Origin of the sequence: Psychrobacter sp. van23A (genome assembly GCF_030845275.1) — a bacterium.
GTDB classification, from domain to species: domain Bacteria; phylum Pseudomonadota; class Gammaproteobacteria; order Pseudomonadales; family Moraxellaceae; genus Psychrobacter; species Psychrobacter faecalis.
This window is the reverse complement of the sequence record NZ_CP132595.1, coordinates 2,076,170-2,133,840: the sequence shown is the minus strand read 5'-3', so window position 1 is coordinate 2,133,840 and position 57,671 is coordinate 2,076,170. Positions and strand designations below refer to the sequence as shown.

Here is a 57,671-nt window from a genome sequence, read left to right as displayed (position 1 = left end):
TTTGATATGTCAGAGTACATGGAAGCGCATACGGCGTCACGTTTGATTGGTGCGCCTCCCGGTTATGTTGGTTATGACCAAGGCGGTTTGCTGACTGAAAAAATCAATCAGCATCCACATTGCGTGTTGTTACTTGATGAAATCGAAAAAGCACACCCTGATGTCTTTAACTTGTTATTACAAGTGATGGACCACGGTACGTTGACTGATAACAACGGCCGCGTGGCTATCTTTAAGCAAGTGATCGTCATTATGACCACTAACGTCGGCGCTGAAAGTATCAGCCGCTCTTCGATGGGCTTTACTCAGCAAGATCACAGCCGCGACAATACCGAAGCACTCAAACGCGTCTTTACCCCTGAATTCCGTAACCGTTTGGATGCGATTATTCAGTTCAACGCGTTAGATACGTCGGTCGTCGTCTCTGTGGTCGATAAGTTCTTGGTTGAGCTACAAGTACAGCTCGATGACAAGCAAGTGACGCTCGAGATTGACGATGAAGTCCGTGATTACTTGGCGGAGAAAGGCTATGATCGCCTCATGGGTGCGCGTCCTATGCAGCGCCTTATTCAAGACGAGATCAAAAAGCCACTCGCGAGTATGATTTTGTTTGGCGACTTGGTAAACGGTGGGGTAGTCCATCTAAGCTTAGAACCAAAAGAAGCCAATGAGCAAGACGGTGATACGGTTAAGCTTGATAAAACTAGCGGTAAATCTTCGGATAAAGGTTCAGCCGACAGTCGTATTATCTTAACGGTCGTTGAAACCCATGAGCCGCATCCAGATTCTGAGTCACTAGCTAGCTAAGTTTTTGCTATTGATATAATAACAACGGTTACGGTGTTATAAAAACGGTTACAATGGTAGCCGTTTTTTTATTGCTATAATTTATTGAATAATCGTATTTCTTATCCTCCTATAAAAAATAAAAAAGGACCTATCATGGAATTGTTTGATGAAAAATCTACGAAAACCGAGGCCCAAAAACAAGCGATTTTGGACAATGTGCGCTTACCGGACGACTGGAAACAAGCCTTAGCAGAAGAATTGACCTCTGATAATATGGATAACTTGCGCGCTTTTTTAAAAGAAGCTTATCAATCAGATGATAGTATTTATCCGCCAGCGCCCTTAATGTTTAATGCGTTAAATCTAACGCCATTATCACAGGTGAAGGTGGTGATACTGGGTCAAGACCCTTATCATGGTCCAGGGCAAGCGATGGGTTTATCGTTTTCAGTACCAAAAGCCATACCAAAACCGCCGTCTTTAAATAATGTGCTAAAAGAGATGGCGAGTGACATCGGAATCGCTCCTTCAAAACATGGCGATCTGACTTATTGGGCGCAGCAAGGCGTGTTGTTATTAAACAGCTCGCTTACGGTACAAGAAGGCACGCCAAACAGCCATCAAAATAAAGGTTGGGAGCAGTTTACCGACGCCGTAATTGACGTGGTCAATGAACAAACAGAGCATACGGTATTTATATTGTGGGGCAGTAAAGCGCAGAAAAAAGGCAAATATATCAATACCGATAAACATTTGATTCTGACCGCTGTACATCCATCGCCGTTGGCTGCCAACCGCGGCGGGTTTTTTGGTTCTAAGCCGTTTTCTAAGACCAATGATTATCTAATACAACATGGCCAAAAACCGATTGACTGGCAATTGCCACAGTAAATGAAAAATATACAGAATATAAGCTTGCAGCCATTTCAGGCAATTAACTACCAACTTGCTACAGATGAACTTTGGGCAGTCGAAGATATCAACTGGATGCAACAAGCGCTTAATCTTGCTAAGCAAGGCGCTGCACGTGAAGAAGTGCCCGTAGGAGCAATACTGGTACACAATCAGCAGATTATAGGTCAAGGTTTTAATGAGCCGATTGGACGCCATGACGCAACCGCGCATGCAGAGATTATCGCGTTAAGGGATGCCTGCACGCGTTTAAACAACTATCGCTTGCCGCTTCAGACAACGTTATATGTGACTTTAGAGCCGTGTACTATGTGTATTGGCGCGCTGATTCATGCTCGCGTCGATAGACTTATCTATGCAGCAAGCGAGCCGAGGGCTGGTATGGTTGGTAGTCAAATGAACTTGGCTGCCGAGTCTTTTTATAATCATCGTATTCAAGTGTATAAAGGTCTGTGCCGTGAGCATAGCAGTCAAATGCTAAAGGCTTTTTTTCGTGAACGTCGGCAAGCGTCCAAACGAAAAAAAAGATAAAAAAACCGTTCAAATGATTAACAAGATATTAGTCTCACTGCTAGTGATAGGGAGTTATGTTTGCTATACTATCGCCCTATTTGCTTACGAATCTGTCTATTACCGTGCAAGCGTTTGATAGCGCAGGGAAATTCTTTGTTTACCACGATGTCAGCTCTGCCGACGATTAAGTGAGTGTTATGTCTGCTTTTATACCTGATACTAATGACAATAGTGAGACGCCGTCATTGCGCTATCCGGTTATCTGTATTGATGGTCCAAGTGGGGCAGGTAAAGGCACGGTTACGTGGCGCTTAGCGCAAACTTTGGGCTATCAGCTGCTTGATTCAGGGGCGTTATATCGCATCGTTGGTTTAAAAGCGTTTGAAGCAGGTCTGATTACAGCAGATGCCAACCAAGCGATTGATGAGACTGCGTTATTAGAATTGACCCAAAGCTTACAGATCGTTTTTGAGCCTAATAGCGATTCAGGGCGCGTGGATATTATTGTCAATGGCGCTAAGATTGGTGAGCAAGTACGCAATGAAACCGTTGGCGGTTATGCTTCACAAGTTGCAGTTTATCCAAAGGTGCGCCAAGCATTGCTTAAATTGCAGCAAGATATGGCAACCCAATCAGGATTGGTTGCGGATGGTCGCGACATGGGCACGGTAGTTTTCCCCGATGCCGATGTAAAGGTCTATCTGACCGCAAGCGCTACCGCTCGTGCAGAGCGCCGCGTGGTACAGCTATTAAAAGCTGGGCAGGCGGCCGACTTTGACGCGATTCTGGCAACGATTAAAGCGCGAGATGAGCGTGATGAAAACCGAGCAACGGCACCGTCAAAACCGGCTGAAGATGCACTGGTTTTAGATAGCTCAAACCTAGACGCTGACGCGGTTTATGAGTTGGTAAAAAAACATTGTCAAGATAAGGGTGTTTGTTTTAATCGTTAATAAAAACAACATTTTAAGTACTAAAAGGTTTCCTATGGCTTCCGTTTTAGTATAAAATTGTATAAATATAAACGCCAATCTCAACTTATCGTAGGCTTTTGATTTTTATAGAATTTAAAATTCTAATTGTTTTAACTGAAATTTTAAAAAATAAGTAAACCAATACCTTAGAAAAATAAGTTGAGAGTGGGGTAAATATAAGTAAGACAGTCGTTGCTAGTGAGTTCGCTAAAAAATCGCTTATTAGCAACAACCGTTTTTTTATATGACTGCATAAGATATAAAACCAGTATTCTCGTTTTATACAGTCATACATTTGATCCGTACTGTGCTGGACAGGATACGGCTATACAAAGGTAGACATAATGGAATCATTTGCTGAACTATTTGAAGCGAGCATCGAAGAAACAGGTCTTGATATCGAGCGTGGCTCGGTTATTACTGGTACTGTTGTAGCCATCGATAGCGATTGGATCACAGTAGATACTGGTCTTAAATCTGAAGGTATCGTCGCTCGTGAAGAGTTTTTAAGCGAAGAAGGCGAACTTGAAGTTGAAGTTGGCGACACAGTCGACGTCGTGGTTGAAGCGGTTGATAACGGTATGGGTCAAACCTTACTGTCACGCGAAAAAGCCAAACGCGTTGAGACTTGGAATTTCCTTGAGAAAATCTCTGATAACGATGAGATCGTTAAAGGTATTATTTCTAGCAAAGTAAAAGGCGGCTTTACCGTTGATATCGGTTCAGTTCGCGCGTTCCTACCAGGTTCATTGGTAGACGTCCGTCCGATTCGTGATACCACGCATCTAGAAGGCAAAGAGCTAGAATTTAAAGTTATCAAACTTGATCAAAAACGTAACAACGTCGTGGTAAGTCGCCGCGCTGTTATGGAAGCTGAAAACTCAGCTGAGCGTGAAGAGCTATTGAACAAGCTTGAAGAAGGTATCGAGATCGAAGGTATCGTTAAGAACCTAACTGATTACGGTGCATTCGTTGATCTTGGTGGTATTGATGGTCTACTACACATCACTGACATGGCGTGGCGCCGTATCAAGCATCCATCTGAGGTGGTTGAAGTTGGTCAAGATCTAAAAGTTAAAGTATTGAAGTTTGATCGTGAGCGCAATCGCGTAAGCTTAGGTCTAAAACAACTTGGTACAGATCCTTGGGATAACGTTGGCGGCACATACCCAGTGGGTAGCGTTGTTAAAGCTCGCGTAACTAACTTGACTGACTATGGTTGTTTTGCTGAAATCTCTGAAGGCATTGAAGGTCTAGTCCACGTATCAGAGATGGATCACACCAATAAAAACATCCACCCATCAAAAGTTGTGCAAGTGGGTGACGAAGTTGAAGTGATGATCCTTGATATCGATGAAGAACGTCGTCGTATCAGCTTAGGTATCAAACAAACTCTTGCTAACCCATGGGATGAGTTTGATAAGAAACATGAGCGCGGTGATAAAATCACTGGTACGATTAAATCTATCACTGATTTCGGTATCTTTATTGGTCTAGACGGTGGTATCGATGGTCTTGTTCATCTATCTGATATCTCTTGGAACGAAACTGGCGAAGAAGCTATCCGTAACTACAACAAAGGCGACACCGTTGAAGCAATGGTATTGTCTGTAGATTCAGAAGCCAACCGTATCAGCTTAGGCATCAAACAATTAAGCTCTGATCCATTCAACGAATACCTAGTCAACAATGACCGCGGTGCTATCGTTAATGGTAAAGTAAAAGAAGTAGACGCGAAAGGTGCGACTATCGAACTTGCTGACGAAGTAGAAGCTTATTTACGTGCTTCTGAGATTCAACGTGATCGCGTTGAAGATGCAACCAAGCATCTATCTGTTGGTGATGATGTTGAAGCGAAAATCATCAGTGTTGATCGCAAAACTCGTAACATCAACTTGTCAATCAAAGCCAAAGACGAAGCTGAAGAGCGTCAAGCGATTAAAGAATTGGGAAGCACTGGTACGACTGCTGCTGCCGGTTCTGATGCACAGCCAAAAACCATTGGTGACTTGATCAAAGAACAAATGCAGTAAGCGGTAGTTTGTTGATATAGTTATACTATAAAAAGAAAGCGACTCCGGTCGCTTTTTTTTGTGATTAAATTTGAGTATGGGGCAAGTTAGTAAGGTTTTATGGTAAAAAAGGAAACTCTTATTCCTATTTATGCCAATATCCGCTATCATTTGCAACATTGAGTAACGAGATGTGAAAGTTAAATTAAACAGACCTAAACGGTTCATTTACTTCATATCATCTTATCCATTAATCAATAAGGTCCATGTGATAATGCAGCAAGCAATTAACAAGTCCGAATTTATTAGTAATCTGAGTGCGAATTGTGACAACATGACAGACACTGTCGTCGATGATGCAGTACGCGAAATATTAAATTTGATGACCGATACCTTAGCCAATGACGGCCGAGTAGAGGTGCGTGGCTTTGGTAGTTTTTGTCTTCATCATCGCCGTGCCCGTATGGGGCGCAATCCTAAAACAGGCGAAAGCGTACCCGTACCTGCAAAAGCCATTCCACACTTTAAGCCGGGCAAAGCGCTACGTGAAGCTGTCAATGCCAAGGTAGCAAACGGTTAGGTAAGCAGAGCCGTCAGAATGTCGCGTTCTTTGTTAAACGGTTCATACGATTCAACATAAAAGGATATCTCTGATGCGTATTTTACTGCTGGTATTACTGTTTTTAAGCTTCGCTTATTCGCTCGGTTTGGTATTGGCCAATAATACCGAAGTTGGGGTGAATCTACTTTTCTCCCAAGCACCAACGATGAATTTGGGCTTATTACTGATTCTGTGCTTGATACTAGGCATTGTGATTGGCATGCTACTCGCGCTGCTTATCTTCCGTGTGCTACAAAATAAGTGGGAAATCTCACGGCTACAAAAGCTAAATGCCAATCTGCAAGAGCAGGTGACGCAGGCCAATATCGTCATTGACCGTCAGGCAAACGCACCATCAGTACAAGAAGCGGTTTACGGCGCGACAGCGACCAATGTACAAGACGGCAGCGTTATCGATGTAGACGATGGTGCTACTTTAACCAAGCAAAAGCGTGAGCATTGAGTGCTAACTAAGCATTCTTATATTGAGACGTTTATATAATAATTTAATAATAATCATTTAATAAACTGATAGAACGTGGCACAACTATGAATAACACCATCCATTCTCCAGTCGTCGTTGCACTGGATAATATGACTAAAGATGCCTCTTTAGCACTAGCTGACCAATTAGACCCAGCGTTATGTCGCTTAAAAGTAGGCAAAGAGCTGTTTACCCGCTGTGGTCCTGAAATTGTTAAAGCGCTACATCAGCGTGATTTTGACGTGTTTTTGGACTTGAAATTTCACGATATTCCTAATACCACGGCACAAGCGGTACTTGCAGCAGCCGAGCTTGGCGTATGGATGGTCAACGTGCATGCAAGTGCGGGCCTTGAGGCCATGTCATTAGCCAAGCAGCGCTTGTTGAACGGTAATTTTGAAACCCTGCTAATCGCCGTAACCGTGCTGACTTCTATGGACAATCAGGCACTGACGCAAACAGGTATCACCGACGGCCTAGATGCCCAAGTGAGCCGTTTGGCACAATTGACCAAGCAAGCAGGTCTTGATGGGGTAGTATGCTCAGCACAAGAAGCAAAAACACTTAAAGCATTATGTGGTGAAGATTTTAAATTGATTACTCCTGGCATTCGCTTGCCAGACGACAATGCTGATGATCAAAAACGTATCTGTACACCGAAGCAAGCGTTAGCAGATGGTTCTGATTACTTGGTGATTGGTCGCTCAATCACCCAAGCTGTTGATCCTTTGGCTAAATTACAATTGATATTGAACAGTCTTTAGCGCTATAGATCGACCGTATAATAAAAAAAGACAGCCTAATCCGCTGTCTTTTTTACTTTTTGCTCGTTAACGAAAAGCTGCTACACTGGTTAAATTCACGCTAATCGTAAGCTGAGGAAAAAGCTGACTTTTGCAAATAGTTTGATTGGATAATAGTAAAACCTATGAAATTACAGATTTTAAGTGACTTACATATTGATAGTTATGCGCGGCAGTCGTATCCACTAGGGCGCATCCCTAAAACGGACGCAGACGTGGTATTGGTAGCGGGAGATACTGCCAATAGCGATGATGGTATGCCATGGCTACAAGAGCAGGCAGCGCATTTGCAAGTACCTTTGATTACCATCGCGGGCAATCATGAATACTTCGGCGAAGATGTGCTGCATTTCGATAAAAAGCTTGCCACTTGGGATAATTATGATAGTGAATTAGAGCAGGGCGTGCGCTTTTTACAGTGTCAGTATATTGACATCGGTAAGGTAAGGATTCTAGGTTGTACGTTATGGACGGACTATCAATATCAAGCCGATGCCGATACGATGGCAGCGGCTAGGCGTTTTATGCGCGATTATAAGCAAATTTATGCGGGTGGCGAGCTGTTCTCTCCTGAAGTATCGATACAAATCCATACTGCACATCGTCAATGGCTACAGCAAGCGCTGATAACGGCGCAAGCATTGGGTAAAAAAACGGTGGTCATGAGTCATCATAGTATTAGCCCATTATCTGTGTCTGAGAAATTTGCCAACTTGCCGAGTAATGCCGCCTTTGTTAGTGATTTATCGAGCTGGATGCATGAGGACTGGGCACCTGTGCTATGGGTACATGGCCATACCCATGAAGCCTTTGATTATCAAATTAATAAAACGCGGGTGATAGTCAATCCGCGTGCTTATCCTAATGAGGTGAGCAGTACCGAATTGGCGTTCATCTGGAACAAAGTGGTGGATATTGGCTAAATCCTGTTAACCAAGCGCTTATATCGATATGTAGCGGAATAAGCTATAGTGCAACTGACCTTATATTTTGTTCATTCTCATCAATAAATCTGCTACGCTTACTATCATGAGTAAATTGCCTAATAATACCCCATCGGGACGATCGACACCGGCTGAAAAGCCTACGAACCTCAGGCCGAACGCACCTGCACCTTCTCACTTACCTGACAGTATGATGTCTTCGGTCGGTTTGTTGCCAGTAGATAAAAGACTGATTTTATTTACCAGACATTCTCTGCGCGAGCGCTCTGATGGTAATGGTTTTGCCAGTTATCAATTGCCGCTAACGCCAAAAGGTCGCGTGTTGGCAAAGTCTTGGGGGCGCTGGCTAGCAGAACATTTGCCGTATTCGCTCGATGTTGATAGTATCTCAAGTCCGATTGGTCGCTGTATTGATACCGCGCAGCTGATGCAAGAGGGTGCGGGACTACGACGTGATATTGCCCATCAATCGCTACTGGTTGAACCTGGCAGTCTGGTGACCGAACCTGAGATTGCCAACCCGATTTTTAAAGAAATTGGTGTGCTAAACTTTATCAATCGCTTCTTACAAGGCAATCTTGAAGGCACGAAAAATGCTTATCAAGGCGGACTTGATCTTTTATCGCTTTTTTATCAAAACCAGCCGCAACATGGGCATTTAATGCTCGCCGTCAGTCATGATACGTTACTATCAGCGTTTTTGGCAGTGATGCTAGACGTGGTTGAGATTGATTGGAATGATTGGCCAAAGATGATGGAAGGGGTGTTTTTGTGGTTTGATGATAAGCCTTTTGAGCAAGCCAATGCCTATTTCGTTTGGCGCGGGCAAGTATATATTCGTCCAATCAGCGATTTATTACAGGGCTACCGTGCCGCTGGTTTTCATCCAAGCAAATTACTATTGCCACCAGAAGTAAAATGGACATAGGCTTTATTTTTGGAGTATTTAATTAGCCTTATAATGTTTTTTAAATAGTAACGGTTACCTTTTAAATAGGCATAAAAAAACCTTGCTCCAGTATGAAAACCAGTAGCAAGGTTTTGGTCATCACACCATCAAGTGCGATGCGGTCTAAACGCAATCAATCTTAAGCTTGTAGGCCTTTGATAGTTTTGTTTAGGCGGCTCTTACGACGAGCAGCTTTATTCTTATGAATAATACCTTTGTCAGCCATACGATCAAGAACCGGTACCGCTTTTTTGTAAGCTTCGGTAGCCGCGTCATAATCTTTAGCAGCGATAGCCGCATCAACACGTTTTAGATAAGTACGAACCATAGAGCGTTGTGACGCAGAGTTCTGACGACGTTTGGTGTTTTGACGGGCGCGTTTACGAGCTTGTGCAGTATTAGCCACGCGTATCTCCTTGATAAAGACAGATAAAAATATGAATGTTGATTGCAATAATAATGGGTTTAACAATCATCGGTGACGAGCAGCCTCTCGCCAAACATGATGTCGATGTCTATTATGAGGGCACTTATCTGTTATTAAAGCACCTAATAGTAATAGAGCATCGCTCGCGCCAGAACTGTTTGGAATAATTAAACAGCGTTGACGTGTAAAGCCGGTTATCTTAGCAAATTATTGCGCTTAGAACAATATATTTGATGATTAATGCTAAAAGAAGTTATGTTAGCCGATCTTAAAGGTTTAATTAAAGGGTTTATCGCGCTAACAAGTGAATTATATAACAAAAGTTAGACTTAAAATTCTGAATGATTCCCATAAACCTAACCGTTGATAAAATCTCTTACAATAAATTGTGTAGAATAGCGCTAGCGAGTTGTTAATTTAGGTATGATACCAAAGCAAACAATTTCTATAAGACATCATTTTTAGCATTATAAACACCCCAACATGATATAAATGGATAGGCTATGCAGCGAAAAGCAATTGTAATTGGCGCAACAGGACTGGTCGGACAGCATCTTGTTAAGCAGCTTAGTGAGCTTTATGACACGTTGATTGTGATTGCACGGCGGCCGCCTCGCTACATCAATGCCAGCATGCGCTTTTATCAGGTCAATGATTTTGATAACTTGGCTGAAATATTTGCCAGTGTCGGCGCAGATAGTAAGACCGATGCCTTTAGCTGCCTTGGTACCACCAAAAAACAAGCAGGTAGTGATGAAGCGTTTCGAAAAGTTGACCACGACTATAATGTCAATTTTGCCACATTGTGCCGTGCGAAAGGCGTGGAAAACTTCTTTTTATTGTCCTCAATGAATGCCGATATCGACAGCCGTTTTTTATACAATCGGGTCAAAGCGGAAACAGAGCAGTCTATTATGGCGCTAGGTTTTACCCAGTTGGTGATTTTTCGACCATCACTATTACTTGGCAAGCATAAAGGCCGTCCGCTTGAAAGCTTTGGTCAAAAAGCCTTTAAACTGATCTCGCCAATCGTCCCCGAGTCATTATCCTTGCATCCTATTTCTGCCAAGCGCGTTGCCAGTGCGATGGCGATGAGTGCGCATGAGGTGTATCAGCGTAATAAATATCGTAGTGAGCCTACCATTACAGACACGGAAATTATCGAAAATAAACAGCTACTAGCAATGACCAAAGTCAAAAAATAGCCTAAACATAAATTAATAAAAACTCAGATTTCATGATAGATAATTCAACTATTTAACTTAACAAGGAGCGTCACGATGTCAGACACAGCAGAAACAACCACGATGAATAAAGACAACTTTGTCACTTGTGATTTATTAGATGCCAATCCTGAGTCGCAGGTATGTTTGCCCAATATTGAAGGCAAATCATTTTATAGCTTTGGCGGTAAAGACAGATTTTGCGGTGAAATCGTGACGGTAAAATGCTTTGAAGATAATAGCCGTGTAAAATCCTTATTAAACAGCGATGGCAAAGATAAAGACGGCAATGGCAAAGTCTTGGTCGTTGACGGTGGCGGTTCAATGCGCTGCGCGTTGCTCGGCGATATGATTGCGCAATCAGCGATTGATAATGGCTGGGCAGGGGTGGTGGTATATGGCTGCGTGCGTGATGTAGATGATATGGCGCAAATGGATATCGGTGTCATGGCGCTTGGTTGCATCCCGCGCAAATCAAATCGCCGCGATGAAGGTCAAACCGATATTGAAATCCGCTTTGGTGATTTAACGTTAAACTCAGGTATGTTTGTTTATGCCGACAATAACGGCATTATCGCAAGCGAAAAACCATTAATTTAAAAATAGCTTATACTTTAACAGTAGCTTAATGGTTATAACTCCGAGACCTCAGCTTAATCGTTGAGGTTTTTGTATTTAAGTAGCTTGTCGTTATAGATGAATATGCGTTTTATCAATTGTTTAGTTTTTGGTTTTTTCATAACAAGGCTAAGTGACAAACCGTTACGGCATAAATTTTGGTAATTGCGCAAATATTCGTATAATAGCTTTCTGACTCTTAACGTTGACCCTATCCTTTATGTCTATCACTGCTTTGACCGACGCCTTTGACCCTATTAACCAGCAGTTATTTCCTATCCAGAATGCCGAGCGGCGTTGGCTGGCGCCTGTGCATGGAGCAGTCAGTAGCTTGTGGCTCGCAAGTCTGGTACAAACGCCGCTATGGGATGTGGCTGACCGTCTAAAGGTTGTGGTGACGCGTGACCAAAATCAGCTTAACCAGATAGAGACGGAGTTGGCATTTTGCGGCGTCGATGCTTATGTGTTCCCTGATTGGGAAACGCTGACCTATGATGAGCTGTCTCCGCATCAAGATATCGTCAGCGAGCGTATTAACCTGTTAACGGATATGCCAACGTCAGGGGTATTGTTAATATCGGTACAGGCATTGATGCACCGTGTCGCACCGCCAAGCTGGTTGATAGGGCAGCATTTTGATTTGAGTGTCGGTGATCGATTTGATATCAATACTCAGCGCGAACTATTGGCAAAGGCGGGTTATCGCGCGGTTGAGAACGTCTTTGAGCCGGGCGAATTTGCCGTACGTGGTAGTATCATTGATATCTTTGCCATGGGTCAGCCATTTCCGCTACGCCTAGATTTATTCGATGATGAAATTGAGACCATTCGCTTTTTTAATCCGCAGACCCAGCGCACATTGACCGTTGATGACCTCAAAACCATGATAAGCGGCAACGATAGCAGCATGGGCAAAGAATCGCTATCGCTGCTGCATAAACTGCCAGATATCTCAAAGCCCATTAAGCAATTTCAAATACTACCCGCTAAAGAGTTTCCGCTCGATGAAGGGCGGGAGACGTTCCGCACCAACTTTGCCGCCATGTTCCCCAATGCCAGTAGCCGCAAATCTGAGCTGCATAAAGATGTCATGGCAGGTATTGCCAGTAGCGGACTTGAGTATTATCAGCCACTGTTTTTTGATTTAAAGGATTGGATGGCAGAAAGTAGTTTGTTTTCCTATTTGCCAAGCGATGCCTTGTTTATTACCGATGAGCTGATTAACGAAAAACAGGCAGATTATTGGTCACAAATTCAGCGCCGTTATGAAGAGCGCCGTCACGATATTGACAAGCCCATCGTTGCGCCTGAATTGTTATATTTATTATCAAATAGTCTAAACGAACATCTTAATTATTATCCGCGAGTGATATTGAGTGCGCGTAATGAGCTTGCGACCATGACTGATGTCGCTGCGATTGATAGCATTGATAACGATGACGCAACCTTAGCATCTGAACCATTAACCCTGCCGCCAAAAAAACAAGGGCTAGTGACACTAAGTGCGCAAGAGCCGCCACAACTACCAGTCAATCATCAAAAAGCCGAACCCCTTAGCGAACTGTTAGCGTTTTTAGAGTTGCAAGCGCAAACAGCAACACCTGTATTAATTGTGGCAGAAACGGCGGGTCGGCGTGAAATTCTGATTGAACTGTTTAAAGGCAAAATAGATGTCAAAGCTTACGATAGCTTTGAGGCGTTTTTAGCAGCGGACAAATCGAAGGATAATAGTAATAAGTTACCGCAAGTCGGATTGACCATTGCGCCTATTGAACGCGGTGTTTACGTGCCTGAGCGCTTAGTGGTGATTAGTGAGACGCAATTATTTGGCCGGCAAGTGCTGCAAACGCGTCGTCGCCGACAAAGCGGGGTGTCAGAAGAGTTCTTGGTTAAAAGCGTCACCGAAATCACCGAAGGGAGTCCAGTGGTGCATATCGAGCATGGTATTGGGCGTTACAATGGCCTGATTACGCTCGATGTTGGTGACGGCGAGCAAGAGTTTATCCACCTAAAGTACGCTGATGACGCCAGTATCTATGTACCGGTTGCCAATTTACAAATGATTAACCGTTATAGTGGCGGTGACCCTGCACTTGCGCCCCTACACAAAATTGGTAGCGGTAAATGGGATAAAGCCAAGCAAAAGGCGCTCGAGCAAATCCATGACGTGGCGGCTGAACTGCTTAATATGCAAGCACGGCGCGAAGCGAAAGTCGGTATTCATTTTAAAATCGACCCATCGCAATATGAGCTATTTGCCAGTCAATTTGCCTTTGAAGAAACGCCTGATCAAGCCAATGCCATTCATGCGGTGATGGAAGACATGCGGCAGAACCAGCCGATGGATCGACTTATTTGCGGTGATGTTGGTTTTGGTAAAACAGAAGTGGCTATGCGTGCGGCGTTCATTGCAGTGAGTGCCGGTTATCAAGTGGCGGTGTTGGTGCCGACAACCTTGCTGGCAGGTCAACATGAAGACAATTTCCGCGACCGTTTTGCTGATTGGCCGGTACGTATTGAAACCTTGTCGCGCTTTGGTGGTAAAAAGCATCAAGATACGGTGTTAACAGACCTCGCAGCAGGTAAGGTCGATATCGTCATTGGTACGCATAAACTTCTGCAACCTGATGTGAAGTTCTCTAATCTGGGCTTAATGATTGTCGATGAAGAACACCGTTTTGGCGTACGCCATAAAGAGCGTATCAAGGCGATTCAGACCGATGTAGACAGTATGTCGATGACCGCGACGCCAATCCCTAGAACGCTTAATATGGCGCTCTCAGGGATGCGTGATATGTCGATTATTGCCACCCCGCCTGCACGTCGTCTGGCGATTAAAACCTTTGTCATGCAAAAGACCGATGCCTTATTAAAAGAAGCCATCTTGCGTGAGCTACTACGCGGCGGACAGGTTTATCTATTGCACAATGATGTCGCCAGTATTGAGCGTATGGCCGAGACCGTCCGTGAACTGGTGCCTGAAGCACGAGTAGGGGTTGCGCATGGGCAAATGCAAGAGCGCCAACTTGAGCAAGTGATGCAGCAATTTTATCATAAAAAGTTCAACGTGCTGATATGCTCGACCATTATCGAAACCGGTATTGATGTACCCAATGCCAATACTATTATCATTGAGCGCGCCGATAAGTTTGGTTTGGCGCAATTGCATCAGCTGCGAGGTCGTGTTGGCCGGAGTCATCATCAAGCGTATTGCTACTTGCTCGTACCTTCTATCAAAGGGCTTAAAGGCGATGCCAAGCGCCGTCTGCATGCGATTGAACGCGCCAATACCTTGGGTGCAGGCTTTATGCTGGCAAGCGAAGATTTAGAGATTCGTGGCGCGGGTGAAATCCTTGGTAAACAGCAAAGTGGTAACATGCAAGCGATTGGCTTTAGTCTATATATGGACATGCTTGAGCGCGCAACGAAGGCGATTAAAGCCGGTAAAGAGCCAGATTTAAGCACGCCATTGTCGCTGACTAGTGAAATCAATTTGCACAGCTCAGCGCTAATACCAGAAGAATATTTGCACGATGTGCATCAGCGCTTATTGTTTTATAAACGTATTAGTAATGCTGATGATAAAGAAGCCTTGACCGATATTCGTACCGAAATGATTGACCGTTTTGGGACGCTGCCCGACCAAACCAAGCAATTATTTGCCATTCATGGACTGCGTCTACAAGCTGAACCCTTAAAGATTAATAAGATTGATGCCAATAGCAGCAGCCTAACACTAGAATTTGCGCCTGATACGCCGGTCGACGCCTTAGCGATTATTCAGCTGATTCAAAAAGACGGTCAGCGCTATCGTATGAACGGTGCCTCTGGTATACGCTATCAAGATAGCAATAAGCTGGCAACACCGCAGCAGCGTGTCAGCGTCATTCAAGACCTATTGCGCTATTTTAGCGAGCATACAGTGACAGAGTCTGCCTAGCTTTGTTTGTTTATATCGCTAAACCAAGCACATTTATGAAATCGTTTAAGTACAGCAAATACCATACGCTAAGACAATCGGTCACGGCGCTATTTTATCGCTTGGATAACTGATAAAATAGCGGCATCTTATATTTAGCCTGCTGTTTCTTTAAGCATAATGCTTTAAGCGTATTATAGTTTAGTAAATTCAGTTCTGCTTTTCGGTATTTGGTGGTGTGTCAAAAAGTATGCTGATTAAAATTTGAATAATTTTTGAAGTCTTGAAAGCCCTATAGAATCAGAGAACTTCGCATAGATTTCTTATTGGCTTTTATCGCCAGCATACTTTTTAGAACACCACCCGGTATTTTAATTCCATTTATTTGAGCGTCATAACAAGAGAACCGTCATTATGTTCCAACTTCATCATAAACTTGCAGCCGACAGTTTTTTAGTGGGTGATTTCCCATTATCAACCTGTCGTTTAATCAATGATTGTCAGTTTCCATGGTTAATATTGGTACCGCGGGTATCAGGTATCAAAGAATTATACGAGCTATCTGAGGCAGACCAAGCGCAGTTTTTGCGTGAGTCGAGCTGGTTATCAAGCCAACTTGCTAAGACTTTCCAAGCAGATAAAATGAATGTGGCTGCCCTCGGTAATCAAGTACCGCAGCTACATTTTCATCATATCGTCCGCTATCAAAACGACATGCAATGGCCAAATCCAGTATGGGGCATTCCTGCCGTTCCTTATACCAAAGAAGTGTTGGCGCAAATGCAGCAAACGCTGATGATGGCGCTGCGTGGTCATCATCAAATGCCGTTCGATTGGCAAATGTAGTTAAGCTTTAGGTAATGGTTGATAAATGTGACTTTAGTACTTTTTATTTAAGTCGTTTTATCTAAGCCATCTTATTTAAGTAGGTATGCTCAAAGTAAAATCATAGTAAAGTGGTTTTTAAGGGCAATTGAAGGTTTGGTTGCTATAAAATATTCTACATTTGTTTGTTAATTTTTATATTAGAGAGTGGGTTGATTAAATGGATATAGCCAACTTATGTACTTGCAGCCGTTTTCGTGGATTGATGTGTATTGGTAGTTATCAATAGTTATCATTGATTAAGCGCGCATCACAGGTTGCGGGATATTTAATCTTAGACTGAGATTTTTCAGTTGAAGATTTTACTCTATGTTAAGGATAACAAATGGCTACTTCCTCTATCGCACCTCCACTATTACGACCTTTTATGTTACTCATCTCTATTTGTACCACTGTATTGAACCTAACGGCATGTGAGACGGATTCAACGGAGTCTGCTTCAACACAGTTGGCATCCGTACAATCTGCTGCAGCCTTGTCCGATTTGGGGCCAACGATTAGTGAAAATGCTACTGCCGCAGCGGACAGCTCTGTCACGTTAAATCGTAGCGCTTCTGCTATGTCTATGAGAACAATGCCGACAAGTCAGTATCTCGTTGGTAGTGGTAAGGCAGATATCACCGGAGCTGCTGCCGAAACTGGCATGTTTGGTTATGCGGCGGGGTAGGTGGTACAAGGTATCAACGACCGTTTGTACTCTTATGCTTTTATTATCGGCGAAGCGGACAAAAATACGGGCAAACGCGTCGTCTATGTATCAGCAGATATGGGCGCGATGTTTACCGCGGTAAAACTTGAGGTCATTAAACGTCTAAAAGCGGATTATGGTGACTTATATAACGATGACAATGTCATGCTCACCGCCACCCACACCCATGGGGGTAACGCCGGCTACTCACATCAGCAGCTGTATCAAATTGCCAGTACCGATGACACGCTAGCAGGCTATAGCAGCCAAAACTTCAATGCTATCGTCAATGGTATTGTCACCTCAATTAAACGCGCTCACGCTACCTTGACGGCAGGGACGTTATCTTTGGCGCAAGGCGAGCTAAAGGGTGCGACAGTCAATCGCTCGGAGTTTGCCTATAACAATAATAAAGACGCTAAAGACTTTGATAGTAATGTCAATGAAACCATGACCCAGCTGCGTCTTAATGACGCCGATGGCACCCCAGTAGGTCTGATCAATTGGTTTGCGCTGCATCCAACCAGTTTTAGTAATAAATTTATGCACCTAAGTGCTGATAACGAAGGCTTTGCTCAGCGCGTCGCGGAAAAGATTTTTGGCGGAGCATCAAACAAGCCGTTTTTCGCAGCTTTTACCAATGCTGATGAAGGCAATGTGCTGGCGGCAGGTGGTAATGCCAATTCTAAACCGGGCTTTCAAGGGAGCGATAACGAGTGGGAAAACGTTAGACGGGATGGGCAGATGCAGCTGGATAAAGCGGTTGAGCTTTGGCATCAAGGCGTGCCGGTTGCTGGACCAGTAGACGTACGCGCGCGCTGGATTGACTTAAAGGGCTATCAGGTCGATGGCAAGTTTACCAATGGCACGGGTAATAAAGTCTTATGTATGCCAGCTCGTGGTTACTCGTTTGCCGCTGGCGGGGAGAATGGCCCCTCAAATATACCTTGTATGTATGAGGGCATGACCCGAGAAAATTTCCGTATCAATGACGATATCAATAAAGTCGATCAATCATTTTTGGGCAGTTTAACGCGCGGCGCGTTTGTTATAGTATCAACCGTCAGCCAAGATGATTGTCAGGCGGAAAAACAAGTCTTATTGCCAACGGGAAGCTGGGGCTGGATTAATACTCAGCAGCCGGTGCAACTGATGCGTATCGGTAATATCGCTCTCGTTGCCATCCCTGCCGAGCCGACGACCATGGTTGGACGCCGGATGCGCGTTGCCGTGCTTGCTCAACTACAAGACTCGGGGGTTGATACCGTTATTATTAATGGTTTGGCGAATAACTATAGCGGCTATTTGAGCACGCGCGAAGAATTTGCTACTCAGCATTACGAAGGCGCGTCTACTAAGTATGGTCCATATCAAACCGCTGCTTATATCCAAGAATACACGCGGCTGGCTGAAGCGCTGCGTGATGGTATAGAAGTCTATGACAGCGCCACACCGCCTGATCGCTCAGGCAAATCCTTTAATGAGCGGCCAGGGGTGGTCTTCGACGATAAGCCTTTAAAACAAACTTGGGGACAAACCCTCACTCAGCCTAAAACCAGTTATCAAAAGGGTGACATTGCTACGGCAGTATTCCGCGGTGCTCATCCCAAAAATAATCTACGTACCGAAGACAGTTTCTTAAAAGTACAGCGTCTTGACAATGGTAAATGGGTCGATTATCTGAGTGATAGTGATTTTGATACCACTTATACGTGGCAGCGCGGAGGAGCGGCGTATAGTAAAGCCATCATTGATTGGCGAATAGCTAAGGACACCCCAGCAGGTACTTATCGATTGACCCATCAAGGCGACTGGAAGAGCGGTTGGACGCATAAAATTAAGCCTTATTCAGGCGTTTCTAATAGTTTTAGTGCGCAATAACTGTTTTTATTCAGATAGTTGTTGAGTATGGGCTTATATTTATTTTTCACTTCGCAAAAGTCAGATAGATATTATCTGGCTTTTTTGTCTTTGTTATGGTTATTAACTCAAGTCGTTTTTAATGCAAATAGTTTTTATTAATCATGAGCTTTACACTGCTTTTTATGGCTAATAAGCGACAAGTGGTATGCTTTTACTTACCAGTGTCCTAGGTAAGAAGGCATTAAAGCCGTATAATAGGTAGATTTCCTATCTACTTATATTATCAAATGTTGATAAAGCGATTTACTTATTAACGCATTTACTTGTTAACTTAAGGGGTTAGCAACCTGAATGCTTATTAACCTAAGTACTTATTAATCTAAAGACTGCACAAAAACATATGTTAATAGAAGATCCGCTTTAATTTTTATTCAAACCTTCGACAGTTTTCCTTTAAGCGAACCTTGACCATGGCATTTTTTGAAACCACAAGCCCAAAGATTCCTGTACAGGGTGGTAGTAATAGCAATGCCTATCGATTTGATTATCCAGAAATTTTTGTTTTAATACTAACGGTCGTATTGCTCGCAATACATTACAACTTTAGTCCGACGTCGATGGCGCTCGCTGTCGTGGTTTGTCTGCCGAGTTTGCTGATTTTAATCTATAACTATCGCCGGCCAGCCAGTTTTTGGACGTCTAACATTGTTATTATTTTATCTTCAGCGGTCATAGGTTCGATACAGTTTTGTGCAGTGATTTCGCTCAGTCTAGCAGCGCTCATCGGTCTGCGGATTATTCTTAGTAGCCCTGAAAACCATCTTAAACTTCTCGCTGCATCAGTAGTGACGGTCATTGTCTTTTATTACGTCAGTGTGACTTTAAATAGCACGGAGATGGACTGTCACGACAGCTTTGTTACCCCTGCGGTGTTATTGGCCAGTATGATTGTGATACTGTGCCATTTTCGCCATGTTTATCGTGATTATGTAGATTATGAAGCGCGAGCGCGGCAAGCGGCTGGACGTCTAAATACCATGGTTTCTGTCATTAATAAATTGACGCGCTTTGTACCGCCGCAAGTTTGGGAACCAATCGTTAAATCTGACAGTCCCGTTAGCGTCGAAAATAAACGTGCCAAACTGACGATGATGTTTTCAGATATTGTCGGCTTTACAGAATTGTCCGATAGTCTGAGCGCTGACAATTTGGCGGACATTCTAAATACCTATATGCATTGTATGACGTTAATCGCCAATAAGCACGGCGCGGTGCTGGATAAGTTTATCGGCGATGGGATGGTGTGCTTTTTTGGGGAGCCGAACAGTCGAGGGCCGCGCCAAGATGCGCTTGATTGTGTGGCAATGGCGATAGATATGCGCCGTGAAATGCGCACCTTGCGGCAAAAATGGCGGCTGCTCGGTTTCGAGGGACTATATATCCGTATCGGCATTACCACCGGCTACTGTCACGTCGGCAATTTTGGCAATAACAACCGTTTGAGCTATACGCTGATTGGGAAAGAGGCCAACCTTGCGTCAAGGCTTGAGGCAGTCGCGGGTAAAGGCCAGATATTTATTAGCGAAAGTACCCATGATTATATTTCGCATGATTATGACTGTGAATATGTCGGTGCTTTTCAGCTCAAAGGTTTTGATAATAAGGTAAGCGCGTGGCAAGTACTCGACCCTGATGAAAATAAAGGTCAGTTGTCAAAATGGGTGGATCATACGCTACCTGGTTTTAATTTGCATTTGAACTTTAAAGACATGCAAAATAATGACTATCAAGATATCAGAAATCGCTTGAATCTAGCGCTTGCCCGTATCGAACAAGAAGAGCAGGCGGCGCTGCTTGAGATAGTCACAGCAAGTAAGCAGGAAAATATCAGTCATAATTAGGTACAGATTGATTGCGACTTGAAAGTATTTATAAAAAGAAAAATCCAGTTATTTATCATAACTGGATTTTTTAGTTTCATTTCATGCTTCAGCTTTATTATTTAATGATTTTCTTTCGCATGGTTTAACGTGTATTTAGGAATCTCAATCGTTAAATCATCATCTTCAAGCATCACTTGGCACGATAGGCGTGAATCAGGCTCCAGACCCCACGCGCGATCTAATAAATCCGCTTCGATATCGTCCATCTCATCTAAGGTGTTAAAGCCCTTACGCACCACGACATGACAAGTAGTACAGGCTTTTGACATCTCGCAGGCATGTTCAATCTTGATGCCTTTTTCAAGTAGCGCTTTACATAAGTTTGTGCCCGATTCTAGCTCGACTTCGGTGCCTTCTGGGCAGATTTCATGGTGAGGTAATATTGTAATTTTTGGCATAAGTTATTCGTCCGCTGCTAATCAATTAAAAATAAAAAAGGTCAATCTAGTACAGTTGCTAAGTGAGTGTCTTAAGCGCCTATCATATGATTGGTATAAATGCTATCTACTACCAATCTTGCGCACTGGTACCCGACATACTTGCTTTGACGCTTTGATTCATAATACACGCGGCAAAAGCATCACTGTGTGGCTTTAATTTGCCTTGCGCGCTTTCAATAACGGTTAAGTCGTCGGTGCTAAGCGCGGTTTGCAAGGCTTGCATGCTCTCGGTCAACGACCGCTGCTCTTCAGGTGTGATTAACGCCGCAAACTCGTTAAGCGCCGACTGTAGCGCCAATAATTCACGTTCCGCTTCTACTTTGGTTTCAATTAGCGAGCGCGCATTTTTGTCTTCTTCCGCATACTTAAAGCCTGCGATTAATAATTGCTCTTTTTGCTCATCAGACAGACCATAAGATGGCACAATATCAATTTTACTTTCAGTCTTGGTCGTTGTTTCTTGCGCACTGACGGTCAGCTGACCATTGGCATCAATACTAAAGGTCACTTCGATACGCGCAAAGCCCGCTTTCATCGGCGGAATACCATATAGCTCAAAGCGTCCAAGTGAGCGGCAGTTATCCACTGTTTCACGCTCGCCTTGCACCACATGAATGACCATGCCGGTTTGACCATCTTGGTAAGTGGTAAAGACTTGGCGTTTTTTGACGGGAATAGGGGTGTTGCGCGGAATCAGCACTTCAACCAAGCCGCCCATAGTCTCAAGACCGAGCGATAAAGGCGTCACATCGAGTAATAACAAGCTATTATCGCTGTCACCATTGACCAATTGTTGCGCGGTTTGGGCAGCACCTAAAGCCACAACTTCATCTGGATTAAGACGGCAAAGCGGTTCTTTAGCAAAGAAATCTGCCACCACCTGCTGCACCGCAGGCATACGCGTAGAACCACCGACCAAAATGACTTCATCTAAGTCAGCGACAGATAATTTGGCATCACGCAATACTTGCTCGCAGACACTTAGCGTGCGGCGGCTGACAGGCTCTGCAATTGTTATCAAATCGTCGCGGCGTAACACACCTTGAAAAGAGCGCTCATTAACAACAATGTCGATATCGACTTGCTCAGCATCGGTCAATGCTTGTTTATAGCTTTTTGCTTGTTGGGCGAGTATGGATTTGTCGTGCAGGCTCACGTCTTTAGGGTCAATATTTAACTGCTTAATCAGCCAATTGGTCAGTAAGCGGTCGATATCATCACCGCCAAGCGCACTATTGCCGCCCGTTGCTAAGACTTCAAACACGCCATCGCTGAGCTTTAAAATAGATACATCAAAAGTACCACCACCCAAATCATAGATTAAGTAGTAGTTTTCACTATTGTCATCAGTAGGCTGATCAAGACCGTAGGCAACGGCGGCTGCGGTAGGCTCATTTAATAAACGCAAAACGTTAATACCAGCAGCTTGCGCCGCATCTTTAGTAGCTTGACGCTGCGCTTCATCAAAATAGGCGGGCACAGTAATCACCGCACCTTGTATGCTGTCATCTGGCAAAGCGCTTGCGGCACGTTGCTCTAGCGCGGCTAAAATACGCGCTGACACTTCGACAGGAGAGACTTCACCCTGCGCCGTCACAAAAGCTGGCATGGCATCTTTGCTGCCACTTAACTCATAGGGATGGGAGAATTTAATATCGGCTTGGCTACGGCCCATAAAGCGCTTAGCCGAGACGATGGTATTTTTTGGATCATCTGCTAAATGGGTAAGGGCATCATAGCCGACTAAGGGCTTGCCAGCACTTGGATAGTAGACCACCGACGGCAATAAGGTATCGGTCGTTGTATCGGCTTGCAAAACTTGCGCCTTGCCTGAGCGTACCACAGCGACCAATGAGCGCGTCGTACCAAGGTCAATTCCTAGGCCAAAACGATGTTGATGAGGTTGGGCACTTTGATTGGGTTCGGCAATTTGCAATAAAGACATAAGAAAACTCAAAGATAAAATGAATTAAGTGAAATGGTACAAATACAATATATGGGCGACTAGTATTTAAAATTTAAGTAAGTGTTTGGATTTAACAAATCATAGTAAAAATGATAAAGCGCATTTAATGTTTACAATTATACGGCAGAGGAGTGGTTATTTTAACCATATCCGCATATAAGCTCGTTACTCGTAAATATAAACAATCGTCCTTAGCATGACGTTAAACGTATAAATCATCGTCATCCAAATGCTCAGCAGACGCAACTTCATCAAGCCCTGTAGTAACATCGGCATCTAATTTCACCAAAAATTTTAATTTTTGCGTGGCATCAATCGCCGTTTGCCAATCTTGGCTCTGATAAGCACTATCAAAACGCTCAGATTGTTTATTTAGACGCTCGGTAATCTGCGGATGTAGTTGCTTCAGCGCGGCAAGCTCTTTGCCTTCAATCGCATCATCCAAATCCATACGCATTTGCATCGCATCTTCTAAGAAGTCCAGATCGGCAATCGAATGCTCTAAGTTCTGCGCCTGCCCAGCGATATCCAACAAGTAGCTGGCACGACTGTCAGGGGCACTTAACGTTTGATAAGCTTGGTTAATCAGCGCTGAGGCTTGCTCTGATTGCTGCTTAGCTTGTGCGCTATCGGCTGTATTTTTGCTATCAGCAACAAGATTGTCCGGATGATAGCGTTTTTGTAGCAGACGCAGCTGTTGATCAAGGCGCTCTTGATTGACCGCAAACTGTACAGGTTGTTCAAATAGGGCAAAGAAGTTATCAAACTGTGCGTCTGGCGTGATGTCTGTCATAGCGTCTGCCTTTGTTTTTATTTATTCTTGTGAAGATTTGCTTTTACTTATGCGCTGTTTTGTTTACTGTCTGTTTTAAATACTGTTCTTTTAAAGTTCAGTACTTACTCAGTATCTAAGCGCTAACTCAGGTTTTAGGTGCTAAGCGCTCGTATATCAATCGTTTAGCGCGCTCTGGTTTAGAGCTTTAGACGGTAAACGATTCACCGCAGCCACATTCACCTTTTTGATTGGGATTGGTGAATTTAAAGCCTTCATTGAGACCTTCTTTTTCATAATCCATCACTAAGCCATCTAAATAAACCAAGCTTTTAGGATCAATAAAAATATTGACGCCACGGCTTTCATAACGGGTGTCGTTTTCATCAGGCGTGTCAACAAACTCTAGCACGTAAGCCAAGCCTGAGCAGCCTGCTGTACGGATACCTACTCGGATGCCTTCACCTTTACCGCGATTGTCCAAAAAGTCTTGAACATGCTGAGCGGCGCGTTCTGTCATTTCAATCATGCCAACTCCCATTGACTATCAATAATTGAGATAATAATTGCGGCAAAAGCGTTTTTATCAACACCACTGCCAATAAAGCGTTAAAAATAAATAAAAGGTGACAATTACATGAGCGTTATTGTCACCTTAGGGGCGTTAGTAGCTTCTAACGTCGTATTACTCATGTTTGTTTTCAAATTCGCTACTTGCGCCTATTATATAAATAAGCGCAAGGCTTTATATAAATTTAGCTGGTTGCTTCTTCTGTTACTGCCGCAGCTGTACCATGCTTACCTTTATAGTCGCTAATGGCGGCTTTAATGGCGTCTTCTGCAAGGACTGAGCAATGCACTTTTACCGGTGGTAATGCCAATTCTTCAGCGATATCCATATTTTTGATCTCGCCAGCTTGGTCTAAGCTTTTGCCTTTTAGCCACTCGGTGACAAGCGAGCTTGAAGCAATTGCTGAACCGCAGCCATAGGTTTTAAAGCGTGCATCTTCGATGATACCGTTATCATCGACTTGGATTTGTAGGCGCATCACATCGCCACAGGCTGGGGCGCCAACCATACCCGTACCAACGTTTTTGGCATTTTTGTCAAGATTGCCGACGTTGCGTGGGTTTTCGTAATGATCAATAACTTGGTCACTATAGGCCATGGGGTTTTCTCCTAGTTAGATGATGAGTAGCCACTTAAATGTTAAGTTATATAAGTAACTTTCCAAATAACTCACTTATTAAGTTTAAATATCTGTCTACTCATCGATAATTGGGGTCAAACACATATTATAAAAATGGTATTTATAATTGTCTGATGAATTATTTGGTTTAATGCTTATACCTGATAACCATTAAACCTTTTTACTATTAAAGTTTTATAAATAAATATTAATGCTCAGACCATTCTACCGAGTCTAAATCAACGCCTTCTTGATACATATCCCAAAGTGGCGATAGCGCGCGTAATTTGTCTACCGCTTCATGCATCTGTTTTACCACGGTATCGATATCTTCTTCGGTGGTATAACGACCAAAGCTAAAGCGGATTGAGCTATGGGCCAACTCATCTGGGCGACCGATGGCGCGCAATACATACGATGGCTCAAGCGTCGCTGAAGTACAGGCTGAACCTGATGAAACCGCCAAGTCTTTTAACGACATCATCAGTGACTCGCCTTCAACAAAGTTAAAGCTGATATTAATGATGTTAGGCACGCTGTTTTCTAAATCACCGTTTAGATAAATCTCTTCGATATCTTGTAGACCGTCCCACAGCTTTTGGCGCAGCTTTGCCACGTGAGCATGGTCTTCTGCATAACGCTCATTGGCCAATGCAAATGCAGCACCTAGCCCAACAATTTGGTGCGTCGGCAAGGTACCTGAACGCATACCGCGCTCATGACCACCACCATGCTGCTCAGCTTTTAGGCGAATACGAGGTTTACGGCGAACAAATAGCGCACCGATACCTTTAGGGCCATAGGCTTTATGACCTGAAAAACTCATCAAGTCAATTTTCATCTCTTCAAGATTGACAGGTATTTTACCCACAGACTGCGCACCATCGACATGGAATACAACGCCAGCTTTGCGAGTGATCTCACCAATCGCGGCAACATCGGTAATGGTACCAAGCTCATTATTGACCATCATTAGTGATACTAAAATCGTATCGTCACGTAGGGCTTCTTGTACTTGCTCTGGCAAAATCAAGCCCGTACCAGCTTGTGGCTCAAGGTAAGTAATCTCAAAACCTTCTTGCTCAAGCTCACGGCAAGTATCTAAAACCGCTTTGTGCTCAATTTTACTAGTAATGATGTGCTTGCCGCGCGACTGATAAAAATGTGCCGCGCCTTTAATAGCTAAGTTATCTGATTCTGTCGCGCCCGAGGTAAAGACGATTTCGCGTGGATCCGCATGAATCACTTCAGCGACTTGCTGACGAGCCGTTTCTACCGCTTCTTCTGCTTGCCAGCCATAGCCATGTGAGCGTGATGCTGGGTTACCAAAGATGCCGTCTACCGTCAGATATTCGCTCATTTTAGCAGCGACTGACTTAGCAACTGGCGTCGTGGCGGCATAATCTAAGTATATAAGGTTGTTATGTTGGCTCATGCTGGGTTTGCCTCGCTGGTCGATAGAGTAATAGTGTTGATGTCTTTTGTGGACATATCTTTTGTAGCAATGTCGTTTGGAAACGTGAGGTGCTGACGGTCTGAGACTGACTGCACATGTTCCATGTCTAATAATTGCGCTAATGTTATATTTTTCAAGTATTGTTCGACATGATTTGATAAAGCGCACCATAAATCATGCGTTAGGCACATTGTACCACTTTGACAATTACCGCGTCCGCCGCACTGCATCGCATCGACAGATTCATCGACAGCAGAAATGATGCTCATCACATCAATCTGATCAAGGGGCTTAGCTAAATGATAACCCCCTGCTGCACCGCGTATACTGGTGACCAAACCGCGCTTACGGAGCTTGGAAAATAACTGTTCAAGATAAGAGATAGATATCGATTGCCGCTTAGCAATGTCAGATAAAGAGACGGCGCTGTCTTGTTGGCTGGTCTGCAAAGCCAAATCAAGTAAAGCGGTCACGGCGTATCTGCCTCGAGTAGTCAAACGCATGTGTTATCTCCAATCCTTTTTATAAAAAGTTTATTTAACAACGAACTTAGTCTTGTCGTATTCCAAAAGTGCATAGTTATCAATAGGTTCTTTATAGATTTAATAGATTTATAATCGACTTATTGCTAAAGGCTAGTTAGTAGCTAGCCGTACTTGCGCTTCTATTCAGGAAAATCATCTATCGGCTAAGTGGTGTCTTGTCGCTATTAAACAGCAGATGGTTTACCCGATGTGTGCAACGATAGGGTAATTATACTCAATCCCGAGTAATTTAGTCAAGATTAAAGTGTGATTGAATGGTGAGTGTGACTTATTCCTATCATTGATAAAAACAATGATAGGTAATATTAAGGCTTAAAAGAGAATAAATACGCGAACGCGCAGGATGTGAACTACAGAAAGGAAGCAAGAGCGTTTAATAAGTCTACATCCTATTAAACGCTATAAAAAATGACAAAAAGGACTTTAAAAAACGTCAATACTAAAATTAATAACAAATTAGGTCATGATAAATAAAGCAATAATGGCAGCGATAGCGATAACCGCAAAAATAATTGCGGTAATAATAAAGGTCTTCTGCTTACTTTGCAGTTCTTTAACCGTGGTTTCAAGTTCACGGTTTTTAATGGTCAGCGTGTTGATTTGAGTTTGCTGCTCTTTAATACGCAGCTTATAACTCTCCTTTTTTTCTGCCATTTCTGCTTCAGTAGGTTTGGTCTTACTTTTACCGCCCTTAATCTTTTTAATCAGCCCTTGAATTAAGCTACCAAAACCAAGCTGCATAATAAACTGCTTGACCAGCTGTACTTGCACCGCCTCACCGCGCATTTGCAGCTTTTCAGTCGACTCAGTATCGTGGGTGATGATGGCATTAAGCACTTGAATGCTATAAGCGTTGATAATGACGTCAGGCTCACTACGGCCGATAGGCAATCTATCATCTAATAACACCCCTTTGGTAGTAAAGGTGGCGAAAACCTCTACATGAGGCAAGTATAACCTAAGCGCGACGACCGTCTCTTGCTTGGCGAGTGGATAAGCAGCTTTACGGAGTTCTGGGTCTAAACGTAACAGCAGGGTCAGCGCCGACTCGATAAACACCAATATGATATTAAGAAAAGAGTGAGACAACGTAGAACGCTTCATGTAAATAATCCGTTTTTATTGTGTAAGTTAAAGATAAAAGGACAAACAAAGGTCAAAATCAACCCAAAATGTACAATGCAATCGCGCTTATAGTAACGCCTTTAGCATAAAAAGTAACGCACGTTTCTGTCAGTTGGTCAGACACTACCTTATAATTTGCTCATCTATAAAGACACCAAAACTTATGACTGGTAATGCATTAGTCGGGCTTGGCAGCTATTTTTCGATCCAAGTTTATGCTTTAGTTTTTAATTTTGCTTGTTAGTATAAAAACTGAGTTTAAGCACCTGCATCATATTTGAGTATTTAGGTTATCAAGGCAAAATGCATAAGAGAGCCAATACAAAGATAGGTGCTTTGACGATAGGTGCTTTATTTCGTTAAATCCTATAAGCTAAAGTAGCGATTTAATAGAAAATTTGCAGCAGTTTTAAGTAACATTGAGTGTCAAATACGTAGTAGAGTGCACAAAAATATGTAAAATCGCTTGCGCTCCTTATGCTGCCTTGATATAAAGACGTTAACAAAGCGAAACCTGTTTATGCGTGAGGCCAGTGGTTTTTATTGCTTAAGTACTCTGAGAGCGATACAATACTTGGCGTGAGCGTTTTTTACCCCCTAAAACTTGAAGGAAATTTTATGAATAAGTCAGAATTAATTGATAGCATCGCCGAAAAAAGTGGTCTAAATAAAACTCAAGCTGGCGAAGCTTTGAATGCAGTAATGGAAAGTGTTGGTGAAGCGCTAGAAGCTGGCGACAGCATCTCATTGGTTGGTTTTGGTACTTTTAGCGTAAAAGACCGTAAAGCGCGTACTGGCCGTAACCCTAAGACTGGTGAAGAGCTTAGCATTCCAGCAAGCAAAGTACCAAGCTTTAAAGCCGGTAAAAACCTAAAAGAGCGTTTAAACTAAGCCGCTTTGTTTAAGCTGTACTCTTTTTAGCTATTCTATAATAAAATAATCAAATGCTCGTTGACGACGTGATACACGAATAAAAACAGCGTTGGTTGGCAGTAAAACAATAGATAGCAACTTATGACTTAACGATTCATTAAGTCATGAGCGAATGACCAAAAAAGCACCTAGAGATTAGGTGCTTTTTTTAGTGCTGAAATTTGTAGCTTTAAGTGGCAATAGTCGCCTGAATATTTTGAGTCTATATCAAAAATCACGTATCATAGGGCGCGCGATAGCGGTGTTGTATAAACAAGAGTTTTTATTAAATCTTGTTATAAACTTCGTCAATCCGCCTAATTTTATAGCGATAAAATGCACACGTTCTTCTTCTTACCATTGCCTGCTTATACAGCGTTGATATTATTAATAGTATTACAATGGTCTTTCATCAATATAGGTTAATAAAGCAGAGATAACTATGGATAAATTGCGCGATTTCTTAAAAAGCTGGCCGGGTCGCATTTTATTGATTTTGTGCCTATCGCCGCTCGCTCTATTGGGTGTCGAAAGCTACTTTGGCGGCGGTGTCGATCCCAACCAAATCGCTCAAGTAGGTGACAAAAGCGTGGGACTGTCCGAGTATCAAACTGCCGTCAATAACCGTCGTACTGAGCTTTTAGACCAAGTTGATGATGCCAGTTTATTGAATGAAGACGTGCTGCACGAGCAAGTCCTAAAGGGGCTGATTGATCGTACCTTGCTAGAGCAGCAGGCTGGCAAGCTGGGCATGACGGTTTCTGATGACACCATCAATCGTTTGCTGCGCCAAGAAGAAATCTTTAAAGATGCAGAGGGCAATTTTTCTAACGAGCAGTTTGCAAACTTTTTACGTCAACGCAATATGACAAAAAACCAGCTGTTTGCTGAGTTTCGCAACCAGTTGAGCCTAGATCAGCTCAATGCCAGCATCGTCGGTACCGCAGTTTATCCGATGCAAGCGGTCAGTCAGTTGATTGATTTGCAGCTAGAGTCGCGCAATATTTGGCTGCATCGTTTTAAATGGCAGGACTATGCTGAGCAGGTAAAGTTGAGCAAGGGTGATATACAAGCTTACTATGATGCCAATAAAGACAAACTCAAAAGCGCGGCCATGGTGGACTTGGCTTACTTACAACTGACTCCGCAAGCGATTGAAGTTAATGAAGTTGCCCAAGAAGATTTGCAGCAGCAATATGAAGCCTATAAGCAAAGTCTTGCTATCGTAGATGAGCGTAAAATTAGCCAAATCCTGCTAACGGGTAAAGATGCCAAAGCACGCGCGGATAAAATTAAAGCCCGCCTTGCGACAGGTGAGTCATTTGCCAAGGTTGCCAAAGCCGAGTCTGATGATCCGTCAGGCGAAACAGGTGGCGATATCGGACGTTTTAACCCAGCGGTATTTGGTAATGATGCACCAGCCGTGGAAGAAGCACTGGCAGGCTTGAGCGTTGGTGATGTCAGTGCTCCCGTGAAAACCAGCTTTGGCTATCAGATATTTACCGTGACTGAGGACAATGGTAGCAAAATCCCAAGTCTAGAGAGTATGCGTGCAGAGCTAACCGCTAAAGCGAAAGAATATAAACGCCAGGAAATGTATGCCGATAAAGTCACAGCGATTAATGACTTGGCAGCAGATGGCTTTAGTATTGAAGACATCGCTCAGCAAGAGAATGTGCCATTAAAACATATCAAAGATTATCGTAAAGAAAACAACCAATCTGCTTTGGCGCAGCCGGCGGTGATTAAGCAAGCGTTTGATGAATTTACCATTCAAGACCAAGCGGTGACTGCGGGTATTGAGGTTGGTAATGGTACGGTATGGGTACAGCCAAGTAATTATCGCCCAACCAAGACGTTGTCTTTAACAGCGGCGACGCCAAGAATCACGCAGATATTGCGTCAACAAAAAGCAACGGCTTTAGCGTTACAAGCGGCGAAGAAATTGGCGGCCACTATTAAAACGCCTGCTGATATTGCAAAACAGCCCGTGAAGCTGCAAGCATTGGGCGAAGTAAACCGTCAGACCACGCAATTGAGCGAAAAAGAGCGCGGCTTAGCCTTTAGTCAGCAAGCGGCAGCCAATGGCGTCGTGGCGGTAGCGAGTGAGACTGAAACGGGTGCGACATTATTGGTCGGTGATCGCATCAAAACAGAGCAGCAATCGCCGCTATCTGATGCCCAAAGAGCACAAACTGCCGCCATTATTCGTGATAATTTGGGTCAAGATCAGCTGCAAGATTATCTAGATTATCTACGTATGGTCTATAAAGTTGAGATTAATGAAGCCAATATGGCCAATGCGCAAGGACGTTAAGCGACCTATAAGGCATTTGTTAAACCCTTTTTTTAACGAGCTTTATTAAGCCTTAAATATGAAAAAGCCACTATTAATAGTGGCTTTTTTTATGCATTACAATTTTTGGTGGTGTTCTAAAAAGTATGCTGGCATCAGACATAGCCATAATTGACATAGAAGAATACCAAATCAAACACCTTAAAGTGGTTATCAAACTTCTTTGAGAAGCAGCAGGTCTTTCGAACGGCTCGTCGCAATCGGTGTCTAAGGCGACAGTTATTACCTTCTATGCCTACCGTATGCTGCTTGCCGATTTGTTTCTTGTCAGGCTTGAATGCGGTTATAAAGCTATCCCAGTTATCCATGCTAATAGAGCCATAGCTGACTTTCAGTTGTTTAAGACGGGCTCTTAGCTTCTTAGCTGTTTTCAGGTCACGTTTGCCCCAGACATAAGCGACAATCTCATTGGTAGCGCGGTCATAAGCATAAATAAGCCAAACTTTACGCTTCTTGCGATATACGTAAGTCCAGAACTCATCAACCTCTAAGCGTTCATAATAGCGCTTTTTAGGTGTAATCTTATAGACCGATGAGCCTATGGTGCTAAGGACTTTACCAATACTAATAGAGGCTATAACGGCTATGTCTCTGACGCCGCAACCTCTAACCGTCATTAGCCGTATGATGTCTTCTATTTTAGAGTGACAGCCATGATAAGTTAAGGCATGGTCGCCAATGAATTGACGTTTGCAGTCCTTACACTGGTAGTTCTGCTTGCCATAGCTTTTTATACCATGTATCGAAAAACTGGAGCTGTGACAGTCGGGGCATATGATATCTATTTGTGTCTTCATAACCTCAAATATATCATCTTGCTTTGGCTGTCACCCTCCTTTCATCTCCTCAGCATACTTTCTGACACACCACCTAATTTTTATTTACTCTCAACGCTGTTTTCTTAATAGCATTATCTTAACCGCTGATTAATGGCGGAAGTGGCGCATACCAGTGAAGACCATGGCAATACCATGCTCATTGGCGGCAGCAATCGTTTCGTCATCACGCATAGAGCCGCCTGGTTGGATGATAGCAGCAATGCCGACTTCGGCCGCGTTATCAATACCATCACGGAATGGGAAGAAAGCATCTGATGCCATTACCGCGCCTTCGGTAGCAAGACCAGCGTGCTCGGCTTTGATAGCGGCGATACGCGCTGAATTGACGCGGCTCATTTGACCGGCGCCAACACCGATAGTGCGTTGACCTTTGGCATAAACGATGGCGTTAGATTTGACGTATTTAGCGACATTCCAGCTAAATAATAAATCAGCAATCTGTGCTTCGGTTGGCTGGACGTCGGTAACGATTTTTAAATCGTTGGCGGTAATAAGGCCCAAATCTTGCTCTTGCACCAATAAACCACCATTGACACGTTTATAATCAAGCTGGCTGTCGCGCTGCTCAGGCGTTGGCAACTCGCCACAAACTAAGACACGGACGTTTTTCTTAGCAGCGGTCGCCTCCAAAACGCCATCTTCGATACTTGGCGCAATGATGACTTCGACAAATTGATTGTCAATAATCGCTTTGGCTGCAGCAAGCGTAAGTTCGCGGTTAAAGGCAATAATACCACCAAAAGATGACTCAGGGTCGGTACTAAAAGCGGTGCGGTAAGCGGCGACTTGATCGCTATCTACGGCGACTCCGCAAGGATTGGCGTGTTTTACAATCACGCAAGCGGGCGCACTAAAGGCTTTAACACATTCAAGGGCGGCATCGGTATCAGCGATATTGTTATAAGAGAGCTCTTTACCTTGTAGCTGCTGCGCGGTTGCAATAGAGGCTTGCTGGCTTTTCAGGGCATGGTTTTCGACATAAAAAGCCGCTTTTTGATGCGGGTTTTCGCCGTAGCGTAGGTCTTGCACTTTTTCTAATTGGACGTTAAAGGTACGAGAGAAATTCTCTGCCTCTTGGTTTTCATTCACGCGGCTGCCCAAGAAATTGGCAATCATTCCGTCGTATTGTGCGGTATGCTCAAAGGCTTTGACCGCTAAATCGTAACGTAGGGCAGGGGTTAGTGTCGTTCCATCGCCTAATGCTTCAAGCACGCGCGTATAATCAGCAGGGTCAGTCACAATACCAACGTGAGCGTGGTTTTTTGCCGCTGAACGAACCATAGTAGGGCCGCCAATATCGATGTTTTCGATCGCATCGTTCATGGTGACGTCACTACGTGCAATCGTCTCTGCAAACGGATAAAGATTGACGACGACCAAATCAATGCGCTCAATAGCGTGCTCATTCATGACGCTGTCATCAGTACCGCGGCGTCCTAAAATACCGCCATGGATTTTTGGATGTAGCGTTTTAACGCGGCCGTCCATCATTTCAGGGAAGCCCGTATAGTCTGAAACTTCAGTGACGGCGACATTATTTTCTGTTAGCAAGCGGTAAGTACCGCCAGTCGATAATAAACCAAAACCAGCTTTAAGCAAGCCTTGGGCGAATTCTACGATATTTGACTTATCGGAAACCGATAGTAGGGCAAGGGGAGTTGTACTCATAAGAAAATTTCCATAAAAAAAGCCTGACGTAAACGTCTGGCAAGGTAATAATGGCAAGCAGTGCAGAGCATATCGGGTTTGATAAGATCATAAACTATAAACGTGCCATACAATTGAATGTCGGTTAGCAGTGCTAAGGAGCGTGGTGAATGCGATAGTTGGTCGTCGTAAATAACAGCGACTGGTATAAAGCCATAGATTACATTAAGCCATAAGTTTTGAGCTTTTTGCGTAGCGTACCGCGATTGAGACCTAAGATTTGCGCACACTTGGTCTGATTGCCGCGGCACTTTTCGAGCACGACTGACAATAGTGGCTGCTCTATCTCTTTTAAAATAAGCTCATATAAGTCGGTTGGCATCTCATCATCGAGCATCGCAAAATACTGCCGCACCACGCGCTCTACATGCACACGTAACGGTTGGTGCGCATGAAGGCTATCGTCTAAGGAAGCTTCTACCTTATGGATAGAGCGATGATAGCCGTCTTTATAATCAGCAGAGCTCTCAATATCCTGGTCAAAATGAGTGGCATTATACGGTGCATGTGGTGGCATAAGATAATGTCCTTAAGCGTAAGCGTAAACCATAAGGCGTTTAAGCGCTATTATAACAAAGTCAAAGCCTATCAGAACAATAGATTGGGTATTACCCTATTATTACTCTAGGCTTGACGCTATTTATTGTCATTTATGACGACAGATTTAAAACATTTAGGACAAATTTGATAAAAGAGCAAAACTTTTGAATAAATCTTATTGCTTATAAATGGCATTTTACCAAGCTGAATGTTAATAAATAGGCTCGGCGTTTACTTTGTCGATTTGAGCATTGGCAACGGGGATGGTAAATAACAGCTGCTTGCGACTTGTGGCGCCCAATTGGCTCTGCGTGCTGAGTAGATAATCTTGCGGTGCTGCAATAAATTCGCCGATAAGTGCATCAGTACCATAAACACTAACTTTCACATGCGGCAGGAGTTGTGCTTGGGTGCTTTGGTTGTTTAAAGTGATGCTGATATCACTAAAGGTGTTGGCAGTCTTGATGCGGCTAGGTCGATGAGTGATATCGCTTGTACTCAAAGCCGCTAGATTGGCGCTAGGTAAGCTACAAGCGGCGATAGCACATACTTTTTGCAAGCGCTCAGCATGGGCAGGATTTTTAACCAAGTTATCTAAATTAAAAATGACATACTGTGCAAAAAGTAGCAGCGCTAATACCAAACAACCAAGTGTCCAGAGTAATGAAGCAAGCGAGCGCTTAGCAGGTATTGGTGAAAACTTGGCTTGTGCTTGCTGCCTTTTAAGGCGTGCGGCCTGCGTGTTGTCTTCGTCTTTGATAGAAACGCCCATGCTTGCGAGCAGCGCTGATAAACCTGTGTCTTTTCTTGGACTATGACCGTCTTCGTTTTCATTTTGTTCTTTGAGCAGTTTTTCAAGCCAAGACTCATCGCTATTATCATCGATACTGGCATGGATGTCATTAGCTGCCGCTGAGCTAAGGGCTACTTGGGCAGCTGATGCTGGCTCTTTTATAAGAGCGTTTGCTAAAGAGGGTTTTTCTATGGGACTAACAGAGGCGTGAGCGCTTTTATCTAGCTTTGTTGCTGGGCTTTTCGTCGACTTATCACTATTGTTTGTGGTTGAGGTAGGGGTGCTATCTGCTGCTTGCGTTAGCCAAGCGTCCATACTGTCGAGCGAACCGTATTCTAAATCTTCCTCTTCAAAATCTGCAATATCCATATCATCGTGAATCAACTGATCGTCTATCAAATCTTCTTCAGCCATATCATCATGGATAAGAATATCTGCATCTTCTGGTTCAGAGGTGCCGTTTGGCTTGGTTGTGGCTTTTGCTTCTGGCGTAACGGTAGACGTTTGCTTAATAGAAGTATTGGCGGTAGTGGATGCATCAGATTGAGGTTCATGCCCCATAGTGTCAGCAGTCGGCTCTGTATCATTCGTGACAATAAGGTTGTTATTGACCAAAAAACTGTGTTGACAATGTTCACAGCAAACATTGGCTGTTTTTTGGTTTAACTGTGTTTTTTTAATATTAAAAATAGCATGACAATGAGGGCACTGGGTTTTGATTGGCGTAGTCATAAGGTCGAATCCAAAAAGGTATCAGTATTAATACCGCATGTTAATACTGCTTAATCACTTACCAATCGCTGCCAGTTTTTTATGTCTTTTTTTATAGAGTAATCATCATAATTTGCAGGCAACGATAGAGCAGCGTTAAATACACAACATTATTTAACTGCTCCTCTATCGTAACAGATGTAATTAAATGTTGCTATCCTGTAAATGTACCAGATAAACGCTGCCAATGTTGATCTTCTTGCGCGGTAAAAGCATGCTTAGGATCGAGCGCAAAGTAAGGCTGATACGCTTCGCTGACCTGCTCGGTTTGCGATTCAATCAAGCCTGCTAACACGATACGGCTTTTGGGTGCCATCAGGGTCGCAAAATAAGGCGCTAAACCAATGAGTGGCTTGGCTAAAATATTAGCAACCATGATTTCTACGGGTTTCATATCGTTTTGTTGCCAGTAATTATTGAAGTCTTCTGGCAAAAATGCTTGCAAGCGATCATCAACGTGATTGCGTGCTGCATTTTGATTGGTCGCAAGCACCGCTTGTGGGTCAATATCCACCGCATAAACTTGACGCGCGCCCAATAACAGCGCCGCAATCCCTAAAATACCAGAGCCGCAGCCATAATCGATCACAACTTTATCGGTCAGGTCTTGCTCGGTCAGCCAATCAAGACAGAGGCGAGTAGTGGCATGGTAGCCAGTACCAAAAGCCAAACCTGGATCCATAATAATATTGGTAGCGTCAGGGTTCGGCGGTGTCAGCCAATTAGGCACAATCCATAAGTTATTGGCGCACTCGATTGGCTTATAATTGGACATCCATTCGCGCTCCCAATCCTTATCATCGACAGCGTTGACCCACGTTCGGCTGGCCTGTACTTGTGCGCCGATTTCATGGCTTAATTCCTCAAGTAATTGACGATTGCCAGCATCTGTATTGGCGTCAAACAAGCCTGTGATTATGACCTCATCCCATAACGGTGATTCACCGGGAAGGGGTTCAAATAAAGGCTGGTCGCCTGCGTCATCTAAAGCGATTGATAGCGCGCCAGCTTCTAATAACAGCGCCTCAGCGAGATCGACATTGTCTTTTTCACATTGTAAATGCAGTTGTTGCCATGCCATAAAGGTAACCTTAGTTTAAAATAAAAGTGAAGAATTAAAGGAGTAAAAGAAAACAGTCATTAAACCCAATAAAAAACGGGATAAAAAAATTAACGACTAAATCTATAAGCCTATTTTAGCGCTTATAGATTCAGTCGTCATGGTAAATACGAGAGTGTGTCCTATTAGCGCAGCGCCTGTCTGGCCTCATTTATCACGCGAGCGTTACCCTGTGCTTGTCCTGATTGCAAGATGATTTGCCAAAGGTTGCGGCGGCGAGTGCTGTCTTGAGCAACGGTCAAACCTCGGCGCGCCATCGCTTCAGCCTTACGTGGTTGATTCTTTTTAAGAGCGACTTGCGCCAAATAAAAATAGACGGCTGATGATTTGGGCGCGAGGCGCTGCGCGCGCGTAAAGCTGCTCTCAGCGCCATTTATATTGCCTGATTTTAATTGCTCTGTACCTGTTTGCATGAGATTACGAAAGGCTGGCAAGTTGCTGTTATTGGCTGTGCTTTGCTGACTGCGCTGCTGTGAGTTTTGCCGCGCCCGCTCCAATAGCTCATTATGCGAAGGAATTGATGGTTCGGATAGGATGTAATCTTCACGAGAAGGCGTAAGGATGATGGCATCTTGGCTATCAGGCTGTGTGATGATTGGACTTTGTGTTGCTGGCGTATAGACCTGTTCTGCTTCGGATGACTGCATTGTCGAAGTCGGTTGTGTAGGCACTGTATTGGGCACGGTAGAGTACTTATTATCATCGCCTTTAACAATCGGTGCTTGGGTTACCGTTACTGGCTGTTTTGCTGTAGGCTGCTGTTTTTGAGGCGCAGACGTTTGCGCAGGAGACGTTTTTATTGCTATCGGCGCCGTTTGGCAAGCACTTAAACTTAATGCGCTAATAAGGGCGCTAGTAGCAAGTATCGTATTAATCAGCTTAGTTTGCCCTTTAGAAGGAGCAGTGATAGCCTGCTTAGCGGCGACAGTTTGCTGTATCAATAAAGCCATGTTAAAACCCTTTTTTAAGTCTTAAAAACCCTAGAACCATTCAACGGCGCGGTCATACCAAGTATCGGCACGATTGCTCGACCCGCCTTCTTGCTCAGCGTTGCCGGGATTGTTAGCGTCGTCACCTTCGTTATCCGTATCAACGGCTTCGCCATTAGGAATATCTAAGCCTTCACGGCGGCGCTGTTGATTAATCGAGCCTTGCTGGTTTTGCCATTGTATCTGCTCGCGGGCACGCTCTTGTTGATATAAGCTAATAGCACAACTGCTGGCTTCTTCGGGTAGATACGCTGACATCACTGGCAGATAGCGCGCATCAGCACAGCGTTCATTAGACAACTTGCCAGAGTTGTTCTCAAGCCACAACCACTCAATTCCCTCAGGCTCTGGCAGCGCGACAGGGGTCAGCTTGAGACGATTCATATAATCGACCCAAACTGGCAAAGCGCCACTACCACCGCTTAGACCGATAGGTTTATTGTCATCACGACCGACCCAAACCACGCTAACATAGTTGCCACTGTAGCCGGCAAACCAAGCATCACGGTAATCGTTGGTCGTACCCGTTTTACCAGCAAGGTTTAAGTTGCTGCCAAGCGATTGTATGCGTCTGGCCGTGCCGTTTTTGACCACGTCTTGCAAGGCATAGTTAATCAAAAAGTTGGTCTCAGGCGGAATACTACGCTGGGTATTTAAACCGGTACGCTGCAAAATATGTCCGCGATCATCAATAACACTACGAATACTATGAATAGGCGTGCGGAAACCACCGGTAGCGAATACTTGGTAAACGCCCAGCATATCCATTGGGCTAAGATTGACCGAGCCTAATAAAGCCGAAGGATAAGGCGGGATTTTCTCTTTTACGCCCATGCGCTGTAGCTGTTTGGCAAAGGTATTAACGCCAAACTCCATACCCAAACGTACCGCGCTGTGATTATACGATTGCGACAAAGCGGTGGTAAACGGCACGTAACCATGGTCACGATTGTCATAGTTCTTTGGATTCCACTCAGTACCGTCACTCAAATTGACCGTAATCGGTGAATCATCGACCGAGCTTGCCAAATTATAGCGCCCGCTTTCAAGCGCCGTCATATAGATAATTGGCTTTAATAACGAGCCAACTTGACGCTTGGCATCGACAGCACGGTTAAAACCAGTAAATTCACTGCCACTACCGACCACTGCCACCAGCTCACCAGTTTCAGGATTGGCACTGACCAATGCGCCTTGTAAGTCTTTGGTCTTGCTACCGCGACGACGTAGCTCACCAAGTTTTCTCTCGACCGCTTTGTCCGCTGCCAATTGGGCAATAGGATCTAAGGTACTGATGATAATCAGACCTTCGTTTTTCAGATCATCAGAATAATAGACTTTGTTCAATTCACGCTTGACGATATCTAAAAAATCAGGGAACTGGCTTTTGCCTTCGACGGGTTTGTCCGCCACATCGAGTGGTTTTTCTATCGCTTTTTCGTACTCTTCTTGGCTAATTTTACCGACTGCTAGCATATTATTCAGTACGGTATTACGGCGCTCTGTCGAATCGTTTGGATGACGGCGCGGGTTATAAACGCTCGGGCCTTTTGCCATACCAACAAGTAGCGCCTGTTGGTCTAAACGCAGCTCTTTGAGGGGTTTATCAAAATAAAATTGCGAGGCAAGGCCAAAGCCATTGATAGAGCGATTGCCGTTTTGACCCAAGTAAATCTCGTTTAGATAGGTTTGTAGAATCTCATCTTTACTATAATGCAGCTCAAGTAACACCGCCATCAATGCCTCATTGGCTTTACGTTTCATCGTCCGATCGGAGTTCAGATAAAAGTTTTTAATCAGCTGCTGAGTGATGGTCGAGCCGCCCTGTCTAGGGCCACCGGTAAAGTTGTTTAATACCGCACGCGCGATACCGCGTATCGAGACGCCTTTGTGCTCATAAAACCCGCGATCCTCGGTAGCGATAAGCGCGTCAATCAGCGGCTGCGGTACTTGATCGAGCGTCACCACCATGCGATCTTCGTTACTGTCTGGATAAATACCGCCGATGTTTACTGGCTCCAGACGAATAATGCCAGTTTTGGCAGGCTGGGTGCTTTGTACCGACTCAATCTTATTGCCAGCAATGGTCATTTTGATGACTTGCTCTTTATCGACGTCGTTGGCGCTATACGTAAAGCCGCGCGTATGGATAAAGTAGGTATTGCCAGATTTATGGTAGGTACCGGTGCGATCATAAGCCTTGTTGCTTTGATAATTGAGCAGCTTAAGCCAAGTTTTCATGGTGTCTGTATCGACATTGGCGCCTTGATACAGCTCTAGGGGCTGCGAGTAAACCTTAGCAGGAATGTCCCAGCGCTTGCCCTCAAACTTGTGGGTAATGGTGCGATCAAGTTTGACCAAATATAGCGCCAATAGCACCATAGCTGCGATAATGACGATTAATAAAATACCACTAAACACCACGCCGCGCTGCTGTGAGGGTAGCGTATTGATAGCAGGCTTAGACGACTGTGGTCGCTTAGAATTAGACTTTTGCACTGATGACACACCATTTTGGGATAAAAAACTGCCTCATAATGACGCAAATTGACAAATTTTTCAATCTATCATCATCAACGCCTGCATTCATTAAGCAGGCGTTAGACTTTCGTAGTAGGTGTTTTGGAGGTATTAATGTTTTGGGATAAAGGGCTAGGCTGCTTACGCCGCGCGCTTGTAGTATAATGTTTATATTAATAATTAGGTTGATACCAACAGTTTTATCGACCCCTTTTATTAATAGTTTTTACCAATTTTTTAGTCTCATTTATGCCAATATCATTGTGCCAATAACGTTGTGCCAATATCTATGTAAAGTAGCTGTGTTAAAGGCAGATAATTCAATCGCTTTTTTACATAGGGATTGACTCTCGTTAATCAGAGCAAGTTTATTAAAAGCCGGTCGGCTGCAAGTAAACTTGTCGAAAGGAAATAGCGCGATTATGTCTAATATTCCCTCATCTATGCCAGCAAATAACAACCGCCACTATCAAGACCACTCGATTACTGAGGGTCTGGTGTTGCCGCTTGCCGGTCATTGTTTTCATTGCGGTGATCCGGTACCAGAGCCGCCGTTTCATACCGATATTTTAGGTCAGTCGCGCGAGATGTGTTGTATGGGCTGTCAGTTAGCGTCGCAAAGTATTGTCGAGGCAGGGCTTGAGCAATACTATCTTGACCGCTCGGAGATTAACCGTACGGCAAGTTTACCAACCCAGCTGACGCGCCTTGAAGCTTATGATCACGATGAAATAAAATCTCAATTTGTCTACGCCCAAGACGGCATGTCGGTAGCAGAACTATCGGTCAATAATCTGCGCTGTGCGGCCTGTACGTGGCTGATTGAGTCGCGGCTAGATGAGTTAGATGGCATCAGCCAATGTCAGGTTAATTTAACCAATCAGCGCATGCGGGTGATTTGGGACGAAGATAAGCTGCCGATTAGTCGTATTTTGGGCGTTATCAATGAGATTGGCTACGAAGCCAAGCCTTATCGTCAAGATACCCATGAGGCCATGCTGGCACGTCATAACAGTCAGATGCTATTACGGCTTGGTATCGCGGCGCTCGGCTCGATGCAAGCAATGATGTATGCGGTAGCGATTTATTTTGGCGAATATAGCGACATGCTTATTTTTCAGCGTGATTTTCTACGTTGGGTGTCGCTATTTGTGAGTACGCCGGTGTTCTTTTATGCCGGTGTGCCGTTTTTTACCTCAGCATGGTCAGCGATTCGTGCCCGCCAAGTCAATATGGATGTGCCGGTTAGTATCGCCTTAGTGGTGACCTTCTTTGCCAGTCTTTATGCGACCATTACCGGGCAAGGGGAAACGTACTTTGATTCGGTCAGTATGTTCATTTTCTTCTTATTGGCTGGGCGTTATATTGAGCATAATGCACGCTTAAAAGCCGCCACTATGGCCAATGACTTGGTGGTGGTCGAGCCCGTCTTGGTACAAAAAATTGCTGAAGATAAAGACGCGGCGGCGCGTATCTTGCAGCTCATAGAGCAAAATACGCTTAATAATACTATCTTTGATAATGACGCTCTTTCTGATAATAGTGCTGAACAGGTGCTTAATCCAAATAATAATTTAGCGACAAAGGGCACAACCACTAGCGCAAAAACGATGCCCAACTTTAAGCAAAGCATGGATGCCAATATTCAGCAATTGACGTCACGTATCGCTCAAGACTGGCAGCGAGCAAATCATAAACCATCAAATATAGCGCAGACAGAAGCCGTGCCAGAAAAAAGGCAGATGGTGACCGCTCATAGCTTGCAAGTGGGCGATATTATTATGGTGGAAGCAGGCTCTGAGATTATCAGCGATGGTATCTTGCTTAGCTCTACAGCGACCGTCTCGCAAAGCCTGCTAACTGGTGAGGGCGATTTAATCATCAAAACCCAAGGCGATTATATCGTTGGCGGCGCCCAAAACGACAGTCAGCCGTTTGAGATGTTAGTGACGGCATTGCCAGAAGACAGCCAGATAGGGTTGATTGATAGGCTGATGAATCGGGCGATGAGTGAGAAACCAAAACTCGCTCAGCAAGCGGATAAGCTGGCGCGTTGGTTTGTAGCGCGGATTTTAGTATTATCAGCTTTGGTGTTCATTGGTTGGTATATCGTCGACCCAAGCCAAGCAATTTGGGCAACGGTGGCGGTATTGGTGGCGACCTGTCCGTGTGCGCTCTCCTTAGCGACACCGATTGCGCTGACGGTAGCGACCAATCGATTGGCGAGTTATGGCTTTTTAACCACACGAGGCCATACGCTGCAAACCCTTGCTGAGATTACCCATGTGGCGTTTGATAAAACAGGCACGCTGACTTATGGTAAGCCCAATTTATTAAATATCGAGCGATTGGCAACTAATGATACGACAGCTGCTAGCAATGAAGAAAAAGACAAGCTATTAGCGATTGCCGCCGCGCTTGAAGTGGGCAGCCGCCATCCGATTGCTCACGCTTTGCTCACCGCCGCTTATCAATTACATCTGCCTGCGACGCAGTCGTTGCAATACTATCCTGCAGGCGGGGTAGAGGCAATGATTGATGGCGTCCTATATCGCATCGGTCATGTCGATTTTGCCATGGATAAAGCGAATACTGATTCTCAACAAAATAATGCGTTAACCATTGATTTAGCCACTCATCGTGCCAGCTCGGCGGTGGTATTGTCTTGTCAAAATAGTCCGTCAAATGCATGGCAAGCGCTGGCAGGTTTTTACTTTAACGATAAGGTACGTGATAGTGCGCCGTCTATGCTCGCCGCTCTCAAAAAATCAGGTATTGAGCCGGTCATGCTAACCGGTGACCCAAGTCCACAAGCACTGGTAATGGCGGAAGAGTTAGGCATGAAAGCCGCTTATAACGGCCTGTCGCCAACCGATAAAGTCAATCATATTCAAGCGCTGCAAGCAAAAGGCGCCGTCGTACTCATGGTTGGTGACGGTATTAATGATGCGCCTGTTTTAGCAGCGGCAGATGTCTCAACCTCGATTGCGGGCGCAGCAGATTTGGCGCAAGTCTCGAGTGACAGTATCATTCTAAATGGTCAAATCGAAGCTATCACGGCGGCGAAGCGTATCGCTGATAAGACCAAACGTATTATTAAGCAAAACTTACGTTGGGCGCTAATTTATAATAGTAGCGTCTTGATACCCGCAGCTTTAGGCTATGTGCCGCCTTGGCTTGCGGCGATTGGTATGTCGTTAAGCTCATTATTTGTGGTATTAAACGCGCTGCGTCTAAAGCGTGCTTAATGTAAAGCAGCTTAAACTTATTTATATAAACCTCAAAAATTACCCACAAAAAAACCGTCTTTATAAAGACGGTTTTTTTTATTTTAATTATTTTAAATAACGGCTAAATAGGGTTTAGATTAGTCTTGCAGGTAACTTAGCAGACGCATAAATTCGATATACATCCACACTAGCGTCGCAAGAATACCGATACTAAATAACCATTCGTAGTCTTCTGATACGCCCATCGCCACACCGCGATCGATATTATCAAAGTCCAATAGCAGCGTAAAAGAGGCGATAACAATCACAAATAAGCTAAAGCCGATAGCGATAGCGCCACCTTCGAATAAGAAAGGTAAGCTCGAGCCGAACGCTAAAGATAGCACCCACTGCGCCACATAAACCAACATGATAGCAATCAATGCTGAGGTGACGATTGAGCGGAATTTCTCAGTAACTTTAACCAAACCTGAGCGATACAGCCCTAGCATGACCGCTGCGGTGACAAAGGTCGCACACATCGCAGTGACAGGCACGCTTGGGTACATGCGCATAAAAAATAGCGAGATACCACCTAAAAAGATACCTTCCAATAACGCATAAGGTACGGCAAAAGTTTTGGCTTTTTGCGGCTTAAAGGTAATAAAAATAGCAAGACCAAAGGCGGCAAACATACTACCAAAAGCGGCCATGGTGATAAAGCCTTGTGATAGGCCTGCCATTAACGCATAAAAGAAAAATCCAATACCCGTAATCGCCGATAGTCCAAGCAATAAACTGGTCTTTTGAATCACACCCTTTACCGTCATCGGCGCGCCGCCAACGGCAAGCTCTGCGCGACTGACAATAGGATTTGCCATAAAGTTGTCCTTTTTAAAATATAAATAACTAAGATGCCAGCTACTTTAGCAAAACCGCCATTATTGTCAACTGTGTTTACGTGAGCGCATGCAAGGCATCACATGGCTATCGAGCCTTAATTAACTAGGGAATATCGACATATAAAGCGGTAATGAGTAGCAAAACAAATACGCTTAAAAGTGGCGTATGATAGAGGATATATGGGGCCAATTACGACAGTTAACAACGAAACTTCATAAACATGCTAGTCTAAGCGCTGATTTCTCGTTATCATTGCACTGTATTTTATCGTTATGCCGAGTCGTTTTATGGAAAACTCAGCGCAGTCCGCCCGATTGCCGCACTTACATGAATCAGAGCTGTTTCATGCCATCAAAAACCCAGCGTTTAGGCGCATTGGTTTGATGGGCCGCGCCGGAAAACGCAGCGTGACCCAAAGTCTGGTACAGATTGCCAATACCATCAATGAGATGAATCTGACATTGATTATGGATGTGCAGACGGCCAATTTGCCTACTTTGAACCTCACCGAAATTGAAAAAGTTAAAATCGTCAAACGTAGCTTGATTGGTGAGATTTGCGATTTAGTTATCGTAGTAGGCGGCGATGGTTCGATTTTGCATGCCGCCGAAGCATTGGCGCGTTATCGGGTGCCAGTTCTAGGGGTCAACCGTGGTCGTTTGGGGTTTTTGGCCGATGTTAAGCCCAATGAAGCGGCCTTTAAACTACGCCAAGTATTGATGGGCGATTATCAGTTAGACCACAGGTTTTTGCTGACCATGGAGATTCGCGAAGGGCGAAAAATCATTCACGAAGATATGGCGCTCAACGATGTGGTGCTACATGCGGGTAAATCGGTGCACATGATTGATTTTCAGATGAAAATTGACGGGCACGATGTCTATCGTCAGCATAGCGATGGTCTCATTGTGGCGACGCCGACAGGTTCCACTGCTTATGCACTTTCAGGTGGTGGTCCGATTATTCATCCGAGTATGGATGCCATTTGTTTGGTGCCGATGCATCCACATACCTTATCCAGTCGTCCGATTGTGGTTAGCGGCACCAGCGAGATTTGTATTCGTATTCATGAGGACAACCGCACCCAGCCACAAGTCAGTGCCGATGGTAAGCCGAGTATCGCGCTCGACCAAGAGCAGCGCCTTTATATTCGTAAGCATCCTGATAAGCTGACCTTGCTCCATCCGCCAGGGTTTGATTTTTATGAAGCCTGCCGCACCAAATTACACTGGAACGTCCATGCCGAAGAATTCAGTATGGACATCGATGATGATATTATAGAAGAATGAATGCAGTGCTAGATTTCTCAAAACAGTACTGGATTATAAAATAGTCGCGGAGAGTAGGTACGATGGACAAACAAACGATATTAGCAAGTGTCACACCAGAAGTGGTAGAGAAGTTTCGCCAAGCCATTGAGCTGGGTAAATGGCCGGATGGTCGTAAGCTCACGCCTGAGCAGCGCGAAACTTGTATGCAAGCGGTGATGGTATGGGAGCATGAGCACCTGCCGCCAGCCGAGCGTACTGGCTATATTCATAAACCCGTGCGAGACGATGGCTCTGTCGTGGGCGCGGAATGTGATGTCGAGCACGAGCATCATTATCCCAATATGCCCAATCCTAAAGGGGCAGTACAACCCGTTAAATTCCACAATAAATAAGCAATAGCTTTGTCGCAATTAATTGAGATAAATAAGCGGCTAAGCGGCATTAAGCCAAAAGCACCAAATTGAAGGTAGGAAACAGCAAAAAGCCACGCTAATTGCATAGCGTGGCTTTTTTAATACTTTTAAAATAGATAGTTAGCGAAAATAGAAAACTACAGCGCGCTAGTATCAACACTTGGACGCGGCGTTAATGGATTTTTTTCCATCAAAAATCCTTGCCAGCCCCAATGTAAAAAGTTACGAATATTGGCATGGTCGGTACCCTTTGGCGTCGCTTGTACCTTGGCATAATGTTCACCAAACAGCTTTAGCGTGTCCAATTGGTTTAGACCATGGTGCTTAGCGAAACCAAAAATCTTGGCGCTGCCTTCGTTTTCGCCCGCTGCATTGTGCAGCATACCATTAACAAAAGGCGCTGGCGCATAGCGATAAAAATCATCAATAAAGCTGATGACATCATTGAATCCAATGGCTTTTTTATTCAAACCATTAAGTAGAGCCGATACATCTGATTGACGGATACTCATAAATACATGACCTCAGAGCAGATTAGAAAGCAAAAATAGGGTGCTTAATTTATGCCCAATAATTATTGATAGTTAGTTAACGAACAAGCGATCAACTTAGCGATTAAAATAGTCTTCATCATCGAATGAAGGTGCAAAGCTGCCTTGCTCAAGATGTTGCATTTGCGATTGTACCGTGCGTTCATGCTGAATACGCTGATAAATCTCTTCACGGTGTACCGCAATATCTTTTGGCGCATTGACGCCGATTCGTACTTGATTGCCTTTAACGCCTAGGACAGTCACACTGACCTCATCGCCAATCATTAGCGTTTCGCCCACGCGGCGTGTCAAAATTAACATGCGTCACACTCCTTATGTCGCATCAACAGATTATTACTCATCAGATTGCGTCTCAATTACAGGACATTACTCTAGTACTAAATAGGCAGAGCAGTCATTATAAAAACTCTGCGTCACCTAATACTCATAGCGGTAATGATAGATAAATTCATTTAGCCCAAATGAAAGCCCCATTATAGGGGGCATAACAGATACTGTCACGGATTTTCACAAAACTATTAGGTATATACTTACCTGAGCAATAGTAATAAAAGAAAATAGAGCCTAAAAAGACTCTATTTAATCAAAGTTTTACTAAAAAATAATCGCTATTTAGCCAATCGTTATTAAACCAGAAGTATCTTACAGCGATATAATGTATAGCCTTTACACATTATAACCCAGCGATTGTGCTGTCGCCGTCTTCACGGTCAAGACCAAAGGCGGTGTGTAACGATTTCACGGCCTTTTCTAAATGCTGCTCTTGGATAAGTACCGAAACTTTTATTTCACTGGTCGATATCATTTGGATATTGATGTTGTTTTCGGCCAAAGTCTGGAACATAAGGCTGGCAACTCCTGCATGCGAGCGCATACCAACCCCGACCAATGACACTTTTACCACTTCGTTATTGGCCAAGATCTCTTTGGCACCAATTTCATCTTTGACTTCGTTTTCTAGCACTTTCATGGTTTTATCCATGTCCGTACGGTTGACGGTAAAAGTAAAGTCAGTAGTGCCATTGGTCGATAAGTTTTGCACGATCATATCGATTTCGATATTGGCGCGACCGATAGGGCTTAGGATGGCAGAGGCGATACCAGGATGATCGGGTACACCGCGCACGACTATTTTTGCTTCGTCGCGATTAAAAGCGATACCTGAGATGATTGCCTGTTCCATGTTGTCTCCTTCGTCTATCGTAATTAGGGTGCCGACATTGTCTTGAAAGTCTTGGTCGAAGCTACCATCGTTGTTTTCATCAAAGCTAGATAATACGCGTAGAGGCACGCCGTATTTGCCAGCAAACTCTACTGAGCGAATCTGTAAAATCTTAGAGCCAAGGCTTGCCATCTCAAGCATTTCTTCAAAGGTAATCTTTTCAAGTTTTTTGGCTTTTGAGGTCACGCGTGGGTCAGTGGTATAAACGCCATCGACATCGGTATAGATTTGGCATTCATCAGCGCCTAAGGCTGCGGCAATGGCCACACCTGTGGTATCCGAGCCGCCGCGACCTAAGGTTGTGGCGTTACCTTCTTCATCGATACCTTGGAAACCTGCCACGATGACAATGTTGCCTGCATCTAGTTGCTCACGGATGTTTTTGTCATCAATGCTTTCGATACGCGCTTTGGTGTGGGCACTATCGGTTTTAATGGCGACCTGACGACCGGTGAATGAACGGGCGCCAATACCAAGCTCTTTAATCGCCATCGCCAGTAAAGAGATAGAAACCTGTTCGCCCGTTGAGACCATTTGGTCGTATTCGCGTGGATCAGGTTGGCTGCTGATTTGGCGTGCTAAATCAATCAAACGGTTGGTTTCACCGCTCATGGCAGACACAACTACGATCACTTGATGACCGTTGTCATGCCAACGTTTGACTCGTTTGGCGACATTTTTGATGCGGTCGATACTGCCCATCGAGGTGCCGCCGTATTTTTGTACTATTAACGCCATAAAAATCTACCTATTATTCACCAATGGCCATCTGTTACTTATCGACATCAATCCATCATGGCGCGGTCTGCCATGACAGTGCAAGATTCATTTTAATAACGATAAAGCCGAATTATAAAAATTGCGCCCTTTATTTGCTCTGCTATTTTACTGTTTATACCCATACACTTGATATGCTGACAGTCGTTAAGCGTGCTACTTTATACCATATTAGCGGTATAACTTTAAGTGCTAGCAAGCATTAGATATATGGCGATTGGTTATAACCGTTATAACCAATCGCCTATATTCCTACTATTTACGCAAGCTTTTCTGCAACCCAAGCGCTTAGTGCACTGATAACGGTATTGATATTGGCAGATTTTGGCGCACCGCCTTGGGCATAATCAGGCTTACCGCCGCCTTTACCGCCAAGCTCGCTTGCCAAATGACGAATAATATCGCCCGCTTTGACGCGATCGGTCAGCGATTTGTCAACGCTTGCTGCCAGTGCCAGCTGCTCATCTTTATCGCCAATCAGCACGATGATGCTGTACGGCAGTTTTGATTTCACATCGTCTATCAAGGTACGAATGGATTTGCCATCAACGCCACTTAAAGTGCTAATAAGTACCGATGTACCAGCGATGGTCTGCACGTCATCAAGCAAGTTTGCCGCTTGGGCGCTAGCAATTTTTTGCTCTAAGCGTTCTAGTTGTTTTTCCAAATCACGCTGCTTATCTGCCATGGTGCGCACACGCTGTGCAACCTCTGGACGTTTGACTTTTAGCTGAGCTGCAAGCTCGCTTAGTTGCTGCTCGCTTTGCTGCATGTTTTTAATGGCATTCATCCCAGTGACCGCTTCAATACGGCGAATACCCGCAGCAATACCTGATTCACTGGTGATTTTTAACACCCCAATATCACCCGTACGCTGGACATGAAGGCCACCGCATAGCTCGATAGAGAACGGCTTGCGTTGACCATCAACGATGCTATCGGTACCCATGGTCAAAACGCGTACATCATTACCATATTTTTCGCCAAATAACGCCATCGCACCTTGTTTCATCGCTTCATCGATAGACATATGCTCGATACGGGCAGGGGTGTTAGCTTGAATTTGCTCATTGACAAGACGTTCGATACGGCTAATTTCAGCAGCGCTAACCGGTTTGTCATAAGAAAAGTCAAAACGTAATACTTCGCTTGAGACTAATGAGCCTTTTTGTGTGACTGCATCGCCCAGTACTTCTCTTAATGCCGCATGCAATAAATGCGTCGCCGAATGGTTTTTGGCACTCGCCGCACGAATGCTGGACAATACCTGCGCATCAGCCGTTTGCTGAGCGTTAATTTCGCCCATAGTGACCACGCCATAATGGATAATGGCTTGGCCAGATTTTTTGGTGTCTTGCACTTCAAAAACACCTGTCGCTGTGCGAATTTCACCCAGCTCACCCACCTGACCACCGCCTTCAGCATAAAACGGGGTACGGTCAAGGACAATAACGCCTTCCATGCCTTCGGCCAAGCTCTCGGCTGGATTGCCGTCTTGATAAAGCGCATGGATGGTAACGCCGTCTTCTTCAAGCTGTTTGTAGCCGACAAAGGTCGTTGGGTTGTCTACTTGAATGACGCTACTATAATCAACGTCGAATTTGCCCGCATCACGCGCACGTTCACGCTGTGCTTGCATGTGCTCATCGAATTCTGCTTCATCAATCACAATGCCGCGCTCACGGGTGATATCAGCGGTCAAATCAACGGGGAAACCATAAGTATCATAAAGTTTAAATGCTGCTTCACCAGAGAGGGTATCGCCGTCTTGCAAGCCTTCAAGCTCGCTGGCAAGCAAGCGTAACCCTTGTGCTAAGGTTTTGGCAAATTGGGCTTCTTCTTTTTGAATGGCATTTTCAATCGCGCTTTGTTTGTCTTTTAGCTCGGGATAGGCGTCGCCCATCTCAGCAACCAAAGGCGCGACCATTTTATAAAAGAATTCACTGTCCGCACCAAGTTTATTGCCATGACGTACGGCACGGCGAATGATACGGCGCAGTACATAACCACGCCCTTCGTTACTAGGGGTTACGCCATCAGCAATCAAAAAGGCCACGGCACGAATATGGTCGGCGATGACTTTTAATGAGGATTGTTGCTCGTTTTCAATATCTAAAATCTTAGCCGCCGCATCCATTAGATGGATAAATAAATCTATCTCATAGTTGCCATGCACGCCTTGCATGATGGCGCTAATACGCTCAAGCCCCATGCCAGTATCGACGCTCGGCGCAGGTAGCGGCAGCATGGTACCGTCTTTTTGACGGTTAAACTGCATAAAGACGCAGTTCCAAATCTCGATATAGCGGTCGCCATCTTCTTCTGGCGTACCCGGCAATCCGCCTTCGATATCAGAGCCATGGTCATAAAAAACTTCGGTACAAGGGCCACAAGGACCGGTATCACCCATGGTCCAAAAGTTATCAGAGGCGTACGGTGCGCCTTTATTATCACCAATACGGATGATGCGCTCACTAGGCAAGCCAATGTCTTTATGCCAAATATCAAAGGCTTCATCATCAGTTTCATAAATGGTCACATACAAGCGGTCTTTATCGATTGCCAACCATTTATCGGAAGTTAAAAATTCCCAAATATAAGCAATACCCGCTTGCTTAAAATAATCGCCAAACGAGAAGTTGCCGAGCATCTCAAAAAACGTATGATGGCGCGCCGTATAACCGACATTATCCAAATCGTTGTGTTTACCACCGGCACGGACGCATTTTTGTGAGCTCACCGCACGCGTATAGTCGCGCGGCTCCATACCCAAAAAAGTCTCTTTAAACTGATTCATACCGGCATTGGTAAATAGCAATGTCGGGTCATTGTAGGGAATCAAGCTCGACGAGGCGACGGGGGTGTGCTGCTTGCTTATGAAAAAATCGATAAAAGCTTGACGAATATCGGCTGAGCGAAATGGCTGGCTCACAGCGGCTCCTTACTGACGAATGGTTTTATTAAATAGAATAAGTAAAATAATTTTGCAAGCGATTTTAGCACAAACGTACCAAGCGTGTTGAAGATTCATCAGCAAACGCAGCGGAAATAAGGCTTAATTTTCTTTATTAAGCAAGCGCTTGTATTAAGTGACTAGGATAAATTAAACCGCCAAACACATCAGTTGGTTAAAATGGTCACATCGGTTTTATCGAGCTTATCTTGAATAAGTGGATGCGACTCAATCACCTGCACGGGCATATAGCGTAGCTGTAAGCGTATCGGTAAATAGTCGGGAAAATTATCTGCCATATCTTGGCTAATAATCGCCTCAATTTGGCGGACGTCATAAAAGGTAGGGGTGGTCTCGCCGCGAATCACCGCGCGCACGACTTGATTGGTAGTGTCTTTATCGAACTGGGTATTGGTCAGCACGTTGCCCTTGTCGCTAAAATAGCTATTAATCGTCTCTTTGACGCTACTTTCAAACCCTTGCTGCTTGGCGTTGGTTTGTAGGTTGATGGTTAAATAGGTCCCTAAAACGCCCAATAACAATAACGTCACCGCATTACGCCGTAAAAAGGTCCAATAAGTACTTGATTTATAATCATCATCGACCAAGCGGCGAAAACCTAGTAGCCATAGTACCAAAGCGTTGGTAAATTGAATGGCGATAATATTGGTCAAGGCCAATAGCAGCGCGCCAAGTCCCATTTGCATCTCACCATTGGCAAATAATATCCCACTGGCGGCAAGCGGTGGCACCAATGCCGTAGCCACTGCGACCCCAACCACAGCGACCGATAGGTGCGGCGAAACCATCGCATAAGCACCTGCCGTACCACCAGCTAAAGCAATCATCAAATCCATCGAAGTTGGCTGCGTACGCGATAATATCTCAACAGTAAGTGGTTGATCTTTATGTAGCCAGCCGACGATGAAACCGACCAACACCACCAAAGAGATGCCAAGAAATACTGTAATAAGTGATTTTCGTAATAGCGGCATACGGTGGTCAATAATCGCCAACGCCACGCCAGTGATAGGACCGAGCATCATTGCTACCAGCATCGCGCCGATAACCACCGCCGCCGAATTGGTCACCAAACCATAGCTTGCGATGATAGCCGAGAGGATATTCATCACAAAATACATTTTACTCGGCAAGGCGTTGGCCTCAATCCGGACCCGTACTTCTGGATAGTCTACTTTTTTATTACTGAATTGCTCGGCGACAAACTGCTTATAAGACTCAAGTTTGGCTTCTTTTTTCTCTTTTTTCTCTTTGATCTCTTTGATCTCTTCATCTTCGCTATCTTCTACAGTGTCGTCTGCGTTGTTTTCGTCTTTCACCGTTCTACTTTTCACCGTTCTATCGCTGGTTTGGCTGCTATCTTGAACTTGAGTAACGTCCTGCTCGTTTTGCTTGCTATCTTCTTTTTCGTCCGTGTTTTCTATATTTAAACTTGGTTTTGAATCTTCTTGTAGGCTCTGTTTAGTGAGTGACTTATCAGGTTGGATATTGTTTGAATTTGTCTGGCTAGAGTCAGTCTTATCTGCTGGGCTGACCTCAGCTTTATCCTTCTCCTGAAAAAACGCTTCCGCTGTATCGGTAAAGTCAATGTCTGCATTATCATTTGTAAATTCATCAACAGGTTGAGAGTCGTCAACTTCTTCTGGCGTTTCTAAGGAAGCAACCACCACATCGGGTGCCACCGTTTCCATTTTGATGGTTGCCTCAGGCACCTGCGCATCTTTTGACGCTTCTGCTAATGCATTATCACTATTACTTTCGCTATGCGCCTGTGCTTCGATAACAGCCTCGTTGTCGATATTGTCAATGTTGTCAGTCTTACGCGTGGCTGCAAGCTCGCTAGCGTTTTGAGGGGTATTTATTGGCAGTGAGTCTTTATCGGTATCAGATGAGGTCATAAAAGAATGCTTTATTAAAGAACAAGGTTAGAAACAAGTAGGTAACTAAAATAAGTTAAACGCAGCAGGTTAAAAATTCCAAAACTAAAAAGTAGGAAGTCTACTATTGTAATGATAAATGTCCAATATCGTGTAAATTTCTTGTGCCTAAATAGAGGGAGATAAAAGACAGATAAGAGGATAGTTTGGCTATATTTTCAAGAGAAAAATGCCAAGTACAAATCAATAATTATAATATGGCTTTTAATATGAATCACTTGCTATAAATGGGCTGTGGGTCTATAAGAAAAGGCTTACTATTTGTGTGGATTTGGTGTATAAAGGTGTTATACCCACACAAAAAATGAGGAATAAATCATGAACTGGCCACTATTTTCTGTCATCTATTCAATAGCTGCAACCGTGACCGTCGGTGTATTAATGATTGCTGCTTTGGTCACAGGATTTAACCAAATCCCGCACATCCAAATGGCGGTTGCCGCAGGTATCATTGTATCCATTCCAGCTGCCTTATTTTTTACCAAAAAAGTGGGAAGTATCACGGGTAAGGAAGGTCATAAGGCTTAGGGCTACAAAGCTACGAATTTAAGACTAAGCCATTTCAAAAGCTGGCTATTTCAAAAGCTAGCAGTTTCAAAAGCCCGCCACCATAAAAATTAAAAATAAAGAAAGGCAGCTTAGCTTTAGAATTTATATAAAATAAAAAACAGCCCCTAAAAAGGAGCTGTTTTTTTATTGCTTATAAGGCGTGGTTATGCGTTTTCATTAATAACAACTATTTTAGCTCAACGGTGGCGCCATTTTCGATATTGGCATATACCTCTAACACATCCCAGTTGGTCAAACGGACGCAACCAGCGGATGCTTGGCGGCTGATACCTTCAGGTTTCGGTGAACCGTGTAGACCATAAGATGGCTTAGACAAGCCCATCCATACCACACCGACAGGGCTGTTTGGACCTGGTGGTAGCATATGTACTTGTTTGTCTGACCCTTTACCAACGGTCGCTTTATACCACGGCATTTTTACTTTATTAATGATTTTAAACGTGCCTTGCGGTGATGGCGTCGCATCACTTCCGACTGTTGTTGGATAAGTGGCGACCAGTTTATCACCGTTATAAGCATAAAGGGTTTTGTCGGCTTTATTGGCAACGACGCGATTAATCCGCTGTTTGAGTGGATCGCGCGTATTTAAAACGGTGATGGTTTCGCCAGCTTTATACTGTTTGTTTTTATTCAACTTGTCTAAATAGCGCACGTCCATATGGAAACGCTCACCTAACATCTCTTTGATGTCCTGATAATATAAGCCTTTCATTTTCGACTTAGCCTCTGCGCCTGCAGGCGTGGTAGCAAAGTTGGTTTTTACATCATCTTCGGTGATGGTATAAGTCACTAGCACTGGCTTATTGGCTGGGATATTTTTATTCAAAGCGTCCCATGTTTTTTGATCCATTTTACCAGTTGCAGGCAAGCCTTTCATGGTTTGGAAGTTAATCAGTGCCTTTTTACTGTTCATACCCCAGCCGCCATCAATAGCGCCCGGTGAGGCATGATTCCAATCCAACAACGCCTGCATTTTGATGGTCATTGCGGAGTTGACCTTCATGTTCGGTGTCCAAGTGGCACCGTTGACTTGTTTGGCATAATTAGACAGGTTTAGCGTGGTATATTTTTTACCATCGACATCTTCGATACTTTTGATAGAAGTATCGGCTGGGCGGTTATTGGCTATTGCTGCACTAGGAGCGGCAACAGCTTGGCCATCACTGATGTCATCGGTGCTATCAGACTGTACATCTTTACGCGCTAGCTCTTCGACACTCATATTATCGGCGCTGACGCTTTGTTGCTCATCTGCTTGTTGCGCGTCATTGTCGTCTTCGTCAGCTTCCTGTTTTTCATCAATCAGCTGCGTCATACGATCAGGCGATTTAGGCTTTAAAGCAGACGTGGCTACGGCAGGCGCGCGACTATCGAGTGAACTGCTGCGGTTTTCTTGCACGTTAAGGCTGACTTTTTTCGCCAAACTAGGCATTGAGTCAGCTTTACGTACTGGTAGAGTGCGCGTATTGTCGGCAGGGGCAGCAACAGCGCTGACACTGGCACTAACAATCGCAATAGATATAGCGGTGATAAGGGGCTTCATTTTCATCATATTGGCTTACTTATGGTTATAACTAATGCGGCTATTATGCGCATAATTTGGACGCTTCGCAAACTTTTGACACATCTTTTTTCGTTTAGGGCTTGCTAAACGTCAACAGTTGACGTATTCACTACAGTTGGGAAATAATTTAGTCATGCTAGTTATAAAGGAGCATTCACATTTGGTTAGAGTCTTGCTTATTTGCTTTATCGTTAAATGCTAGAGTGATAAGAGGTTAATGATACATTTACCTATCATAAAAGTTGCCTTATTTATTTGCAGTAGCTTTTTGCGCTAAAAAATACAGCCATTGGCGCAGCGCAAGGTTTACGTCTATAATGTATGACCAGTTTTTATTTAATAAATCGGCTGTTAAAAGTCAGCGATTTAATCCATCCGCATGTCGTCGATACGCGTGCAATCAGTAAGGTGTGATATGTCAGAAGACCAAACCATGAGCGCAGAAGAGTTTCAAAATCAGTACTTTGCTGATGAGTCGCAAGGCTTAGGTGATGAGATGACCTACAATTTGGAGTCAGAGCTGCTCGGTGAAGACGATGAGTTTGCCAATCTGCGTGCAGAGCTTGCAGAGGCGCGTGAGCAACTGGTCAGTATCCGTGATTTTATTCGTTTTGCGGTCACACAGCTGCGCAACTATGACGTGGTCGTCGCTCAAGGAACGACGGATGAATTTGCCGAAGCGTCGGCGATTGTGTTGCACACGCTGTCCTTAGATTGGGCAGCCAATGATCAGATTCTCGATTGCCGTTTAACCACTTCAGAAAAGCAGCAGGTACTGGGCTTATTAGAAGAGCGTATCGCTGAGCGTAAGCCGTTGAGTTATCTCATTAATTTATCGTATTTCTGTGACCTGCCTTTTTATGTCGATGAGCGCGTCCTAATTCCGCGCTCACCAATCGCCGAGCTGATTCGTCAGCAGTTCCATCCGTACTTCGATGTTAATGAGTTGGCAAAGCCGCTCGGTATGAGTATGAACAATCAAGCTGCCGCCTTCTTTGACCATGGTTTAGAGATTAAGCAGTTGGCGCAGCCTGAGCGTATTTTGGATTTGTGCACCGGTTCTGGTTGTATCGCTATTGCGCTTGCCACCCGCTTTGTTGATGCCTTAGTCGATGCGGTTGATATTGATAAAGGAGCGCTAGAAGTTGCGATGGTCAATGTCGATCATCATGACTTAGGTCATCAAGTTAATGTGATTGAGTCTGACTTATTTGCCAAGATTCCTGCTGAGCATCAATATGAGCTAATCGTTACCAATCCTCCTTATGTCGATGCCGCGATTATGGCCGATTTGCCACCAGAGTTTTTATATGAGCCAGAACATGCGCTCGCTGCTGGTCAGGACGGACTAGATTTGGTACATCGTATCTTGTTTGAAGCGCCAGATTATCTTAGCCCTGAAGGGTTGCTGGTCTGTGAAGTCGGCGATAGTGAATGGGCGTTAAAGCAAGCGTATCCTGAAATCCAATTTGATTGGTTGAAATTCGCTCACGGTGGTCATGGTATTTTTGCTATTACCTATGACGAGCTTATGACTCATCGTCAATTATTTACCGCTTATGTGCAATTATTAGATGGTAATCAATAAAGTAAAATTGACACTGACACTAAATTAAAAAACGGCAATTAAAAAGCAGCAATTAAAAAATCGACTTCATTTGTTTAAGGATAAATATGGCTGGCAATAGT

The 57,671-nt window shown here is 44.2% G+C and carries 46 protein-coding genes and 2 pseudogenes (2 of these 48 running past the window's edge); 25 read left to right on the top strand and 23 right to left on the bottom strand.

Annotated elements, in window-relative coordinates:
- From RAH45_RS09065 to RAH45_RS09020, 10 genes and pseudogenes are all read left to right on the top strand, one after another.
- A pseudogene (locus RAH45_RS09065) lies at positions 1–807 on the top strand (AAA family ATPase) (its annotated part extends 1,245 nt beyond the left edge of the window); the annotation flags it as partial.
- 135 nt (positions 808–942) lie between these two features.
- The gene (locus RAH45_RS09060; protein WP_068404512.1) at positions 943–1,680 is read left to right on the top strand and encodes a uracil-DNA glycosylase; all 738 of its coding nucleotides are present in this window, start codon (positions 943–945) and stop codon (positions 1,678–1,680) included.
- Positions 1,681–2,232 (top strand): tRNA adenosine(34) deaminase TadA, encoded by a 552-nt coding sequence (gene tadA / locus RAH45_RS09055; RefSeq protein ID WP_082894267.1) that lies wholly within the window; start codon positions 1,681–1,683, stop codon positions 2,230–2,232.
- 179 nt (positions 2,233–2,411) lie between these two features.
- Positions 2,412–3,167: a (d)CMP kinase gene (cmk, locus tag RAH45_RS09050; RefSeq protein ID WP_306495196.1), complete on the top strand. Its 756-nt coding sequence runs from the start codon at positions 2,412–2,414 to the stop codon at positions 3,165–3,167.
- Between the two features lie 365 nt (positions 3,168–3,532).
- Positions 3,533–5,221, top strand: coding sequence for a 30S ribosomal protein S1 (rpsA, locus tag RAH45_RS09045; protein WP_068404509.1), 1,689 nt, complete (start codon positions 3,533–3,535; stop codon positions 5,219–5,221).
- A gap of 253 nt (positions 5,222–5,474) precedes the next feature.
- Positions 5,475–5,780, top strand: coding sequence for an integration host factor subunit beta (locus RAH45_RS09040; protein ID WP_068404507.1), 306 nt, complete (start codon positions 5,475–5,477; stop codon positions 5,778–5,780).
- Positions 5,781–5,853: 73 nt separating this feature from the next.
- A complete protein-coding gene (locus RAH45_RS09035) occupies positions 5,854–6,264 on the top strand; it encodes a lipopolysaccharide assembly protein LapA domain-containing protein (protein WP_068404506.1) in 411 nt (136 codons plus the stop codon).
- A gap of 86 nt (positions 6,265–6,350) precedes the next feature.
- Entirely contained in the window at positions 6,351–7,049 is a 699-nt protein-coding gene (gene pyrF, locus RAH45_RS09030) for an orotidine-5'-phosphate decarboxylase (protein ID WP_068404504.1), read from the top strand.
- Positions 7,050–7,213: 164 nt separating this feature from the next.
- On the top strand, positions 7,214–8,011 hold the full coding sequence (locus RAH45_RS09025) for a metallophosphoesterase (protein ID WP_068404502.1): 798 nt from the start codon (positions 7,214–7,216) through the stop codon (positions 8,009–8,011).
- Between the two features lie 106 nt (positions 8,012–8,117).
- Positions 8,118–8,960 carry a histidine phosphatase family protein gene (locus RAH45_RS09020; RefSeq protein WP_068404500.1) on the top strand — a complete coding sequence of 281 codons (843 nt, stop codon included), beginning with the start codon at positions 8,118–8,120 and terminating at the stop codon, positions 8,958–8,960.
- 160 nt (positions 8,961–9,120) lie between these two features.
- On the opposite strand, the gene rpsT is transcribed toward RAH45_RS09020, so the two are convergent.
- The gene (rpsT, locus tag RAH45_RS09015; protein ID WP_010200097.1) at positions 9,121–9,387 is read right to left on the bottom strand and encodes a 30S ribosomal protein S20; all 267 of its coding nucleotides are present in this window, start codon (positions 9,385–9,387) and stop codon (positions 9,121–9,123) included.
- A 524-nt stretch (positions 9,388–9,911) separates the two neighbouring features.
- On the opposite strand from rpsT, the gene RAH45_RS09010 reads away from it, so the two are divergent.
- The 7 genes from RAH45_RS09010 (at position 9,912) to RAH45_RS08980 (ending at position 20,505) form a co-directional block, all read left to right on the top strand.
- A complete protein-coding gene (locus RAH45_RS09010) occupies positions 9,912–10,613 on the top strand; it encodes an NAD-dependent epimerase/dehydratase family protein (protein ID WP_068404498.1) in 702 nt (233 codons plus the stop codon).
- Positions 10,614–10,688: 75 nt separating this feature from the next.
- Positions 10,689–11,231, top strand: a complete 543-nt coding sequence (rraA, locus tag RAH45_RS09005) for a ribonuclease E activity regulator RraA (protein WP_082894266.1) — start codon at positions 10,689–10,691, stop codon at positions 11,229–11,231.
- Between the two features lie 238 nt (positions 11,232–11,469).
- A complete protein-coding gene (mfd, locus tag RAH45_RS09000) occupies positions 11,470–15,189 on the top strand; it encodes a transcription-repair coupling factor (RefSeq protein ID WP_306495194.1) in 3,720 nt (1,239 codons plus the stop codon).
- Between the two features lie 393 nt (positions 15,190–15,582).
- Entirely contained in the window at positions 15,583–16,014 is a 432-nt protein-coding gene (locus tag RAH45_RS08995) for an HIT domain-containing protein (protein WP_144296506.1), read from the top strand.
- Positions 16,015–16,378: 364 nt separating this feature from the next.
- Entirely contained in the window at positions 16,379–16,720 is a 342-nt protein-coding gene (locus tag RAH45_RS08990; protein ID WP_306495193.1) for a hypothetical protein, read from the top strand.
- The gene (locus tag RAH45_RS08985) at positions 16,721–18,622 is read left to right on the top strand and encodes a neutral/alkaline ceramidase (RefSeq protein ID WP_306495192.1); all 1,902 of its coding nucleotides are present in this window, start codon (positions 16,721–16,723) and stop codon (positions 18,620–18,622) included.
- Positions 18,623–19,074: 452 nt separating this feature from the next.
- Positions 19,075–20,505, top strand: a complete 1,431-nt coding sequence (locus RAH45_RS08980) for an adenylate/guanylate cyclase domain-containing protein (protein WP_191689661.1) — start codon at positions 19,075–19,077, stop codon at positions 20,503–20,505.
- 101 nt (positions 20,506–20,606) lie between these two features.
- Here the strand turns inward: RAH45_RS08980 and fdx are convergent, their stop codons facing one another.
- The 8 genes from fdx to RAH45_RS08940 form a co-directional block, all read right to left on the bottom strand.
- On the bottom strand, positions 20,607–20,945 hold the full coding sequence (gene fdx / locus RAH45_RS08975) for an ISC system 2Fe-2S type ferredoxin (RefSeq protein ID WP_068404490.1): 339 nt from the start codon (positions 20,943–20,945) through the stop codon (positions 20,607–20,609).
- A gap of 109 nt (positions 20,946–21,054) precedes the next feature.
- The gene (gene hscA / locus RAH45_RS08970) at positions 21,055–22,932 is read right to left on the bottom strand and encodes a Fe-S protein assembly chaperone HscA (protein ID WP_306495191.1); all 1,878 of its coding nucleotides are present in this window, start codon (positions 22,930–22,932) and stop codon (positions 21,055–21,057) included.
- Positions 22,933–23,155: 223 nt separating this feature from the next.
- Positions 23,156–23,746, bottom strand: a complete 591-nt coding sequence (gene hscB, locus RAH45_RS08965; RefSeq protein WP_191689657.1) for a Fe-S protein assembly co-chaperone HscB — start codon at positions 23,744–23,746, stop codon at positions 23,156–23,158.
- Positions 23,747–23,933: 187 nt separating this feature from the next.
- On the bottom strand, positions 23,934–24,254 hold the full coding sequence (iscA, locus tag RAH45_RS08960; RefSeq protein ID WP_068404485.1) for an iron-sulfur cluster assembly protein IscA: 321 nt from the start codon (positions 24,252–24,254) through the stop codon (positions 23,934–23,936).
- Positions 24,255–24,480: 226 nt separating this feature from the next.
- Positions 24,481–24,894 carry a Fe-S cluster assembly scaffold IscU gene (iscU, locus tag RAH45_RS08955; RefSeq protein WP_068404483.1) on the bottom strand — a complete coding sequence of 138 codons (414 nt, stop codon included), beginning with the start codon at positions 24,892–24,894 and terminating at the stop codon, positions 24,481–24,483.
- A 229-nt stretch (positions 24,895–25,123) separates the two neighbouring features.
- Positions 25,124–26,350: an IscS subfamily cysteine desulfurase gene (locus RAH45_RS08950; RefSeq protein WP_191689656.1), complete on the bottom strand. Its 1,227-nt coding sequence runs from the start codon at positions 26,348–26,350 to the stop codon at positions 25,124–25,126.
- Positions 26,347–26,874: an Rrf2 family transcriptional regulator gene (locus RAH45_RS08945; RefSeq protein ID WP_191689654.1), complete on the bottom strand. Its 528-nt coding sequence runs from the start codon at positions 26,872–26,874 to the stop codon at positions 26,347–26,349. The genes RAH45_RS08950 and RAH45_RS08945 overlap by 4 nt, the downstream gene beginning before the upstream one ends.
- A 498-nt stretch (positions 26,875–27,372) precedes the next feature.
- Positions 27,373–28,020 (bottom strand): hypothetical protein, encoded by a 648-nt coding sequence (locus RAH45_RS08940; protein WP_191689652.1) that lies wholly within the window; start codon positions 28,018–28,020, stop codon positions 27,373–27,375.
- A 639-nt stretch (positions 28,021–28,659) separates the two neighbouring features.
- Here RAH45_RS08940 and RAH45_RS08935 point away from each other — a divergent pair.
- Both RAH45_RS08935 and RAH45_RS08930 read left to right on the top strand, forming a co-directional pair.
- Entirely contained in the window at positions 28,660–28,932 is a 273-nt protein-coding gene (locus RAH45_RS08935; RefSeq protein WP_068404475.1) for a non-specific DNA-binding protein Hbs, read from the top strand.
- 463 nt (positions 28,933–29,395) lie between these two features.
- Positions 29,396–31,270 (top strand): SurA N-terminal domain-containing protein, encoded by a 1,875-nt coding sequence (locus tag RAH45_RS08930; protein WP_102076830.1) that lies wholly within the window; start codon positions 29,396–29,398, stop codon positions 31,268–31,270.
- 134 nt (positions 31,271–31,404) lie between these two features.
- Here the strand turns inward: RAH45_RS08930 and RAH45_RS08925 are convergent, their stop codons facing one another.
- The 7 genes from RAH45_RS08925 to mrcB all read right to left on the bottom strand — a co-directional run bounded on the left by RAH45_RS08925 (position 31,405) and on the right by mrcB (position 40,567).
- Positions 31,405–32,106 carry an IS1 family transposase gene (locus tag RAH45_RS08925; RefSeq protein ID WP_306495190.1) on the bottom strand — a complete coding sequence of 234 codons (702 nt, stop codon included), beginning with the start codon at positions 32,104–32,106 and terminating at the stop codon, positions 31,405–31,407.
- Between the two features lie 129 nt (positions 32,107–32,235).
- Positions 32,236–33,816 carry a bifunctional phosphoribosylaminoimidazolecarboxamide formyltransferase/IMP cyclohydrolase gene (purH, locus tag RAH45_RS08920; RefSeq protein WP_102076831.1) on the bottom strand — a complete coding sequence of 527 codons (1,581 nt, stop codon included), beginning with the start codon at positions 33,814–33,816 and terminating at the stop codon, positions 32,236–32,238.
- A gap of 199 nt (positions 33,817–34,015) precedes the next feature.
- On the bottom strand, positions 34,016–34,285 hold the full coding sequence (gene fis, locus RAH45_RS08915) for a DNA-binding transcriptional regulator Fis (RefSeq protein WP_228706547.1): 270 nt from the start codon (positions 34,283–34,285) through the stop codon (positions 34,016–34,018).
- Between the two features lie 321 nt (positions 34,286–34,606).
- Positions 34,607–35,920 carry a zinc-ribbon domain-containing protein gene (locus RAH45_RS08910; protein WP_102076833.1) on the bottom strand — a complete coding sequence of 438 codons (1,314 nt, stop codon included), beginning with the start codon at positions 35,918–35,920 and terminating at the stop codon, positions 34,607–34,609.
- A gap of 193 nt (positions 35,921–36,113) precedes the next feature.
- Positions 36,114–37,040 (bottom strand): 50S ribosomal protein L11 methyltransferase, encoded by a 927-nt coding sequence (prmA, locus tag RAH45_RS08905; RefSeq protein ID WP_102076834.1) that lies wholly within the window; start codon positions 37,038–37,040, stop codon positions 36,114–36,116.
- A gap of 164 nt (positions 37,041–37,204) precedes the next feature.
- Positions 37,205–38,029: a tetratricopeptide repeat protein gene (locus RAH45_RS08900; protein ID WP_102076835.1), complete on the bottom strand. Its 825-nt coding sequence runs from the start codon at positions 38,027–38,029 to the stop codon at positions 37,205–37,207.
- A 30-nt stretch (positions 38,030–38,059) separates the two neighbouring features.
- Positions 38,060–40,567, bottom strand: a complete 2,508-nt coding sequence (mrcB, locus tag RAH45_RS08895) for a penicillin-binding protein 1B (RefSeq protein ID WP_306495189.1) — start codon at positions 40,565–40,567, stop codon at positions 38,060–38,062.
- A 443-nt stretch (positions 40,568–41,010) separates the two neighbouring features.
- On the opposite strand from mrcB, the gene RAH45_RS08890 reads away from it, so the two are divergent.
- Complete coding sequence (locus tag RAH45_RS08890; protein WP_306495188.1) at positions 41,011–43,836, top strand: heavy metal translocating P-type ATPase; 2,826 nt, start codon at positions 41,011–41,013, stop codon at positions 43,834–43,836.
- 119 nt (positions 43,837–43,955) lie between these two features.
- Here RAH45_RS08890 and RAH45_RS08885 read toward each other — a convergent pair whose 3' ends face one another.
- Positions 43,956–44,678, bottom strand: coding sequence for a Bax inhibitor-1/YccA family protein (locus RAH45_RS08885; RefSeq protein ID WP_011280732.1), 723 nt, complete (start codon positions 44,676–44,678; stop codon positions 43,956–43,958).
- A gap of 405 nt (positions 44,679–45,083) precedes the next feature.
- On the opposite strand from RAH45_RS08885, the gene RAH45_RS08880 reads away from it, so the two are divergent.
- Both RAH45_RS08880 and RAH45_RS08875 read left to right on the top strand, forming a co-directional pair.
- Positions 45,084–45,989, top strand: coding sequence for an NAD(+) kinase (locus tag RAH45_RS08880; protein ID WP_238060151.1), 906 nt, complete (start codon positions 45,084–45,086; stop codon positions 45,987–45,989).
- Positions 45,990–46,051: 62 nt separating this feature from the next.
- Positions 46,052–46,363 (top strand): YeaC family protein, encoded by a 312-nt coding sequence (locus RAH45_RS08875; RefSeq protein WP_068404460.1) that lies wholly within the window; start codon positions 46,052–46,054, stop codon positions 46,361–46,363.
- A gap of 158 nt (positions 46,364–46,521) precedes the next feature.
- On the opposite strand, the gene RAH45_RS08870 is transcribed toward RAH45_RS08875, so the two are convergent.
- From RAH45_RS08870 to RAH45_RS08850, 5 genes and pseudogenes are all read right to left on the bottom strand, one after another.
- Positions 46,522–46,896 carry a HopJ type III effector protein gene (locus RAH45_RS08870; protein ID WP_068404458.1) on the bottom strand — a complete coding sequence of 125 codons (375 nt, stop codon included), beginning with the start codon at positions 46,894–46,896 and terminating at the stop codon, positions 46,522–46,524.
- 174 nt (positions 46,897–47,070) lie between these two features.
- Positions 47,071–47,238: pseudogene (csrA, locus tag RAH45_RS08865) on the bottom strand (carbon storage regulator CsrA); the annotation flags it as partial.
- Between the two features lie 373 nt (positions 47,239–47,611).
- Positions 47,612–48,898: an aspartate kinase gene (locus RAH45_RS08860; protein ID WP_068404454.1), complete on the bottom strand. Its 1,287-nt coding sequence runs from the start codon at positions 48,896–48,898 to the stop codon at positions 47,612–47,614.
- A 298-nt stretch (positions 48,899–49,196) separates the two neighbouring features.
- Entirely contained in the window at positions 49,197–51,869 is a 2,673-nt protein-coding gene (gene alaS, locus RAH45_RS08855; protein ID WP_198329136.1) for an alanine--tRNA ligase, read from the bottom strand.
- Positions 51,870–52,057: 188 nt separating this feature from the next.
- Positions 52,058–53,809: a TIGR00341 family protein gene (locus RAH45_RS08850; protein WP_227678324.1), complete on the bottom strand. Its 1,752-nt coding sequence runs from the start codon at positions 53,807–53,809 to the stop codon at positions 52,058–52,060.
- A gap of 357 nt (positions 53,810–54,166) precedes the next feature.
- Here RAH45_RS08850 and RAH45_RS08845 point away from each other — a divergent pair, with 357 nt between their 5' ends.
- A complete protein-coding gene (locus tag RAH45_RS08845) occupies positions 54,167–54,376 on the top strand; it encodes a hypothetical protein (protein ID WP_068404450.1) in 210 nt (69 codons plus the stop codon).
- Positions 54,377–54,584: 208 nt separating this feature from the next.
- Here RAH45_RS08845 and RAH45_RS08840 read toward each other — a convergent pair whose 3' ends face one another.
- Positions 54,585–55,970, bottom strand: coding sequence for a L,D-transpeptidase family protein (locus RAH45_RS08840; RefSeq protein ID WP_306495187.1), 1,386 nt, complete (start codon positions 55,968–55,970; stop codon positions 54,585–54,587).
- 427 nt (positions 55,971–56,397) lie between these two features.
- On the opposite strand from RAH45_RS08840, the gene prmB reads away from it, so the two are divergent.
- Together prmB and aroC are read left to right on the top strand one after the other, a co-directional pair.
- The gene (gene prmB, locus RAH45_RS08835; protein WP_198329134.1) at positions 56,398–57,570 is read left to right on the top strand and encodes a 50S ribosomal protein L3 N(5)-glutamine methyltransferase; all 1,173 of its coding nucleotides are present in this window, start codon (positions 56,398–56,400) and stop codon (positions 57,568–57,570) included.
- An 86-nt stretch (positions 57,571–57,656) separates the two neighbouring features.
- On the top strand, positions 57,657–57,671 hold the 5' portion of the coding sequence (aroC, locus tag RAH45_RS08830; protein ID WP_068404446.1) for a chorismate synthase. It continues 1,089 nt past the right edge of the window; only the first 15 of its 1,104 coding nucleotides appear in the window; the start codon lies at positions 57,657–57,659; its stop codon lies beyond the right edge, outside the window.

Coding starts and splice junctions, on each gene's coding strand:
- RAH45_RS09060 (WP_068404512.1), top strand. CDS start 943: ATGGAATTGTTTGATGAAAAATCTACGAAAACCGAGGCCCAAAAACAA.
- tadA (WP_082894267.1), top strand. CDS start 1,681: ATGAAAAATATACAGAATATAAGCTTGCAGCCATTTCAGGCAATTAAC.
- cmk (WP_306495196.1), top strand. CDS start 2,412: ATGTCTGCTTTTATACCTGATACTAATGACAATAGTGAGACGCCGTCA.
- rpsA (WP_068404509.1), top strand. CDS start 3,533: ATGGAATCATTTGCTGAACTATTTGAAGCGAGCATCGAAGAAACAGGT.
- RAH45_RS09040 (WP_068404507.1), top strand. CDS start 5,475: ATGCAGCAAGCAATTAACAAGTCCGAATTTATTAGTAATCTGAGTGCG.
- RAH45_RS09035 (WP_068404506.1), top strand. CDS start 5,854: ATGCGTATTTTACTGCTGGTATTACTGTTTTTAAGCTTCGCTTATTCG.
- pyrF (WP_068404504.1), top strand. CDS start 6,351: ATGAATAACACCATCCATTCTCCAGTCGTCGTTGCACTGGATAATATG.
- RAH45_RS09025 (WP_068404502.1), top strand. CDS start 7,214: ATGAAATTACAGATTTTAAGTGACTTACATATTGATAGTTATGCGCGG.
- RAH45_RS09020 (WP_068404500.1), top strand. CDS start 8,118: ATGAGTAAATTGCCTAATAATACCCCATCGGGACGATCGACACCGGCT.
- RAH45_RS09010 (WP_068404498.1), top strand. CDS start 9,912: ATGCAGCGAAAAGCAATTGTAATTGGCGCAACAGGACTGGTCGGACAG.
- rraA (WP_082894266.1), top strand. CDS start 10,689: ATGTCAGACACAGCAGAAACAACCACGATGAATAAAGACAACTTTGTC.
- mfd (WP_306495194.1), top strand. CDS start 11,470: ATGTCTATCACTGCTTTGACCGACGCCTTTGACCCTATTAACCAGCAG.
- RAH45_RS08995 (WP_144296506.1), top strand. CDS start 15,583: ATGTTCCAACTTCATCATAAACTTGCAGCCGACAGTTTTTTAGTGGGT.
- RAH45_RS08990 (WP_306495193.1), top strand. CDS start 16,379: ATGGCTACTTCCTCTATCGCACCTCCACTATTACGACCTTTTATGTTA.
- RAH45_RS08980 (WP_191689661.1), top strand. CDS start 19,075: ATGGCATTTTTTGAAACCACAAGCCCAAAGATTCCTGTACAGGGTGGT.
- fdx (WP_068404490.1), bottom strand. CDS start 20,945: ATGCCAAAAATTACAATATTACCTCACCATGAAATCTGCCCAGAAGGC.
- hscA (WP_306495191.1), bottom strand. CDS start 22,932: ATGTCTTTATTGCAAATTGCCGAACCCAATCAAAGTGCCCAACCTCAT.
- hscB (WP_191689657.1), bottom strand. CDS start 23,746: ATGACAGACATCACGCCAGACGCACAGTTTGATAACTTCTTTGCCCTA.
- iscA (WP_068404485.1), bottom strand. CDS start 24,254: ATGATTGAAATGACAGAACGCGCCGCTCAGCATGTTCAAGACTTTTTG.
- iscU (WP_068404483.1), bottom strand. CDS start 24,894: ATGGCCTATAGTGACCAAGTTATTGATCATTACGAAAACCCACGCAAC.
- RAH45_RS08950 (WP_191689656.1), bottom strand. CDS start 26,350: ATGAGCCAACATAACAACCTTATATACTTAGATTATGCCGCCACGACG.
- RAH45_RS08945 (WP_191689654.1), bottom strand. CDS start 26,874: ATGCGTTTGACTACTCGAGGCAGATACGCCGTGACCGCTTTACTTGAT.
- RAH45_RS08940 (WP_191689652.1), bottom strand. CDS start 28,020: ATGAAGCGTTCTACGTTGTCTCACTCTTTTCTTAATATCATATTGGTG.
- RAH45_RS08935 (WP_068404475.1), top strand. CDS start 28,660: ATGAATAAGTCAGAATTAATTGATAGCATCGCCGAAAAAAGTGGTCTA.
- RAH45_RS08930 (WP_102076830.1), top strand. CDS start 29,396: ATGGATAAATTGCGCGATTTCTTAAAAAGCTGGCCGGGTCGCATTTTA.
- RAH45_RS08925 (WP_306495190.1), bottom strand. CDS start 32,106: ATGAAGACACAAATAGATATCATATGCCCCGACTGTCACAGCTCCAGT.
- purH (WP_102076831.1), bottom strand. CDS start 33,816: ATGAGTACAACTCCCCTTGCCCTACTATCGGTTTCCGATAAGTCAAAT.
- RAH45_RS08910 (WP_102076833.1), bottom strand. CDS start 35,920: ATGACTACGCCAATCAAAACCCAGTGCCCTCATTGTCATGCTATTTTT.
- prmA (WP_102076834.1), bottom strand. CDS start 37,040: ATGGCATGGCAACAACTGCATTTACAATGTGAAAAAGACAATGTCGAT.
- RAH45_RS08900 (WP_102076835.1), bottom strand. CDS start 38,029: ATGGCTTTATTGATACAGCAAACTGTCGCCGCTAAGCAGGCTATCACT.
- RAH45_RS08890 (WP_306495188.1), top strand. CDS start 41,011: ATGTCTAATATTCCCTCATCTATGCCAGCAAATAACAACCGCCACTAT.
- RAH45_RS08885 (WP_011280732.1), bottom strand. CDS start 44,678: ATGGCAAATCCTATTGTCAGTCGCGCAGAGCTTGCCGTTGGCGGCGCG.
- RAH45_RS08880 (WP_238060151.1), top strand. CDS start 45,084: ATGGGCCGCGCCGGAAAACGCAGCGTGACCCAAAGTCTGGTACAGATT.
- RAH45_RS08875 (WP_068404460.1), top strand. CDS start 46,052: ATGGACAAACAAACGATATTAGCAAGTGTCACACCAGAAGTGGTAGAG.
- RAH45_RS08870 (WP_068404458.1), bottom strand. CDS start 46,896: ATGAGTATCCGTCAATCAGATGTATCGGCTCTACTTAATGGTTTGAAT.
- RAH45_RS08860 (WP_068404454.1), bottom strand. CDS start 48,898: ATGGCGTTAATAGTACAAAAATACGGCGGCACCTCGATGGGCAGTATC.
- RAH45_RS08850 (WP_227678324.1), bottom strand. CDS start 53,809: ATGACCTCATCTGATACCGATAAAGACTCACTGCCAATAAATACCCCT.
- RAH45_RS08845 (WP_068404450.1), top strand. CDS start 54,167: ATGAACTGGCCACTATTTTCTGTCATCTATTCAATAGCTGCAACCGTG.
- RAH45_RS08840 (WP_306495187.1), bottom strand. CDS start 55,970: ATGATGAAAATGAAGCCCCTTATCACCGCTATATCTATTGCGATTGTT.
- prmB (WP_198329134.1), top strand. CDS start 56,398: ATGTCAGAAGACCAAACCATGAGCGCAGAAGAGTTTCAAAATCAGTAC.